This window comes from Bacillus sp. FJAT-29937 (assembly GCF_001509555.1).
GTDB lineage: Bacteria > Bacillota > Bacilli > Bacillales > Cytobacillaceae > Cytobacillus.
In genome coordinates, this window is the sequence record NZ_LMAS01000006.1 from 312,493 (window position 1) to 370,163 (window position 57,671).

A 57,671-nucleotide genomic window follows, 5' to 3' on the forward strand; every position below is an offset into this window, starting at 1 on the left:
AACGTCGATGTCTGGGGAAATGGAAAAAATGCTGAGCCATTCCCAGGCCGTTCGCGATACATCCATGGACGCTGTAAGTATTGTCAACACTGGAAATCAAGCGATTCAACTAACATCTGAACAAATGACCAATATTCATAAAACGATTAGCAGGCTTAGCGGGGTCATTGAGGATTTAAGAAAAAGATCGATTGATATTAATCAAATCATTGATGTGATTTCGGGGATCGCCGGCCAAACAAATCTTCTCGCATTAAATGCGGCCATTGAAGCGGCAAGAGCAGGGGAAAATGGAAAAGGATTTGCTGTGGTCGCAGATGAGGTGCGTAAATTAGCGGAGCAATCGTCTCGATCAACTGAAACCATCCGACAACTCATCTCCTCCATTCAAATCGACACGAACCAAGCAGTCGAATCGATGGAAAAAGGAACAGCCGAAATCGAAAAAGGGATGGATCTTGCCCAAAGTGCAGGAGAGGCCTTCCATGAAATCAAGCAATTTATCGATCACGTAAACACTGAAATTCAAACGATTTCTGTCTCTATCAAAGAAACTTCCGCAGGCACGGAACAGGTAGTTGGCGTTGTCCACGGCATCGAAGAAATTGCTGTCAAAACAACAGCCGACAGCCAAAATGTTTCCGCCGCAACCGAGGAACAATTAGCCTCCATGCAGGAAATCGCAGCGTCCGCCTCTTCGCTATCTTATATGGCGGAAGAACTTCAGGAGTTAATTGGGCAATTTAAAATATAAGTGTTTCAAAACACAAAGAGGCCGGTCTGCATAGAAGCAGAACCGGCCTTATTTATTGGGATAACTAGACTAATTCGTAGGCGGTGACGTTGCGCTCGATGACTCTTGCTTCTTTTGCCGAGGCAAGAGTGCCGTTCATCGTTTGGAACACATCCGCAGCGATGATTTGCTCCATTGCTAGTTTAACAGCGGCTGGATCAATCGGCTCCTTCGGGTTATCGATGGAAAGCCTTGAGAGCTTCCCTGAATTTGTCACAAATGTTAATTCTAATGATTTTGCCATGGGTTTTGTCCTCCTTTCTTTTTATTAAAATGTTGCTTCTAGCCCTTAGCCAAGAATGTCAAAGCTGTCATTTTTGACAATGGTAGATAAGGAATCCTTGCTAAGTGATGCAATTGCCGTTGCTGCCTGAAAAAGCTGGTCAGCTGTCGCCATCTTTTTCACATTTCCAAACGTGCGCGACTTGAAAATCGGTTCGCCCTTCTCATTTAATCCCGTTTCAAAGGTCAGACGAAGCCTTGTCTCGATCATTAATGCCTCTGCCATGTTGATCACCTCCTCTCACTCTTTATATATAGAGGGGAGGGGGGAAAGGACAGGGTTGGGACATTTACTTTGAATATTGGGTATTTTCCTTTAAAAAACATATTCTAAAAAAATATGATAGGATATTCCTGTGTGAAATTTATGTAGTTATATATTGTCGGAGGGGAGTACATGGTGCTTATACTAATCTTAGTCTTAGCTTTTTTAACGTGGTTTCTACCGCTGCCTGGAAAAATAATTTTGCTGGGCATAAATCTTTTTTTACCCGACCCCATGCCTTTCGGAGATGAAATCATTCAAATCATAGGCTTTGCAAAGAATAGTAGAAAAGGGTATAAAATGATTTCAAAACGCTAGTATAGTAAAAGCCTATAAATGGGCTTTTTATTTTTGGGGGTCTGATGTTCTTTCAAAACAAAAAAACGAGCGATCGGAAAAGATCACTCGTTTGGTAATAAGTATTATGCTAATTTAGATCCACCGATGCTGTGTTGTACTGGGTAATCGGCAACTTTAACTCCGCCAATCCCGTGTTGTACCGGGTAATCAGCAACTTTAACTCCGCCAATACTGTGTTGTACCGGATAATCAGCAACTTTAACTCCGCCAATCCCGTGTTGTACTGGGTAATCAGCAACTTTAACTCCGCCAATCCCGTGTTGTACCGGGTAGTCAGCAACTTTAACTCCGCCAATCCCGTGTTGTACTGGGTAATCAGCAACTTTAACTCCGCCAATACTGTGTTGTACCGGGTAATCAGCAACTTTAACTCCGCCAATACTGTGTTGTACCGGGTAGTCAGCAACTTTAACTCCGCCAATACTGTGTTGTACCGGGTAATCAGCAACTTTAACTCCGCCAATACTGTGTTGTACCGGGTAATCAGCTAGTTCAACAGGATCTACACTATGCTGCACAGGATAGTCGGCCAAGTTAGAAATATTAGAACCGAAAGCACCCAATCCTAAAACAGATAATGATAGGGCAGTTACTTTTAATAGTTTTTTCACATTTCCACCAGCTTTCCCATATTTTATAAGATAAGTAGATTGTATCAAGAGTTAAGTAGATTAGCAATCTCGTCTTCCATAATACCTAGTAATTTTGACTTTTTCTCTAATTTTAAAAGGTGAAGGCACTCGTCTAAATAGTGTTTACCTTTTTCGACTTCCCCCATTTGAACATAGTTATGTCCAATTTGGTAATGAAATTCATTTAAGAGATATAGCAATTCTTCATTAATACAGAGATTTAGTCCTTTATAACAATAAGAAAGGGATTCTTCATACATATCTAATTTGGTATACGCTTGGGAAAGGCCAAATAAAATTCTTAAATTCCCTTTCATATTTAAAACGTGTGGTAGATTTTCTATATTATTTAAGGCTTCAAGAAAAATGGTCACGGCACTGCGGTAATTTTTAGTATCGTAAAAAATAAGCCCAATACTTGTTAGGATTTCAATTTCCCTCTCAGTAAGAGAGACTCTTTTTGGATTGGTTAACGCTATTGCCTTACTCAAAGTATCAAATGCTTTATCTGAGTTGCCGTCAAGGTGATGGTCACAAATCCCCTGATGCCACATCAAGTATTGCTTGAGCGATTTCTGATTAAATAAGGGGCTGTCCTCTTCCTGTTGAATGATATTATTGATCGCCGCGTAATTGCGTTCTCTTTTGTATTTTTCAATAAGTTGAATAACAGCATTTGGGTAATGGACAGTTGTCTTAGAAGCGATATCGAAAAAATAGGTTAGTTCCATATCAAGCTTTTTCGCGAATTTATAGAGCACATCTATGGTGGGATAGGATCGTTCTTTTTCGAAAGAAACTAATTCTTCTACCGTGCAGATTCCCTCCGCTAATTCCTCAACCGTTAAGTTCTTGTATTGCCGAAAGGATTGGAGGATTTCTCCAAATAAATATTTCTCTAGCTTCATATAAATCCCTCATTTCAACAATCTCTAATGCAATAGTAACATATTCCTTTTCTTTTAATAAAGGGAAGAGTGACCTATGTTTTGAAAAATCAATAGTAATTGGAAAATTTATTTTTATTGTAGGTAATTTAGAATTGGTAAATTATTATTCAATATAGTTAATTATTATACAATAGAATTATGGATCTGTAAGTATTTTTCAAGGACATATCCTTCATACTGTTCCTAGCCAGCCTGACCACATAAACGAGCGCAATCGACTAGCCCCCGAATCACTGGCAGCTGAAAAGTGATGCAGCTAAACATTACATATGCAAGAATAACGTGCAAAGGCCAATCCGGATTCCGCTTCATACCGATCACCCCTAATAAATTGTATTAATATTATTGATTTTCATGCCTTTTAGGTGCTTGATTAGGAAAATTGGTATAGGGTTTGAGTCGTGGGGGATTTTTTCTGGAACTTTAGTATCGTTTTATCGAGTCGTATTAGGTGCTAAAAATGAATTGGCTGACAACCTGCATAAATTGGCTGACAAACTACTAAATCTGGCTGACAAACCTGCATAATTGGCTGACAAGCTATCAAATCTGGCTGACAAATAATATTAGTCAAAATAATCTCTCTTAAATGAAGGGATTTTCGACCGAATAGAGAATTAATAGCATGAGAATAACGTAGGGGAGTGACAATTTGATTAAGAAAGAGAGAAAAAAGACGATTGCTCTGAGAAAATTGGAGGCTTTGGATAGAAGATTGCATCCTGCTCATCATAAAAAACAATCAATAGCTGATAAGTTGGGAAGTGAGAAAGCTGGGTTTCGAGGTGAAGTGGCGCTTGATTATCATTTAACCTTTTTGCCGAATGAAAACTATTATATTTTTCATAATCTTAGATTACAGGATAATAAAAAACGGTATTTTCAAATTGATACATTGATACTCACCACCAAATTCCACTTAATCCTCGATACAAAAAACTTTTCAGGCACCCTATTTTTCGATCAAGAATTCCAGCAATTAGTGCGCACCAATCAAAACGAAAGCAAAGCCTATTCCGACCCGATCCTACAAATTAAAAGACAGAGACTTCAATTGCAATCGTGGTTAAATGATCATCAATTCCCACTGGCACCGATCTTCCCATTTGTAATCATAAGTTTCCCATCTACCACGATCCAAACGAACCCGCAGTATGCCCATTTGCTTCGAAATGTAATCCATTCAGCAGCACTTCCCTTTAAAGTAGAAGAACTTGAAAAAAATCATCACCCAACCCTCCTAACAAAAAAGGAACTAAATGTCATTTCCCGAAAGCTAATAAAAAAACATGTGCCCAATAATCCCGATATTTTGGCAAAATATCAAATCAGGAAAGAAGATATCATTCCAGGGGTATATTGCAATAATTGTTTGTCATTCTCAATGAAAAGGGAATGGGGAAATTGGAAGTGCAAGCAGTGCAACCACATGGATCCCACTGCCCATCTGTCAGCACTAGAAGATTATTCGTTATTATTTGGACAAAACATTACAAATCCCGAATTAAGAGCATTCTTGGGAATCGAGTCAGAATCCGTTGCTAGAAAAATATTAACTTCCGTTTGCCATGAAACTTTCGGAGAAAAAAAGAATAGGGGATATAAGATTCCGATGTGGCTGGATTGACTTGTGGGTTGTAGCGGGTTTATGATCCTCGACGGAATTGGATGATCATATGAATTGGATATTTTTAACACGAACCAGCTGGCAACTACGAACGATTGGTTGATCCTCCGCATGAATTAGCTGGGAACTACGCAAGATTGGTTGATCCTCCACATGAATTAGCTGGCAATCACGCCCGAATTAGCTGCTCCCCATGAATTGGCTGACAAACTGCATGATTTGGCTGACAAACCACATAAATTGGCTGACAAACTACCAAATCTGGCTGACAAACCACTCAAATTGGCTGACAAATCTACTAACCTACCATTGGAGGTGATTTTTTCGAGGATTTTAATAGGAATTTAGATAATTACAGCTAGATAATCTATGAGAAAATACCGCTGCAATTAAAAATAGCACTCTTTTGGAAAAAACTATGGGAAAACTACCCAAAGTAGAGAGTACTTTGTGTTATTAAATAAAAAAGGAGAGAATTCAATCATGGCATCTACTGTCTACAGCTTTACCATCACTGGCATTCATGGCCATCTTGTCGAGGTGGAAACGGATACGCTGATTGGGCTGCCGTCCGTGTCCATTGTCGGATTGGGGGACAAAGCAGTAAAGGAAGCGAAAGAGCGATTAGAGGCAGCGATCAAAAACGCAGGATACCAATTCCCGCCGCAAAAAATTGTCTTCAATCTCGCGCCCTCAGATATGAAAAAAACAGGCACCCATTTTGACCTCGCAATGGCCATCGGGCTATTAATAAAATCGAACCAAATCATGCCGAATTCCACAACCCAAACGGGACTCATCGGCGAACTTTCCCTTAACTCCTTCATCCGATCGGTTTCCGGCATCCTGCCTATGGTCATTAAAGCAAAAGAAATCGGCATAACTAGACTCATTATTCCAAAAGAAAATGTCCAAGAAGCCAAGCTTGTCAAAGGAGTGGATGTAATAGGGTGTGAAACGTTAAAAGGCGCAATTAATATTATAGAAGGAAAACATCATCACGAAAAAAAATCAATTGAATTTCCCCCTCACCAGGAGAAGCCCGACTACTCCATTGACTTCAAAGACGTAAAAGGCCTTCACTCCTTAGTAGAATATATCAGTATTGCCGCTGCTGGAGGTCATAATTTCCTTATGATTGGCCCACCCGGCTGTGGGAAATCTATGATCGCCAAACGTATTCCGACCATCCTCCCACAGATGACAGAAGAAGAGTCGCTTGAAGTGATGAAAATTTATAGTGTGGCCAATCTGCTAAAAGACAAAGGCAGTTTACTTACCGAGCGCCCCTTTAGATCCCCACATCACAATGCCTCAACGAACTCCCTCATTGGCGGCGGAACATTCGCACTGCCGGGTGAAATTTCCCTTGCTCATCACGGTGTATTATTTTTAGACGAAATGGATGAATTTGGTAAAAAGGCCCTTGACTCAATGAGGCAGCCGCTCGAGGACCATTCAGTTACCATTTCTAGAGTGTGGGGTTCCAACACATACCCTGCTCATTTTATGCTCGTTGGTGCAATGAACCCTTGTCCGTGCGGCTATTACGGACAGCCGAAATGCAGGTGCACCGACTATGAAATTATGAAATATCGGCAAAAGCTCTCCGGGCCCATCATGGATCGAATGGATATTCAAAAATATGTGGGGGTGGTCGATTTTTTTAACAAAGAGGAAGAGGGGATTAGCTCCGCTGCCATTCGCAATCAGGTCGAACAAGCAAGGGCCATTCAGCAAGAGAGATACAAGGATTATCCAGAAATCAACTGCAATGCCCAACTCACCCCATCGTTAATAAAGAAATTCTGTACTCTTGATAAGGAAAGCAATCACTTGCTCGAGCAAGCCTATCATCGTTTTCAATACAGCGGGCGGTCGCTGCACAAATTTATCAAAATTGCTCGGACGATAGCGGACTTAGAGGGAGCGGAACATATTCAAATTCAACATGTAAAGAAAAGTCTCTTGAGCCGGGATATTGAAAAGGATTCGGTATTGTTAAATGGAGGATAATTGGCGTGAGAACAACGTGAATATTAAAGGAATACTTGGTATAATATATTCATCAATTCTGAATTACTGAAAGGATGAATCCCTGAATGATGTATGATGTACAAATCAATGATAGAGGTCAAATTACAATTCCTAAAGAGCTGCGAGAAACGGTCAATTTTAACGCTAATGATAGATTGAAATTAAGCTTGGATACGGATGGGCGGATTGTGCTATTTAAATCTGACTTCTTTGATGATGTGGAGGACTTGATTCGAAGGGATCTTGAAAATAAGGGTCTTACACCTGAACAGATTGAAAAAAAACTACCCGAGCGGAAAAAAAGTCTTGGAAAAGCATTATTGAAAATGGCTAAGGAAGTAGATGAAGAGATTGAACGCGGAGAATATGTAACGCTCGATCAGCTCGATCAGTTAAATGAGGAGCTAGAGAGCGGGGATTGAGAAATGTATGAAATCATCGTGATTGGAGGATACGATTATGAAAATATATTGGATCTGGCTAACCACGCTAAAATATGTCGGGCCAGTTTTACAAAAGCAATTAATCGCTCATTTTCAAACGCCTAAAGCGGTTTATGATGCAGAGGAAGAGGAGCTTTCAAAGGTGCCTAAAATGAATAAGAAAGCCCTGAAATCTATCCTCTCAAATCGCTCTTTAAAAGAAGCGGAAAATATACTGAAGGCTGCAGATCGAAACGGAATTGAAATTCTTCAATTTGAGGACGACCTCTACCCCGATTTCGCAAAGGTGTACAAAGAATCCCCAATAGTCCTCTATTATAAAGGTGACCTCAGACCGGTCCAAACAACGGTGGGAGTTGTCGGTGCAAGAAGATGCACACCATATGGAAAGAAAGTAGCGGAGCGGTTAGGGGAAGAGCTTGCGGCACTAAGTATGCCAGTCATTAGCGGATTTGCAAAGGGGATCGATAGCTACGCCCAGGCAGCATGCGTCCGGAACGGAGGATACACAATGGCGTTCCTTGGATGCGGACCGGACATTTGCTACCCACCTGAACAAAGACCGCTCTACCACCAAATCCTTGAAAAAGGCGGCACCTTTATCTCCCAATATCCTCCTGGAACACCGCCAAACCCCAAATACTTTCTCGCAAGAAACGCCCTCATTAGTGCTTGGTCCACTGAACTTGTAATCGTAGAGGCAGGCGAGCAAAGCGGCGCCCTTTGGACTGCTGACTTTGCTGCGAAAAATAACAAACCTGTATACGCCGTTCCTAATCAAATCCATATTCCCGAGGGAGTGGGAACAAATCTTTTAATATCCCGCGGAGTTCCGCCGTATTTAGGGATTCACAGTTTGCAAGTGACGAAAGCAAGAGTAAACAACAGTCATCAAGTTCCTCCAACTCCCATCAATGAAAACCCTATTTTGAAGCTTCTTGCTCAAAATACATACACCATTCAACAGCTATCCAACCAGCTAAACCTCAACGAAACAGAAATTATGGATCAACTATTTGAATTAGAGCTCGATCAACAAATTATTATTCGGGGGAATGTTGTAAGTAAAATTTGAGGATTTGTGTACTCATCGACAACCATACAAAATTGTATCGATTGTACATTATCGATAAAATAAAGAAAAGAAAGAAAACGTCGATTGCATATAATAATTATGACATCATCTTTCGCAGCATGACTGAGCAATTCAAAGAGAAGGCTTTGGACTTCTTTGGTGTTCAAACTGCACCGATTATACTTGTACAACCAACCGATCTGCCGGCAATAAAAGTAAACGACAGAAGAATGGATTTTATGTTTTTGCTGGCGGATGACACATATTTACATTTAGAATTTCAAACAACATTCAAAGAGGCTGACCTCGATCGATTCCTGCAATATGATGTTAGTGCCTACGAGCTGTTTAAAAAACAAATCCAAACTGTTGTCATTTACGGAGCGGACGTTGAGGAGGCTTTAGAAAATAAGAATTATGGCTCTGTAAAGTATGATACACAAGCAGTCTTTATGAAAGATTATGATGGAGACCAGATTATGCAAGACTTGTGGTCCAAAGTTGAAAGTGGCCAAGAATTAACCGAAATGGATGAGCTGAATCTAATTTTTTCCCCGTTAATGAATAGTTCCGTAAGTCGTTCTGAGAGAGCGATAGAAACAGTAGAATTAGCTAAAAAGATAAAAGATGAAGAAAAGCAAGTCCGATTAATGGCAACTATTATTGCTATATCAGACAAATTTATTGATAAGGAATATGTGGAAAAACTAATGGAGGTGTTAAGTATGGCAAGAGTGCTTCGAGAGTTTGAAAAAAGAGTGAAGTTGGAAAGTGGGATTGCAGGAAGTCAACATACAATCAAGGATTATTTAGATGCACGATTTGGTATAGAAGCTAAACGATTACAAGATCAAGTTGATGAAATAGTGGATTTAGAATTGCTGAATAAATTAATTCACGATTTATTCCGTGCTGAAAATCGCAAGGAAATGGAATGGCTTATTGAAGCAGCAAATGAAAAACAAAAACAAATAAATAAAAAGGTCGAATAACCTATTTTGTTTGGGTAAAGTTTACTAATAACGTGGATGAATCAGGGGAAATTAAGGAGGTGAGATGTAGTGGATTTTAAACAGGAAATTGAATTCTATGGTGATGATCTTAAAAATTTTGAGATTAGTCCATTTGAAATGATTGAGACATTCCATAGAAGGTCGATGTTGCATCAGCATTTTGAAAATCTGACTGCAGATGAAAAGGCGTTAATTAGAGAACATGATCTGTATCTTTTGAAAATAGCCCAACCGGTATATGAGCATTTGAAAAAAGTTTATGACTTCCAAAGTGACAAACCCGTTCAGGAATGGTGGTGGCATATAGACAAGGTCATGAATGCGAAAAATGAATGGAGGCGTTAAGTGTGATGAGAGTGCTTCAGGAGGTTGAAAGAAGGGTAAGGGTGGATGTGAATCGCCGTAGTATTAAGAGTTATTTGGATGCTCGTTTTGGTTTAGAATCAAAGCCATTACAAGATAGAGCAGAAACGATTATGGAATTGGACCTATTAGAAGATCTCCTACGTAATCTTTATAGAACGGATAATCATAAAGTAGCGGAAGAATTAGTTGAAGCAGCTATAGATGAGCAACAACAAATAACGAATATGGAATAACTTCTTACGGATAACCCATCACAAAAATGGGTGTTTTCCTTAGTTGGCTGACAAACTGCATGAATTGGCTGACAAACTACCTAAATTGGCTGATAAACCATCAGATTTGGCTGACAAACACCTAAATTTGGCTGACAAATTACATGAAGGCTGCTAAACTGCGAAAATTGGACCGGAATTAGCGGGCAAACCTTCATAAATTTGCTAACAAACTACATAAAGTCACCATACTACCACCAAAACTCACCCAAACACACTCAAAAAGGGTAATATGAACTAAAATGCCAAGAAAGGAACCCCCTCAAAAGCACCCACACCCGTAAAAGTAAAACTAGATCCCATCCCTATCAATCTACAACACGAAATCTGACGCCAGCATGAACTTTATTGGCAAAAACAAACGAAAACAAGCCCCTGCCTATAGTTCAATGTACATTTTTTAATAAAATGTGTATACTATGTAGAAACAATTGAAGGAGGAATCACAACATGCAAGTTCAAAAATGGGGAAACAGCTTAGCAATTAGATTACCAAAAGCTTTATGTCAAGCTGTTTCAATCGAAGAAGGAAATGAATTAGATTTTAGTATTGAAAAAAATGCAATTGTGATTAGGCCTAAGACGAAATCTTTAGAAGCAATGTTAGAAAATGTTACACCTGACATGTATCATAAAGAAACTTTAAATGATGGTGCGGCAGGGAACGAGGAATGGTAATACCGTATATTCCCAAAAGGGGCGACATTGTGTGGTTGTCGTTTAATCCGCAAGCTGGTCATGAACAAGCGGGTAGACGGCCGGCTCTTGTCATTTCTCCAAAAATATATAATGAAAAAACAGGACTTTCGCTATGTGTTCCGGTTACTTCAAAAGTAAAAGGCCTGCCGTTTGAGGTAGAATTACCTTTAGGGTTACCAATTGGTGGAGTAGCTTTATCAGATCACGTAAAAAACTTAGATTGGAAAGAAAGAAATGCAGAGTTTATCTGTAGTGTAAATGAAGATATAACAGTAAATGTAATTGAGAAATTGAGGAAATTACTATAGAAAAAAGTACCCGTTTCAGTGTATGGCCCTGTAGAGATGTTTCTATAGGGCTTTTATTCACAAAAACCCCAATTTTATTATTAGGAGGTAACAGCTAACAAATAACGACTATGGAATAACTTCTTATGGATGATCCATCTCAAAAAGTTAATGTTTTCCTTAGTTGGCTGACAACCTGCATGAATTGGCTGACAAACTACCTAAATTGGCTGACAAACCATCAGATTTGGCTGACAAACACCTAAATTTGGCTGACAAATTTCACGAAGGCTACTAAACTACTAAAATTGGACCGGAATTAGCGGGCAAACCCTCATAATTTTGCTAACTAACTACAAAAATACACCAAAATTCACCCAACCACACTCCAAAAGAGTAATATGAAGTAAAATGCCAAGAAAGGACCACCCTCATGAACCCAATTATCATTGAAAAGGCACCCGCAACCGTAAAAGTCATACTAGATCCTATCCCTATCAACCTGCCACACGAAATCAAAAAGCAACACGAACTTTACTGGAAACAACAAACAAAAACCAACCCCTCCTTACGCAACGGGGAAGTCTTCACGATAACAAACATCAACCAAACACACGAGGAGCTCATCGTAACGGTTGCTAAAACCGACTACAAACATTATCTCTACACACTTCACCACGAAAACTCCCAAATGCCATGCCAAGTCATTTACACATGCGCCGCGGTCATAACAAGCGACAAGAAAATGGCCATTGGCCGAATGAATCGGACAACCTCTACACCCGGCTGCCTACAATTTACAGGAGGAGGACTGGATGAATCGGACCTGGAACATACTATTTTCAACCTAGAAAAAAACATCAGCAAAGAAATCCAAGAAGAGCTCGGATTAGACATTCACTCCCCAGCCACTCGCTCTTTTATCCCTAAATTCATAAAGCGTAAAGGTACACATAATTTTTGGGCAATTATCTATGAACTATCTGTTGCGCACACAGCCGAAGAGGTTCATGCCCGATTCCTTGCCCATAATCATCATTTAATAGAAAGGGGGCAGCAGCCGGAGTTTGATGATCTTCTATTTGTCTCTATTGAAAAATCAGCTGTAGAAGCTTTTATCCAAAATGAGCCATCCCCGATGGTTGATTACTTGGCTCCGATTCTTGAAAAATATACTGAATAAAGCAAGTATAGACGGGCTTCTGTTAACAAGAATGTTTCACAGTTTGGTTATGAAATAAAAAATGAGTCAATCATTGCGATAATGATCGACTCATTTTTTGTATCTTTATAGAATAAAAAACTATTAATCTATTAAAGGTTTGTTATAAATGATCCCCAATATGTCCAATTAATAACCTTTCTCCATTTTTAACTTGAGGATGCCCCCAGTTAAAGTAGATACGTTCTCCTGAATGCTTACTAAATAGTTTTGTATGGGGAGCACATACGATTTTTATGTTTCCTCCTTGGTCGCTTGGGAATTCAAAACATAGGTTTGCTTTTTCATACGCTGGGTCGCCTTGAGCTGAACAGTTAATATTCCCGACAACGCTTAAATGCTGTAAAACGACTGTTTCATTTTGGGCTTGATATTCTTGAAAAAGACGTAGTCCATGATCATTTAGTGCCGTTAAATGTAAAATCAGTTCATTAAGATAATCCCTAAAAGGTTTAAACCTTTTGATGGTCTGCTGAACACGGTCATTGATAAAAAGCTGCGGAAAGCAATCCTCGCATTTTCTTAAAAACACAGAAATGTTATCAGCAAAGTGCAAATAAAAACGACGTGCATATAAACAATCCCACTTGTTTTGTATGACTAAACAATCCTCCAAATTTGGAGCGGTCCAATGATAAAATGTAATTAAAGCAATGTGGGGTTGATAATTCTGATTTTGCAGTTGACCAATAGAATCTTGAATTGCGGCTTTTTCTACTTCTGCTATTTTTTTAAACTTCATCTGTATGATTCTTTTTTCATCGCGCATATCGCCGCCGCTATATAGCCACTCAGCTAATGATTGACCTTCATAAAAGATCTGATCAAATAGATCAATTGAATAGGAGGTAGATTCATTATCAGTAAGCACCGGAAGTGATGATTGGCAAGGCGTAAGTAATACCGAATCCTGTTGAGGTAGGTGAAATGAATTCTCCTAGATGAGAATTACTATACTTGATTGTAACCATGTCAACATCAGGTTGTGGTTTCACTTGTAGTCGGAAGTCAGGTATCAATAATTGCATCCAAGCTTCAACTTGCGTAGAAAATCTAGGAAGGGCGGATTGCGCTGAAAGAGATGGATGAACGTTTAGTGATAGTTGGTCAGCTCGTTCAATGGCATGATTAACGAACTCTCCTTGAAATCCAGTAGTTATCACACTAGTAGGATTGAAATGCAAACTTTTCCTTGGACCTAACCTTTCTGCATGAAGGTAATGAAGATTAATATCTTGGAAACTAAGGTCTCCAGATGATTCCGAGGGGTTAATTTGCAAACTGTATGGATGCTTTAGTGGGTCAACGTCATACGTGTATTGCAAGTGGTGTGCCTCTAATCCAAGCATAATTCCGATTTGATTATTTTCATGCATAAAAGAAAGGACATGATCTGCTCGTCCTAATGATAAATGGTAATTACCGTTTAATTCAACTTCCCAGCGTTTAAAACGGTGAATATTTTCAAACGTATTTTTTGCTAGCAGAATGGCTTGAATGACACTGGATTTACCTGCTCCATTTGCTCCGGTAAATAAGGTAATTGGAGCCAATTCCAAATGCGAATTTTTCATGCTTTTAAAATGAGTTAATGAAATTTTATCGAATATCAATTCGTAATTCCTCCCAAAATTCCCTTGTAATATGAAAGTTCATTGCTACTCTAGATGTGGCATTTGTTCCAATCGTTAAGGCGTTTGAATAATCTTCATTACTTTCAATTAACTTAGCTAATCGATGAACCGCATGATCTGAGAAGGGCTTGCTGATTCTTAGATCAAGATCAGGTTCGGCCAAAAGTACACTCCATGATGTAAAAAGGGATTTGTTAATAAGCTTTCGGCGTCCAGCCTCCCTTAACTCTGATAATTTATACTTACGGAAGGCGTATTCACCAAAAAGCTCATGAGCATTATTCATCGCTCTAGTAAAAGCTTTTTCTATTTCTACTAGTTTTTGATCATTCATAGCATTCAACTGATCAAATGTAAGATCTAAAAATAGCTCCAAGTCGCTTTTATGGTAATCTAACTCAAAGGTCTTGTAATTGTAGGAAGAATAAAATGCAATAAAGCGCAGTACTAGTTCTTGAGCCGCCATCCGCATATCATTGACGCCTCCATCTGTTGCTGCCTGAAATGATGAAGAATGCGCTAATCTCTTAAGGAAATCACGTATCCGGGCTTTTGCAATCGAATTACGAATTTCTTGTGCATTTAATGAAACACCCCCGGTATTAATTCTCCTAAATAGATCGTACTTAACCTGGGAAGGAGTTCTTGCATCAATAACGTTAACAGCTAATTGTGTCATATAAATTCGACTCACATACTTTGCATCTAAATCTTTAAAGTATTTTCCGTCACAAGAATCTTGTAGGTATTGTAGGCCTTTTAATTTAAACTCTCCATTTAAGAATTCGTTAATTGTTGATAGACGCTGTAACCCATCAATGACATGAAGAACTGAATCTTCATCTTCATAGAAGTAAAAGGCAGGAATGGGTATTCTTAGCATTAAAGATTCAATTAAAAGTGACTTTCTTTTGATCTCTTTCCAAACTTTATTTCTTTGAAAGTCGGGATAAAGGTTCAAAAGATCCAAATCAATTAATTCTTTCATGTATTTCAATGAAAGCATTCGTTGTTCTATACGGATTTTTTCAGCATCAAATGGGAGCTCAGATTGATCTTCTTCATCAGTCAATTGTTCATATTCAATTCCGTACGTCTCTTCTTGTACTAGGTCGGAGTCTACCTCGCTAGTATTACTATTAAATCGGAATGGATTCATTTGTGTCCCTCCATTAAAAGCATTGATAATACTATTATATAGCATAGGAAATGAAATCAGCATAAGAGAATTCTGATTAATTCTATTAGTTTTAGTATGCCCAAGAAATGGATAAATTATATCGACGATATCGTTGTCTAGTATTGTGAAAGATTCAAACAATTAGAAAGAAACTATTTCATTTGTCAATTAAAGTTGACTACCTACCTCCCATTCTAGTGAAATATACCGAACCATAGGAAAAATATAACTACAATTCCATCCATAAATATACTAAAATAGGACTTAATACATAATGTCATAATTTGCCGTGCGAACGGCGTCTTGACACCAGAGGGGGAACACCAATGGGGAATTTGAAAAAGTATATTAGTTTTTTGCTAGTTTTATTGCTGTTGTCGAATGTGACTTCTGTTTCGGCAGCTGAACCAATTCAGGAAATACGAGATTTGATTAAGGAATATTACATAGAGGACGTGCCGGCTTCGGTATTAGCCAAGCCGACTGCGAAGGAAATTACGGAGCATTTGGACCCTTATTCTGTCTACATGACCGCTCAAGAGTTTGACCGATTTACGAATGGCATTGAGCAGCAGTTAGTGGGAGTGGGGATCGTTCTGGATGAGGATCCAAAGGGAGTCAAGATCATATCTGTGATCCAAGGCGGTCCAGCTGATCGTGCTGGGTTGAACGCAGGAGATATTATTATCGCTGCCAATGGGACAAGCTTGGCGGGACAATCTGTGCAACACGCGATTTCGATTATTACGGGCGCAGCGAACACAACCGTCACGCTGCAATATATTTCAGTCGACACAAATGAAAAGGTCACAAAGGCGTTAAAGAGAGAATTAATCAGAATTCCGAATGTCGAGTATCAAATGCTCGGCGGGGATATCGGCTATATTCGCCTTCATAGCTTCTCTCAAGAGGCAACAGAGGACATTACGAATGCGATTGGAAAATTACCGGGTGCACAAGGCTGGATTTTCGATCTCCGAAACAACGGAGGGGGCTATGTTTCCACTGCCCAGGAAGTGGCTGGCCTATTCCCTAACGTAACCAACGCCTTCCAACTGAGATATAAGACAGAACGGCCAGAGGTTTACGCGGCTCTTCCGCAAAAGGTCAAGTTTACAATCCCAACGCATATTCTCATCAATGAATATAGCGCAAGTGCTTCCGAAATGGTCGCCGTCTCTGTCAAAGAACAAAAAGGGGCAACCCTTTACGGACAAACGTCCTTTGGAAAAGGGTCCATGCAGTCGCTATTCACATTAAGTGACAGCAGCACGTTAAAATTAACAACAGCCCGTTTCTTCTCACCGAGAGGGATTCCCGTCCATGAAGTAGGAGTCACTCCAAATATTGAAACGGCCGTGGGAGAGGAATTAATCGTCTCTCATAGAGATCAACTACTTGCGAAACACTCAACCTATCAAAAGCTGCCTGCCCTAAAGGATGTTCCAGTTACAAAAACCTTCACGGTGGCAATGAATATGCAAATGGACTGGTCCAAACTAAACGCTCAGGACGTTCAGCTGATCCAATTAGGCGGCAAAGAAGTACCCGTTGATGTAAAAATAGCGGATGATTATAAAATGACCATCACTCCGAAAGCGAATTTACAATCAAAGGGCAAATATTTGCTCATGATCCACCCAAAATGGACAAGCAAAAGTTCGAAGCAAATGCAGAATGGAATTTATTTAGAGGTATCAGTTAAATAAAATTTGGCCAAATGAACCCGGGAGAAGTCCTGGGTTTTCTACTGTTATTGAGAACAAGGGAGAGGGCCGTTCTCAAACTAATTGTTCTTTATTAAGAAAAACTTGTTCGTTTTCTATTTAAAAATCAGATTCTTTATTGTATAATGGAAAATATAATTCAATGGGCATGTTTCAGGTTGTTTATTTTTTTAACCTGATTGTTCTATATAACGAATATTGAAAAAGGAGGACATCACATTGGTGCCAAGGTCTTCTCGACATAAGAGTCATAAGAGAAAGCAAAGGAAAAAGTTGTTAAAGGCATTTTCGTCTAGTGTAGCTGTTTCATCCCTTATATTAGGAAGCGGGCATTTAGTATCGCCTACATACAGCGAATTTAATTCGGTTAAAGAGAAGGAAGTGGAAGTTTCTGCGTGTTTTATATTTCCAAGCAGGGTTGAGGAATTGCTGAAAGATACAGAAGATCTTCGAAAGGAAGCACAGGCCAGATTAGGCGAAGTCGAGGGGGAAGTAGCGGGACTAGATGTGGACTCGCTTAATAAAAGAATCGCAGAGCTAATGAAAGATGTTGAAACAGCAGAAGGAACCGATGGGGGAGCAGCAGATGACACTTCATCCCAAGAACCTAGTGCGGATACGGCACCAATTGATGGATTTCAGGCAGAGCATGCCGAGTTAAAGGCAGAAAGCGCTGCGCTCGCCGCTCTAGAAAGCACACTCACCACTTTTGAACAAACATTTAACGCAAATCAGAAAGAAATGGACGCACTTGAAGGAATCACTGGAAACATTGACGGCATACTTACTGATTTGCATAGGATCATTTCAGAAGATTTTCCTCAAGCCCTGAAGCGGACAAAGGATATACTGAAGGAGATCAATGATATTATTGACTATATTGAAAGCATAAAGTACGATGCCGTCACCCAATGTGGATTTAAACTTGAGTATTTTGATGACATCATCCTAGTAGAAATGAAATCGAATAGAGATTTAACAGAAAAGGTAGTTGGAAATCTTGAAATTCAGCTAGCAAATCATAAAGAGCAAATGCTTCAGCTAGATAGTGATAATAATAAACTGAAAGCAAACTTCGAGAAACTTCAACAGGAAAATGTGACGTTGTTAGCTAAAATCGAAGGTATAAAAGCACAAATTGCAGCGGCAAAGGATCGAATTGCAGCAATTACCCAGAGAATTGCTGACTTGAAAGCATTACAGGCGGAAAAGGACATCTTACTCGCAGGAATGGATGCACTAAAAGAAAATCTGAAGAAGTCAACTGACTTAACAGAGGAACAAATCGAGCAACTATTAGAAAAGTTAGAAGGACTTTATAAGAATGTAGAAGATATTACACTTGAAAATAAAGACATGTCCGCGATCGAAAAAGCTATTGTTGAATTTGATCAAGAAATTGAACAAGAAGTAGAGAAGACAAAATTAGAAAAAGAAAGGATTGCATTGGAAGAACAGGCAAGGATCGAGCAGGAAGCTAAAGATGCAGCAGAAGCAGCAGCGAAGGCAAAGCTAGAGGGAGAGGGTAAAGAGGGGACAGGGGATACAGATGCAGATACGGATACAGATGTAGATACGGATACAGATGTAGATACGGACACAGATGCAGATACGGATACAGATGTAGATACGGATACAGATGCAGATACGGATACAGATGTAGATACGGACACAGATGTAGATACGGATACAGATGCAGATACAGATACAAATACAGATATAGATAAAGACAAAGACAAAGACAAAGATAAAGACAAAGATAAAGACAACAAAGACAAAGACAAAGATAAAGATAAAGACAAAGACAAGGATAAGGACAAAGACAAACCAATTAACCCAGGACAAGGCAAGGACAATAAAGGAAACCAAAAAGACAATGAGGATCAAGGTCAAAAATCTCAAGAGCCACAGCCTAGTAATAAGAAGGTAGACCAAGTGAAAACAGAGCAGGCAAGAAAAGAAAGTGCAATTCAACGAGAAAATGGGATTAATCTTCTGTTAAATCTGCTGGAGAGTCAAAAGGCGGGAAATGATCAAAGTAAACCACAAATAAAAGAAGAGAACAAGGTAGAAATGAGAAATGAAAAATCGAACCATCCATCAGTAGTGGAAGTAGCCCCAACAGCAACACATAGTCCGGTTTAAGTAAAAAAAAATAAATAGCTCCGGTAGATGACCAAAGCTACCGGGGTTTTTCTAGTTGGAAAGAGCTAAGGTCGGAAGGATATTAAAAATAAAACAAAAAAAGCCAGCACCCCATTGCGGGATACTGACAAAAGGCCGGCAGATCACTCTGCCCAGTTAGGTAAGCACCAGTCATTGGAATATTCCATTACTAGTGTCCATATATTAGACGTTTAGACGATTGAAAAGGTTTCATTCGATCCGAAGAATTTTAAAATTATTTTCGTTCTGCTCGTCTACCTTAGGGAAATCTTCATCTTCTTCATCTATTTCAACGACTTCGCTATCTGAATCGTTTTCTCTCGAGTCAGTGATACTTTCTTGCAGGATCGTATACTTCCCTTTTTCACCAGCAACTTTATTTCCCTCTTTAAACTCATTGAAAAGCATCGGCCAGATTATCAGGTTAATAATAATCAGGGTAAAAATAAACGTATTAATAAGAGCCTTTTTTGCCATTACGGAATCACGATCTCCTTTGTCTCCAGCACCTTATTGGATATGCTATACCCTTTAACAGTCAGCTTTTCGCCTTTCTTCAGGTCTGGTTTATAAAGGACAAACAAGTTACTTCCCTTATATTCAAATTCATTACTGCCTGCCTTCACCTTCGCCACCTGGTCGCTAACTTTAACGGAGATTTCAACAAAATGTGAATGGCGTTTGGCCTGGGTACTCACCAACTTTGTATCTTTCTGCTTTGAATTTGGAGTAGTGCTAGGACTAGCACTAGGGTCACTCTTACTAGTGTTTGTTGAAACTTGTCGATTGTCAGTTTTTGTCGGACTGCTTGTCGCTTTATTGGTGCTCCCCTTAGTAACCAACTTAAAAGGCAAAACCGTATGCTCATTTAAAAACGTACTTTTCCCCGTTTTCACATTACCTTTAACATACAAATAATATTGAACTCCTTCCTTATAAGGAGTTTCAGGTGTAATCGTTACCTTGCTCTCATCATCAGAAAGACGCAGTTTTGTCCGCAGCTTCTTCTGACTCTCATCTATAATATAGAAGTTTTGCTTCTTAACCGTCCCTTTGTTCACCGGTGCAGTAAAAGTAATCGACCAGCTCTTTAATGGCTCTTTAATCGTCCTTTCATCTAATACAACCTTTTCAATCGAAGCTTGTCCTGTCAGAATGCCAGGAAATACGACAATAATTGCAATCATACTAATAAGAAGGAATGCTCTTCTCATTCTACCTGTCCTCAACCTGTACTTTAATATCCTGCATTAAGCTTTCAGATAGAAGGGTGGTGAACAATTTGTCATTGGACAGGAGTTCATAGAAGGTGTAGCCCTTCCCCGCTGTTTGGTACTTAAAGGATTCCTTATAGGAGTTGATTATTTTGCCTTCTTCTGTAGCGAACTTGATGATTTTAGAGTCGATCGTTTTCTGATCTTTATTTTGAACGGTTATACGAACATCAAAGAAGTCAGGAACTTTTGAAAAACCGATATCAAACACCAATGTTCTTTGCGCTGCCCCTTTTGTTTTCGGAGGAACAGGGTCAGCAAATCCCTTCTGTAAAACACTTCCATTCCTCATAATATCAACGTGTACCGTATCGACATCATCACTCTTCGTTGTAATATCAATATTTGTGATACCGCTAAAGGAAGTTTGGTCGTCCTTCATCGCTCCGGGCTTCTTATGCATAATATTTATTTCATTTATATATCTCTCTGGTGCGAAGGCTTTTATTTGCCTAGGCGCATAGTCATCCAGTAAATTCGTCAGCCTTCCTTCGTTCACGACCATGAGTTCATGGAAATCAATGAAGTTCGTATGAAAGGAGTACGAAAGAGATTGATAATAGGTCCCGTTTTGCAGCTCTACCGCCGGGGAATTCAATTGAACATGGTATTCCTTATTGAAATCCATCATATTCTCTGGAACGATAATTAACGTTTGCCCATCTTTCCGCACATTTTTAATGGGAAAATCATAATAAGTGCCATTAATTCTTTCATATAATCTTATATATTGTGAGGACACATTTAAAATGTTGCTATTAAACTCAATTTTAATGTCTGTGTCGATCGGAACATTCTGCTCCCCTGCTGCAGGAAGTCGCTTTATCACATCAGGATAGGTAGTGGCCCTGGCATGGTTGTGAAACGCGGGTCCTATTATAGATAGAAGTAAAATGAACATAACTCCCATCACCTTGGCTGTCTTCATTGTCATTAACCACCTTCATATGTAATGTTTCGTTAGTCTTACTATACAACGAAATTCGACAATTCTCCATCGAAAAAAAGGAAAAAGCCGCCATAATTGGCGGCTTTTCCTGAACGCTGAAGCGAAGGTTAGTACAAGCGTACTATACAAGTTAAAGAAAGCATCCATTTGGGAGAAAACCTTCTTACCCCTAGTGTAACAAATATTACGGAAAAATACATGAAAAATTTTCTAATTGACCCATTTTTTTATTTTATATGCAATTTTTTTTGGTTCTTGCATAGAATTAGAGGGTGTGCATTTAGTAATGTTAATATATTTACATTTTTCAAGTTTGAGAAATGTCTAGCTACAGCGCCTACCCCCGACGTACAGGACGTACTAGTGTCGACAATGCGACAGGACGTCGCGTTTTTGTCGACCTCGAGGTTCATAAGCCAATCCGCCAAGAAGGTTAAACTACAACCTTCTCGGCGGCTAGTCTTATGCTTGTCGGGGGTGGGTGAGGCGCTTCCGCTTTTCTAATAAACAGTAAATATATTACAAAATTAATAAAAATATGATAAAAATTGTAGAAATTTAGCAAGCTTTATATTATCATAAGATATATAAACCAAAGTTGGAAAACCTATCTTCACCTGCCAAAAAAAATATACATTGGTAACTATTGCATAAAAGATAATAGTTTGGTATACTTTTTTACTAGTTAGGTAAGCGGTGGATATAGAGGAAAATACAACCATTGGTTTATTCATTGCTAACAAAAAAAATGCACTACATAGCATGAAGGGAGAATACAAGTTTATGAAAAAGAAAGCTATTAAACTAGCAACATCAACAGCTATCGCAGCTTCAGCATTCGTTGCTGCAGCACCAGCTAACCAAGCTGATGCGGCTGTGAACGTAGATCAATTAGTACAAGACGCACAAAATGCAGGAACAGTCCTTAAATGGGCTATCTCAGTTGAAGGTTCAGCTGATTATGTAACACGTCCTTATGCTGCTTACAACGCTGCTAAGCAAGCGATTGAAGGTGCTCAAAAAGCACTTAAAGGTGCAAGTGCTTCTGATAAACTTAAATACGAAGCTAGATTAACTGATCCACAAATCCAAGTGAAACGTGCAACAGCTTACATTGATGCCATCACTTCAAGCGAAAAAATTAAAGAATTAACTGCTGGCCTAGATGCAGCTGTTAAATCTGGTGATATCGAGAAAGTAGAAGCTGCTTACCACAAAGCTACTGCTGAGTTCCGTAAGCAATCTGCTCTATTAGACCGCGTTTATGGTCAATCAACTCGTGACGGTATCCGTAACGCAGTTAAACCAGCAATTGAAAAATTAGTTGCTGATACTAAAAATGATGTAACTGTTAATATGCTTGCTAAAGCAGCAGCGGCTGATGTTAAAGCTGGCAAATTAGAAGATGCATCTAAAAAATTATCTGAGGCTCAAGCAATTCTTGATGCAAACGTTCTAAAATGGGAAACTTCTTTACAAAAATCAGTTGATGATGTAGCAGAAGCAATGCCATTAAAAGTGTTATCAATTTCTGCTGACGGCAAAAACACAGTAACAGTTAAGTTTTCAAAACAAGTTGCTTCAGTTTTACCAGCGAGCCAGTTTACTTTTGATAATGGCTTATTAGTTCAATCAGCAGTTGTTGGCGCTGATAAAAAGACTGTTACATTAACAACAACTAACCAAAAAGCTAATACAACTTATACATTAGCTTATCAAGGTGAAGCTACTGGGGTATCTTTCAAAACTTCTGCAGCAACAGTAGGTAATATTACAGTTGATGCTTCTGACCGTGCTCGTTTAGGTGTTGGTGAGACTCGCACATATACTGTTACTTTGAAAAATGCTGACGGCCTTCCTTATGTTGGATCAGTTGCAATCGGTTTATATACTACTTCAGATACAGCAACAGCAGCTCTTGTTGGAACTGGTAATGCAAAAATAACTAGTGCAAATGGCGTACTTACGAACTCTGATGCTGTAACAGTAAATAGCGATGTTAATGGAAAAGTAACATTCACTATTGAGGGCGTGAGTGGTGGAGAAGTATATCCATTTGTATCAAAAAATACTGATCCAGCTGCGGGAATTCAGTTTACAACTGAGGACTATTTATTACTAGGTAGAACTTCATATTATGCATTAGCTGGAAATGGAACATATAATGGATCAGTAGACCCGCTACTACAAATTTCTTCTACTGATTATATTGATCTTGAAGGAAATAGACTAGTTACATCTGTTAGTTCTGTAAATACAATGTTCAAGTGGGACGACAATGATAAGTTCTACATTCAAGGTGTTCTTTCTACTCAAGAACAATTTGAAGCAGCATTATCAAATGGTGACACTGTACATGTGAATTACAATGCTACAAAGGCAAACACTTCAGTTTGGAGTATTGTTTCAAACGTAACTTTAGGAAATACTTTAGACGTAGTTACACCATCTCGTGAAGTATCTTATGATGGTACTGGTGGAACTTACAGAATCACAGGTACTGGTCAACCAGGACATAAGGTAAATCTATACAAAGTTAACGGTGCGAATACTGCTGCTACTCAAGCAGACTACTTAACAACTGCAACTGTTGATTCTAATGGTGTATGGACTGTACAGGCGCTTGGGCTTACTGATGGACTAAATGATTACAAAGTTGTTCAGTATGCACCAACATCTGCTCCAGTATTAGCTGATGCCGTTGCAGTGGATACAATCCATTATGGAAACTTTGAAATTGCTACTGCAACTCTTGTTGATACAGTAAATGATGGTCAAATTTCAATTGGTGATACAATTGACTTTACATTTGTTAATGAACATGTCTATGACCATAACATTGCTACTGCTACAAATGCTACTATCACATTAACAAAAGGACTATTAAGTGCTAAGTTTAATGTTAAACGTGTTGACAATGATACATTAGAGATTGTTTCTATTAATGGAACATTACCAAATGGCTTTGATGCAACGTTTGCTACTGGAAAACCTAGTATCACTGCTATTACAAATGTTAAAAACCAAGATAGCCTAGAATTAAAACATAAGAATAACTTACTTCAATAAATAGAAGTAAAATAATTATTAGAAAAGGAAAGCTCTATGGATATTTATCTGTAGAGCTTTCCTTTTTCTTGTTTCCAATACCCGTCTAATATGGGATTTTAATGTACTCTTACAAGATGATGGTGTCTTTTAAAGTATATTCATCGCTTTTCTTTTTGTCATTTGGAAAGGAATCTTTAGAATGTAGGCTTTTACAGTTAATAGGCTAATTTGAAATTTGAGGTTGTTTGACCACTTCATGTGCTACCTGGTAACGTGGTTTTTAAATGAGGTTTTGTTTTTTTAAAAAGGATTATGATTAATTATTGGCGCAAAAACACGCAAACTCCAATTCTGGTATATTGGTACGGCCGAGATATGAGAATTGGAGTTTGCGTGAATATGCATTTTTAATATGAAAATCTGTTTAAAAATAATCTTAATGGAATATGTTAACCATTCACCAAGTAATGTGAAACCTACATGTTTAAATGAGTGTACTCATGGTAAATGTTAAGTATTTTTTAATGCTAATCCAATACAAACTAGTGGGGCCGTCCTTTACAATCAATTATATAGTTAATACAAGATGTGGAAATTGGTATAAACTTTAAATTTCTTTCTCCATCTCTGCCACCCTATTGCCGGACCCATCTGAAATAGCTGAAGAACCAGTGGTTTTAATAAGTATTTTCCCCGTCTCAAACATACCGCTAGTAGTTGGTGTAATAATCAACTCCCGATAATCTGAACTGATCCCAACAGTATATAAATTAGCGGCTACTGGCTCATCATTAATCTTTATTTCAAAGTTTGCTTGTCCACTTAGAACAATATTCTCCGAGAACGTCAATTTAATATTATCATGTTCCCTAACAGCGTTTACTAAAACAGGTTTAGTGTTATCTCTTATTGTAACTGAACCAGTATAATTATCCATCATATTATCTGAAGGATCTTTAACTCCTTGAATCATTACAGTGTAAGGAACTGACGTTGCAATTTTTCCCTCCGGCAAAGTAATAGTAACAATTCTTTTATCACTATTTATCGATAATGCTGAGTTTGATGGTATCGTTACTCCGTTAATCAAATAGTTAGTATAAACCGTGGCAGAAACATCAGTTATTGGTTCACTAAATACTACTTTAAATTGTCCATTTACATCGGACGCAATTAGTTCCTTTACAAAAGGTTTAACACTATCCATCTTTTTAGTGACTGAGGTTGCAAATGGTCGGTTATCATTTTGCGTAATCGTTGAATCCTTTATAGCACCAGCTTGAACATCGATAATGTATATACCATCAGGTAAACTTCTTGCATCAATAATCATTTTATTCCCTGAATTTGATTTGAATGTAGCTCTTACAGGATTATTATTTGTATCATAAATAGTTATTTTACTTGTCACTGGCGAACCTGTTTGCAAAGGCTTATTAAAAGTAACTTGAATTTCATTTGTATACCCATCATAAACCGTATTAACCAAAGTTGGAGGATTTAGATCCTTCGACAGAGAAACCGCTTGTTCATAAGTTTTCCCTTCATTGTTGGCGAGGTCCTTGTATGATTTTACTTGCACATTGAGCCAAACAGTGTTTTCGTTTGTACCAAATACGCTTGCTGGCAGCTCTATTTCGAATGTTGTCCTAGCACCATTTGAGACATCCTTGACAGCTGATGGTCTAATTGTTGTTACTCCTTTTGTGATTGCTAGATTATTAGCGGAAAATGTTGATAATGCTTCACTAAATTCAATGGAAATAATTTTTTCATCTTTTACTTGAAATTGTTTGATTTCTGGTATTCCTGTATCAGCATTAGAGTTATAGAAGAAAGTGCTACTGTATGCATTCATAATATTAGGTGTAGGCACAACTAAATCTCTTGCTCCTGACATAACAATGGAATACCATTTTCCTTTTTGTAAACCAATCCGGTCTAATTCTAACTTTCTTACAACAAGGGTGTCTGTATCTGAGGTTGATGTGTAATTAACTAATTTTCCATCAATGGTAATGGAGAGTGGTGAGTGTCCATCGACAAGTTCTGAAAATTTAATTTCAAGATTTCCGTTTATGTCGGTTGTTACAATTGAAACAGTCGGTTTTGTACTATCAGTGAACGTAAAGGTTGTAGAGTAGTCACTAGTACTTAACGCTTCATAAGTAGCTGTTTGGATATTACTTTTGACTGTAACTGTATAGCTGGTACTTGAATACAGTGGATCGTGCAGCTCGATTAGGGCGGCACTTTTGTCTTCTGAAAGCTTTACACTTTTAATAGATTTACCACTAACTGAATAGTTAGATGTATTTTCTGCTCCGTTAGTTCCACTTCCAGCAAGCATCGCTTTATTAAATTCAACTTTTATCCTTTTTGGCTCTGCAGCTGTAATTTTTTCAACCTTAGGTGTAAGTGTAATCCCTAGTGAATTTAATCGATCTGTCAACGATTTTTTGATGATTGGGTTGTTGACACTATTTATATATTTTTGAGCCTCTGCAATATGCTTATCAGCTTGTACACCATCCTTAGCAGCCAATGCTTTAGCAGCTAAATCAATTTCAATTTTAACGGTAACCGGATATTTTGCCTGATCCCACACCTTTTCAGCCTCCTGCTTATATTGAGAGCGAATAAGGTCACGTGTAGATTGGCCATATACACGATCAAGCAAAATCGCTTGTTTGCGAATTTCTGCTGATAATTCGTGATAAGCGTTTTCAGTTTGATCATTGATTGTATTGATTTCTAATTGATGTGATAATGCCTGTTGTTTTTCTTTAATCTTCTCGCCGGCCGTAATTGCGTCAATATATCTCATGGTACGATCAATATGAACCTTTACATCTTCATCAAGTTCAGCTAAATAATTGTTCTTTTGTGCAGCAGGTAATGTATTAACGGCTTTCACTGCATTATCGTATGCTGTTTTAGCACTGTTATAAGCTGACCATGGGCGTGTTGTTCCATCTGCTGTTCCTTCAATAGAAATAGCCCATTTTAAAATAGTTCCGGCTGACTTAGCTGTCTGTACTAATTTTTCCACTTGGACCACTGTTGCAGCTTCTACCTGCGTCGATATAGTTGAAACAAAGGCGGATGCAGCTAGGGTAGAAGCGCAAATTAATTTTAGTGATTTTTTACTTCTCACAGTTAAACCTCCTGTTATCAAATAATTGGTAAACAATCCAAAATTCCGGATAAACCATATCTCTATTGTAAAAGATTACTTAGTCTAGTTAAATAGACAATTATGTTTTTAAAAAGGTTTCATATAAAAATAGAAAAAATGTGTTCAAAAATAATTCTGAATTAAAATCCATAAGGTAAAACATTCCTTATGAAGTAATATTTGCTATAATGTAAAGGAAGGGGGAAGATTAGATGAGAAGAAAGTTTTTAACGCTCTTAGTGATATTGCCTCTATTCTTGTCATTTGGGCAAACGAAGGGATTTGCTGAGAACCAAGGCGACTACGAGAATGAATTTGAAAGCAAAGATGAAGAAATAATGGAGAAAGAAAAGAGTAAGGCGACTTTACTTGGACCGCAGGTGTTTCAGACTTCTGCTCTAACTTCGGCTGTGGGAACAGATGACCAAGGGAATCCTTATATGTATTTTGTCATGCACGGCACACCCTCTGCTTTAGCAGTCGTGGACTTGAATAGTAATGAATTAGTGAATACATATACTTTGTCTAATTCTACTAGTGCGTGGGGATTAGATGTGGATGAGGATGGAACAGTTTGGATCGGGGGAACGACAGACGGGAACGTATATAGCTACAATCCAAACACATGGGAGTTCCGTGACTACGGGAATAAACTCACATTGCCGAAGGATACAGCTATTCAAGATTTAGATGCTATTGACGGTATCATTTTCGGTTCAACTGCTTACGGCGGTTCTGTATTTAAATATGATTCGCATATGGATGAGCTAGTGAACTTTGGGCAAGCTTTATATAGGAAGGAATTTGCTAAGTCGATTGCTTATGATCAAGAGAACGACACCCTCTATATTGGTGTAGGCTCAAAAGCGGATTTAGTCAAATTTGATTTAACAACAAAGAAGAAAACTGCATTTCTTCCAGAAGAGTACAAGGATGATAAATATGTTCGAGATATTCGTATAATCGGAAACGAATTGTATGCTCGAATGGATCCATCTAATAGATTGGTTGTTTTTGATAAGGGAACTTTGGAGAAGGTTGATGAATTAGAGTTAAATTCAAGAACCATTTCATTATTGGCGCCAAATGAGGATGTCATTTATTACTCAAAGCATAATACTCTATATAAATATGACTTAACTACGAAAGAACATATTGATTTAGGAGTTGCTTTACTAACGGGAACAGAATTGCTTACACTTGATTTTGTTGAATTAAATCATGAGAATTATCCAGGCTATACACTTGTTGGGTTAATTGATAATGACGGAAATGTATTAAAGTATAATTTAGAGACAGGTTTTTACGAGATTACAAAAATCGATTTACCTGCGCAGCCAGTGACACTATACACGATGATCCATGACGAAAAAAGAGAGAATATATTTATAAATGGCTACATGTCCGGTGGATTAGCGATTTTCAACTCAAAGAATAATCAGTCTGTTCTCCATCAAGATATTAGCCAAATTGAATCAATGACGATTATGGGGGATAAGCTTTATATTGGGGCCTATCCAAAATCCCGTGTGCTGGAACTTGATTTAACAAAGCCTTGGGATATTACTAATCCAAGAGAGTTTATGAGGCTTGGTAATTACGGTCAAGAACGTTCCACGGCTATTACAGCCATTCCGAAACTGAACAAGGTGTTTGTGGGAACTTATCCTGAAACAAGTCTTGGCGGAGGGGCTTTAGCTGTTTACGATCTAAAAGAAAATAAACAAGAAGTCTATGAAAACTATATTTACAATCAAAGTCTAGTTTCCTTCCTGCATCATAAAGAATATATTTACGGTGGCACTTCGATTCACGCAAACTACCAGGTGAATCAACGCGGAGCAAGATTTTTCCGATTTAGACCTGACTTTCCTGAAGAAAAGGAATATATTCATTTGCCTCTGCATGCTAGCATGATTACCAGTTTAATAGTAGACAAAGATGGTACAATCTGGGCAATGGCAGATGGAACATTAGTTTCCTACAATCCAGAAACGAAGGAAATTAGAACAAAGCAAATACTAGAGTTAATTTCAGGGCGTTTCCGAAATGCGAAGATAATAGAAGGTATTGATGGGAATATCTATGGAACAGTAGAAGGAAAGCTTTTCAAGGCTGACCGGAAGACAATGGAAGTAGAGACTCTCATGGAAGAAGGAGCTTATGAGCTAGCTCAAGATTCAAAAGGAGATTTATACTTCCGTAATCAAGCAGATCTATGGAAGTATGAAATCAATTAATAATACTATGAATCAACCTATTTTTGGTAGGTTGATTTTTTTATTGCTAGTTTACTAGTAGGAATGGAATATACTTTTCTATTTTTATCCTCTATAACCAAAATCATGACCTGTTGGTATATTTTTTGCATTTAATCAGGTAGAAAATTACTTTAATATATTCCTTGTAGGGGCAATTCACCAGCCTTACATAATGTTGGTATATTACAATAATAATATAAATATCTATCTAGGGGGATTTATCTTGAACAAGAAAAAAGCAATAAAAGTACTTAGTGCAACGGCAATCGCAGCATCTGCATTCGTAGCAACAGCTCCAGCTGGAACTGAAGCGGCAGCTAGCGATGTTCAAACTTTAGTGAAAAAAGCTAAAGATGCTGGTACGGTTTTAAAATGGGCTATCTCTACTGAAGGTTCTGCAGATGGAAAAACTCGTCCATATGCACAATATAATGCAGCTAAAGCAGCTCGTGATGCAGCAGTTGCAGCAATCAACAAATTACCAGCAGCACAAAAAGCTGGATACCTTGCTGATATCGAGCAAAACGTAAACCTTCACATTAATCGCACAATGTCTTACATTGATGCTATTACAGCTGGTGAAAAAATCTCTGCTAAGAAAGCAACTCTTGCATCTCAAATCGAAATGAACTTAATTGATGATGCTACAGAAAAAGCTTACCATGAATTATCAACAGAAATTCGTAAACAAGCGATCCTTTTAGACCGCGTATATGGACAATCTACTCGTGATGAAATCCGTGCACAATATAAGAAATCTGCTGAAACAGTACGTGACAGCGTAAAATTTGAAGTATCAGTGAAAATCGAATTAGACTTAGCTAAAAAATCTCTTGCTGCTAACAACAATGCAGATGTAGAAAAGCACCTTGCAGAAGCAGTTAAGTACATGAAAGAAGTTAAGAACGTAACAATGAAGGCTACTTTAACTAAAACATTAGATGAAGTAGAAGCGCAATTAACTCCAGCTGTAAAAACAGTTAGTGCTTTAAATGCAAAAGAAATTGCTATTACTTTCAATAAAGCTATTAAAGCGGATACAGTATTAAATACTACTAACGATCTTATCAACATTTCAATCGCTGGAACTGGGAACCCTACTTTCAAAGGTGAACTTAGCAAAGATAAAAAGACACTAGTAGTTACTGCTAATACTGGATTAAATGGAGAGTACACTGTAAATATTAATAAAGATTCTGTAAAAGCGGAAACTGGAGAGTATGTTAAATCTTACATTTCAAAAGTAAATGTAAAAGATGAAGTGGCTCCGACTCTTTCTGGTACTGAAAGAGTGAATCCAACGACTACTAAAATCGTTTTCTCTGAGCCAATCTCTAATGAAGGAACTGTATCTTTCAAATATGCTGATGGGTCAGCAGTTAATGGTGCAACATTTACTTTAGATGCATCTGGTAAATTCGGTACAGTTGATTTAGCTGCTTCAACAGTAACAACTAACAAAGAAATCGTTGTTCAATTTATTGGAGCAAAAGATTTTGCTAACAACTTAATAACTCCAAACCCAGCAACTGTAATAGTTCAAAAAGGTGAAAAAGATGGAGTTAAACCTACGGTTACATCTTTAAATGTAATAGCGCCTAACCAATTAGAAATTAAATTCAGTGAAGAAGTAAACGGCTTTACAACAGCTGATATTACAGGTGTAACTGTTTCAAAAGTTGAAAAAAATGAAACTGATCCTACAAAGTATCTATTAACTTTAGCTTCTCCTCAAGAAGGCGTTAAAACAATTGGTTTATCTGCATCTGCAGTAACGGATTTAAGCGGGGAAGAAAACGAAGTTTATTCTAAATTAGTAGAATTCAAAAAGGATACAGTAGCTCCATCTTTAGCAACTTCTGCAGTTACAAAAGATGCTAAAGACGGCAAGGAATATCTTGTGTTAACTTTCGATAAAGCTGTTACACTTAAAGATACTGACGGTGTCACTCTTTCTGGAAGCAAAATTAAAGATTACGTAACTACAAATGGAATTGATGTTGTAATTCCAGTGAACAAATTAGTTGCTGTAGAAGGATCTGCTACTTCTTTCAAAGTTGCTTTAGCTGATTTAAACCTTGAAGAAGGCGCAGCTTACACACTTAGTCTTCCGACAGGTCTTGTTCAAAATGTATCTAATGTTGAAAATGCTACTAAGTCAGGAGCAATTAAATTTACACGCGGCAAAGATACTAATGTTGCACCAGTAGCGAAACAAACTGTTCAATCTGTAGCAAAAGGAACAGGCAATAGCCAAGTAATTGTTACTTTTGGTCAAGATGTTGATGGCGTAACAGCTACTGATGCATCAAACTATTCATTTGATGGTGCAGTTGTTGAAAAGGCAGAGATTCTTAATGTTGATAACAAAAAGGTAGTTACACTTACATTAAAAGCTGATTCTGTAACATTCACAGGATTACGTAACTACTCAGTTTCAAATGTAAAAACTGCACAAGGTGGAACTCTTGATAATACAGTTAAAGGAACAATCAATTTAACTGAAAACGTTGCTCCAACTGTAACTCAAGCTGTTATCACTGGCCCAACAACAATCGAATTAACTTTCAGCGAAAACTTAGATACTACCAAAGCTGGTAATGACTTTGAAGTATTCCAAGGTACATCTACTACTGCTTTAACTGAAAGTGGAGAAGCTATCAGTGGTAATAAAGTGACTATTACACTTTCTGAAGCGTTAAAATCTTTAGATGGTCTTGTAGTAAAAGCATCTTCTGGTATCAATGTTGCTGATTCACAAGGTAATTTAACGACTTTCAAAGAAGTTACAGTAAAATAATAGTTAAAAATAAATGGCTGAAGAGGTTAATTTACTTCTTCAGCCATTTTTATTTTTGGATAAAAAAGGCCAACAGCAGAGCATTATCTTGATACAATCTCTTAATTAATAATCACCCGGACAGCAATTGAGATGTTAAATCATAGTTCCATAAATTTCTTTTGAAGGTTAAACGTGCTATACCTCAAATTATGTTTGTGGTTAATAATTTAAGCTCTACTTATATGAGAGATGTGATAGATTTTTTTGGAAGATAAGGATTTTTCGATTATGGTCATTTCTAAATCAGGTACTACAACTGAGCCAGCCATTGCATTTCGGATTTTCCATAACCTCTTGAAGGTTTAAAAATGGTTTAGAATCGCGTAATCAGGTTTATGCGACAACTGATAAGAACGCGGTATGTTGAAAATACATGCAGATGAACAGGGTTATGTAACTCGGAGTATAGGGAAATGTGTCTGCTCTCTTAGGTAAACAAGGATATGAAGAAAAAAAGCAGAGTTTGAAAAGATGCTAACTAAATGAAAGAAGTGTTCTCTAGAGAAAATAGACGAGTACTTCATTTTTATTATAAAAAATAAAAAACTGACCAAAGCTTATATGGGTAATATTTATTTTATTGGAAAAATATTAAATCACATTAAAATGTTAACTGCTATTGATAATAAAGTAGATTTACCATAAAATTAGTAAGGAACATAATAATGTAGAAATTTGACAAAGGGAGTCTAATATGAAAGAAACTTATCGAAAGCTTATACTATTAGGCTTAGTTTTATTTATTGTAGTTGGGTCCATTTACACATATAAACAAGGAAAGAAACAGGACAAAAAGTACTTAGAAGACCTGCAGGGATATCATATATCTCTTACTGAAATACAGGAAGGGAAGTTTGACTATTCGAAAGAGGAACTAGCGAAGCTTCATAATACATATCCTGATCAAGCCAATATAACATGGAATCTCGGTCTTGTATATGCGATGGATAGGGATTTCAAGAAGGCGGCTTTATACTATCAAAAGGCAGTCGATCAGCGACCTTTTATTGTGCAGGAACCAATGTTCTCTCTTCAATTTGCGGAAATCCTATTTTTTAAGGAAGAGTATACAGTATCAAAACAATATTTAGAACACCTTAAAAAAATAGGAGTTCCAGAAGAATTTAACACACGTGTAGACGAATTACTGGCTTATATAGAAACCATAAAATAAAGGTGAGAAAATGTCGAAAATAGATGAGTTGTTTGGTGAGAGAATTAAGGAAAATGCTCTTGATTCTGACTACATAGACAAAGTAGAAACAGAGAATGAAGTAGAGATTAAGAAAATTGATAAATTTTTAACTGTAGTATTACTCTTACTAATATTAATTATCCCTCTCGTAGTTCGAGTTCATTTTTCAGATTTTGTAAGTCCACAGGTAACGGGGACTGATTTGGACTCAGGCTCTAAATCGGATATATTTACTTTTTATAAATTTGTACTTTTATTAATTGGAACCATGATACTAGGGTTGGTGTTCCTGTATAAAGTAATATTTGTTGGATATGTAATTCCAAAATCAAAGATTAATATTCTTACAGGGATTCTTGCTGTTACAATACTTCTTTCTGCTATTTTTGCACCCAATAAAACATTAGCACTTATTGGGATGTATAATCGGCATGAAGGAACATTAACATACCTGTGTTATATTGCCCTTTTTTTTATTGCTTCGAATATTAAATATACTGCAAAACAGTTAAGCTTGTTTATTTATATTCTATATCCATTTGTAATAATTAATACTACTTTAGGGCTGTTGAACTTCTTTGGAATTGACATTCTAAAGTATGAGTTTGGAAGAGCAATTCTATTTTCTGGGCTTCCAGAAGGTTCAAATTTACAAGAAGGATCTAAGTTTCTTGCGACTATTAACCATGGAAACTATGTGAGTGGATTTGCTGCAGTATTGATTGGGTTATTCCTTACTATGTCGTTACTAGACAATAATAAAGTCCGAAGCCTTATTAATCTCTTTTTTGCACTAGCATCTTTTGCAATGCTATTAGGATCCTTATCAAGTAGCGGATTTGTCACACTGTTAGTTATCCTACCAATTATGGCACTACTAGTAATTAAAGCTAAAGGAAAAAGATACTTTGCAACAATTTTTGTTTTATTCTTTATTGTAGGTAGTGGAATTTTTACGATAATGGCAAAGTATAATCCTCAAGTTTGGAATGAAAGTATTGGGGTCATCTTAAAAAATAACCCTTTTGAAAATGTTCAATCAGCGATTGGGAAAGTGCTAGAGTCAGATAAAGTCTATGCTAATGAAAAAGTAGATTATAACTTTCCTAATCTTCCTGAATCGGGAGTAGGTCCTGGGTCAGGTCGTCTGTATATTTGGGGAAAAACATGGGAGTTAATAAAGGAGCGACCTTTGTTTGGATACGGACTTGATACAATGCCGTTTCATTTTCCGCAAAATGATACAGGGAAACATGAGAATATTGAAACCTATAGGGTTATTGTGGATAAGCCGCATAATATATATGTGGGAGTTGCTTATGGGTCTGGCTTATTGGCTTTTGTATTTTTGCTTTCCTTTATTACAATGCAGCTGATTGCTGTAGCAAAAAAACTTGTTTTAAAAGCAAGTTTAGTTGGATACTCGTTATTTATTGGAATAATTGCATTTTTAGTGCAATTCTTATTCAATGATTCTCTTTTAGGAACAACTTTTATCTTTTGGGTATTATTCGGTTTATTTAATGATATTTCCAAACTAAATCAAACTTAGGGTAAGTTAAAATAAAATATTATTAGTCTCTATGATTTGGGCTTCGTATTATCTTATTTAAACAAAGAACTATTTTAAGAAAGTGCAAAATTAAGATTATTATTAGGGTCCTTTTTAAATATATTCCAATGATAGGCTTCATAAATATATTGAACCTACCTCTAAGAGGAAGCTAATGTTTTTATTAAATGAATTTGTTGATTCTGTTTAAGAGGAGAAATAATGGATAATTTTAGACTGATTTTTGAAATGACTAAAAAGGATTTTCAAAAAAAATATTTGGGTTCTTATTTAGGGATTTTGTGGGCATTCGTAAATCCTATTGTTACAATAACAGTATTTTGGTTTGTGTTCCAAGTTGGTTTTAAAGCAACACCAGTAGATAATTTTCCTTTTATATTATGGCTAGTATGTGGAATGGTGCCATGGTTCTTCATCTCAGAAACAATATCTACTGGTACAAACTCTATTATTGAAAATGATTATTTAGTAAAAAAAGTAGTATTTAAAGTTTATTTACTACCTATAATAAAAATTTTATCAGGTTGGGTTATTCATTTATTCTTTATATTTTTTACTTTTGCTATATTTATTTATTACAATATTTCTCTAGATATTTATTCCTTTCAATTAACGTACTATGGATTCTCACTAATCGTTTTGCTGATTGGAATAACCTTATTATCTTCATCACTAATAATTTATTTAAAAGACATAGGACAATTAATTAATCTGCTATTACAGTTTGGATTCTGGTTAACACCAATTTTCTGGTCATTAAAACAAATTCCAGATAAATATCACCTATATCTAAAATTGAATCCCTTCTATTACGTTATTAATGGATATAGAGATTCTTTAATATATAAAAAATGGTTTTGGGAGTACCCTAATCTTACTATTTATTACTGGATTGTAACACTAGCTATATTGTTAATAGGTATATTTTTGTTTAAACGCCTACGACCTCATTTTGCTGATTCTTTGTAAGGAGAAAAAATAATGAAGAAAGATACTGTAATATCTATTGATAATATATCAAAGGAATACAAACTTTATGATAATAAGATTGACCGTTTAAAAGAAGCAATTAGTATTTCAAAAAAAAGTTACTATAAAAAATTTCTTGCACTAAAAGATGTATCATTTGATATTAAAAAGGGTGAAACAATTGGATTAATCGGGAAGAACGGATCTGGAAAATCTACTTTACTTAAGATATTGTCGGGCATAATAAAGCCAACAACGGGGTCTATAAAAATTGATGGTAAGGTTTCGGCTTTATTAGAGTTAGGTGCAGGCTTTAATCCTGAATACACAGGTTTGGAAAATATTTATCTAAGCGGAACAATTTTAGGCTTCAGTAAAAAAGAAATTGATGCAAAATTAGACGAGATCATTAATTTTGCAGATATAGGAGAGTTCATTCATCATCCTGTAAAACTTTATTCAAGTGGTATGTTTGTAAGATTGGCATATGCAGTTCAGGCATGTATTGATCCAGAGATACTTATTGTAGATGAGGCACTTGCTGTTGGTGATGCTGCATTTGCATTAAAATGCATGAATCATATGAGGAAGCTTGTTAATAAAGGAGTCACAGTGATTTTAGTAACTCATGATGTACAGGCAATACGAAGCTTCTGTAGCCGTGTCATTTGGCTCCATGAAGGTAAGATAAGGAAAATTGGAAATGCTAATGAGGTTACATCAGAATATGTTAAAGAATTGTTTTTAATGGATGATGAAAATGGTGCAAAGACAAAGAAAGAAGAAAATTTAATAAGATGGGGAAATGGACGTATCCAAGTTGTAGACTCAAGAATTTATGATGAAAAAGGTGAAGAATCAGAAGTTATTGAATGGGGCGAGGATATTACAATCTGTTTAAAAGCAAGAGTAAATGTAGACTATGTAGCGTCTGACCAAATTGGTTTCGGTTTTAGTTTTAGAAATAAACATGGTTTAGATATTATTGTATCTACAACCTATGAGGAAGGTGAAAGACTTGGTCCCCTATATAGAGACCAAGAAATAACTGTTAACTTTAAACTTAAAAATATATTAACATCAGGGGAATACGCACTACTTTTATCAATTGAGGACCGAAGTGGAACGAAACCAGAATATTACGATTTCATTGAAAATATAAGGATATTAAAAGTGATTAGCGGTAAAAGGTTTTTCTCCTTAGTACAGCCTAAAATTGAACAAAACATTATTGTGAATAATTAAAATAAGAATTGGGGTACGGAGAAATGGATAATTACACACCAAGTTCTAAGCCAACTAAAGAAATCTGGGATAGTGTGGCTGATGAATATAGTTTAGATATTTCCAATTCTGATATCAGTTTATCCAGAGAAATTATTGAGATTTTTAACTCTGTTGGTATAACAAATGAAAACGAACTTCTGGAAGCAGGAAGTGGAAGTGGGCATTTGTCTGGTTTATTATCTAAAAATGGTTTTGATGTATCGTTACTGGATTTTAGCCCAAATGCGCTAAAAAAGTCAGAAGTCTTTTTTAATAGGTATGGTTTTAAAGGCAAATTTATTTTAGATGATTTATTAGAACTAAAAAAAGTTAATGAGAAGAAAAGTGTAGTATGGAATAGTGGAGTATTGGAACACTTTGATGATATTGAGTTAGTAAATTGTTTATTATCAATAAGAAATATTGCTAAGGATTATTTTATTTTTTTAGTACCTAACGCAAATTCATTACCGTATTTATTATATAGACATAAGTTAATGTCACAGGACGAATGGAAATTCGGTACTGAATATTTAAGGGAAGATTATGACTATTTTTTATATGGAACCGGATTTGAAGTGGTAGAAAAATTTTATGTTGGATGGGAAATAACAAACTATATGCTAGAAAAAGTTTTGGGTTTTCAAGACAATATGAATTTGATCCACTACTTCAAGAGTTTAGGTTTATTAACAAGTGAAAATTCATACCTAGTTGGGTATGTAACTAAACCCAAAAAAGGGTTTCATTATAGCGATGATTTTTTTAAGGGTTATCAGGGAGTTACAAAACAACGAACTTACGACTTCGATACTTTTTCTTATAATTCAGATGGTGTTGATAGTATTCTAGCAGTTGATAGATTTAATGAGTTAGAACGCAAAATAAATGAAAAAGATCAACTCTTATTAAAAATGCAACAAGTAATTGATGAAGCATCAAATTGGATTAAAAAATCAGAGAATGAAATTAAGCTTAGAGATAAGTATATCCTTGAAAAGAATAAAGAAATTAAGGATATATCTAAATGGGCTCTATCTCTTGAGGAGACAATAAAAAAAAGAGATAGTCAAATATTACATTATAATACAGAATTAGAAGAAAAAACTTTACTCCTCAATGATTCTATTAAAGAACTTGAAGAGATTAAAGGTTCAAAATTTTGGCCAATGATTAGGAGAATATTACCAGAAAAAAAGTAAAGTGAGATGTGATAATTGGGCGGGAAAAGTGAGCAAATTAAAGGTGAAAACAAGGAAAAAAATAATGTTGTAAATTATATTAATCAAATAAAAAAATTCAATCAATTGTACTATCAGGTATTATTGGAACAGAATAACCAATTTGATAGGGCTAAAAATACAAAAGCTTGGAAAATAATGTGCTTGTTAAGGAGGGTTAATGAACAGCTTATAAAAGGGAATTATGTGGAAAAGAAAAAATTTGGTCAATGGGTTATTAATAAAACACTTAAAAGAACAGTAGCTAAAAAGGATGAACTTAATAACTATAGTCCAATTCAAATTCCACCTATAACTGAGTATCAATTGCCAAATATTGAAATAACTGAAAGTGTTAAAATATCTAGCTTGTCAGAGTTGGATTTAAACAACTTTTCGAAAATTCCGCATAAAATTGATATATTTAGATTTCCGGTTATTGAATGGGATTTTAGATGGCAAAGACCTCAACAAATATCAGTACAATTCGAGAAAAATGGACACAGGGTTTTTTATTTTTCTATAGAGACACATGGTGTGTGTAACCCAAATGCTACCTATGATGATATTTCAAATCTGACTGTTGTTAAGGAATTACAAGAAAATATATACTGGGTAAAATTATGTACAAATCAACCTTTAAATGCATATAGGGATAAAATATCTGGGCAAGATTTAACCTTTATGAAATGGTCAATTAAAAGCATTAAGGGGAAATTTAACGTTGGAGCAACATACTCAATAGTAGACTTACCATTTTGGTCAAATTTGGTCATTACTTTGACTAACAATAAGGTGATTTATGATTGTATGGATGATCATGAGGGATTTTCTACAAACTCTACTGAGATGTTACTCCAGGAGGAATCATTAATTAAATCATCTGATATTATATTTGCATCTTCACAAAAATTATATGAAAAACTACTACCTAAAAATCCTAATACTCTACTAGTTAGAAATGCTGGGGAGTTTGAGCATTTCTCTAAAATTTCAGCTGAGGTTCCTTTAGAAATTAAAGACATTACAGGACCGATAATTGGCTATTATGGTGCGATATCCGAATGGTTTGATATTAAGTTAATAGAACAGTTAGCTAAAAGGAATAAAAATTGGACATTTGTATTAGTAGGTAACACATTTGGCTGTGATGTTACCGATGCTGAAAAGTTAGATAACATTATTTTTACTGGAGAGGTTCCATATAAAAGTCTCCCAAGTTACTTACAAAGATTTGATGTTTGTTTAATTCCTTTTTTAGTTAATAACTTAACACTTGCTACAAACCCTGTTAAAGTTTATGAATATCTTGCTGCTGGAAAACCTGTTGTCTCTACTCGTTTACCAGAATTAGAGTATATCAGTGAAATGGTCTATTTAGCAGATGATGTGACAGGATTTGAAAGATCTATTTATGCTGCTCTGAAGGAAGAAAAAGAAACAAGTGTATTATACAGAAAAGAATTTGCTGCAAGTAATACATGGTCTACGCGGTATAAAGAAATTGAAGAGTATATTATGGAAAGTTATCCTAAAATAAGTATAATAATCGTGACTTATAATAATTGGAGTTTTACAAAACAATGTTTAGAGAGTTTATTCAAAAATAATGGGTATCCTAATTTTGAAATTATTGTTATTGATAACAATTCTACAGATGAAACTAGAGTACAGTTAGCGAAGATAAATCATCCAAATATAAAAATTGTTTTATCAGCAAAGAACCTTGGGTTCGCTGGAGGAAATAAAGTCGGATGCAATCTTGCAACTGGTGAATATATTATTTTATTAAACAACGATACTATAGTGACTCAAAATTGGATAGAGACATTAATTAAACCTCTAATGGAAAATAAGGAACTTGGAATGGTTGGACCCGTATCAAACTCAGTTGGTAATGATCAAATGCTAGACTTTTTTATAGGTGATCCAATAAATGGTCCATCAAAAGAATGGCTTAAGGATTTCAAATTATTCTATGAAGGAAACTATCGATACACAAATCTTCTTGGTTTTTACTGCGTTGCTATTAAAAGAGAAGTATATGAAAAAGCAGGGGATTTAGATACAAATTACGGTATTGGTATGTTTGAGGATGATGATTATTGTGAGCAAGTGAAAAGTCTAGGTTATAAGTTAGCGATTGTCGAAGATACTTTTGTCTTCCATCATGGTAGTGCTAGTTTTAAAAAGATCAAATCTGACCATTACCAGAAATTATGGGAGAAGAATAAAGCATATTTTGAAACCAAATGGAATACACAATGGTCTATGCCAAAACCACCTTTAAATATTTTTTCTGGAATACAAGACCCTAATGAGATAGCTAAAGTGATAAAAGGTGAAAAAAGATTATCTCCAATTTTAATTGTGGGAGATTGGAATTCTAAAAATAATAATTTTAAAGAATTTGTCATAAGAGTGGCCCGTAAGAAGGAAAACTTAATAATTGTTTACACAGACAGTTATAATGGCGAAACCTACCAAGGATTACGTAAGGTAGGCGAAAATGTGTATTTTACTAATAATTTAGAAATTATTTCTAAAGTAGAGTTTAAAAAGATTGTATCCTTTAAGTACGATTTAAATCTTGAAAAGATTAAATCAGAAGTCAAGCTTATAGATATGATGGTTAATGAATCAGAGGAAATGTAAATTAAAAAGGGTTTTCCAAAGGATGATTTAAATAATGCTCATTCTAACTCTTGCTATCATTAAAACTCCGATATATCGAGGTTAATTATTGTGAAAAAACTAATTAAAAAGGTCAATAGACTTATAAAAAAGGATCCTAACATAGTAGTTAGAAAGTTTATAAGTAAATTGCCACGTAGAATTAAAGACTGGATATTGAAATTTCCAGATGAAAAAACATTAATACATCAGGTAAATGAAGTGAGGGAAAGTCATAAAGGAAAAACATTTTATGTTTTTCCTTTACCTTCATGCCCGTGGGGTTATATGTTTCAAAGGCCTCAACAATTAGCTAGAGCTTTGGCTAATCAAGGTAAGGTAGTTTTCTATATGATTGATTCCTCTTTTCCTTATGAACCAGACTGGTTTGTAAGAGGGATTTCTGAAGTAGAACAAAATATTTATTTAGTAAATGATAATTTTAATGGTAACCTTTTTATCAAAGCCTTTTCCGATGAAGAAATCTATATTTGGCAATATTGGCCTCATCAATTTGGGAATATAAAAAAGTGGGACTCTGAACTTAAAAATAGTAAAGTAATCTATGATTGTATAGATCATTTAGAAACTTTTTTAAGCTATCCAGATATTAAAAGTGATTTCCTAGCTTCTTTGCGTAAAGCAAAAATAGTTTTAGCAACTGCCAAGAATATACAAAGATCTGTATATAAATACCGAAGTGATTGTTTGTACATTCCCAATGGAGTTAAAATAGAAGACTTTACTAATTATAAAATATATCCGTGGCCAAAAATTGAAGAAATACGGTCCAATAGTGATGTAGTTATTGGTTATTATGGTGCAATTGCTGAATGGTTTGACTTTACTACCATTGAATACATGGCTAAAAATAATCCGAAATGGACAATTGTGTTAGTTGGAGAGATTTACCATAGTGTAGAAGAAAAGGTTTCAAATTTAATGTTATATCAAAATATTCAAGTCTTAGATAGAGTAGAATATAAACTTATTCCACAATTATTATCAAATTTTGATGTAGCCATATTACCTTTTATTCTTAATAATATAACATTGAATACTTCGCCTGTAAAAATATTTGAGTATTTAGCAGGTGGTAAACCAGTTGTAAGTTCTGCACTGCCGGAGGTAATGGATATTGATTGTATCTATATAGGTAAGGATTCTATTTCATTTAATAATATGGTTTCTTTGGCTTTACAGAATAAAAGTAATAGGAAATTTATTAATGCTATGGAACAAGTAGCACGACAAAACACTTGGGGAACAAGGATTAAGTCTGTAAATGAGTATCAAAGAAGGGTTTTAGAAGATTATGACAAAAAAAATCTTAATATTTGACCGTATAGATTCTTCAAAATTTCCTGGAGGAGATACAATTCAGATTAATGCTATTTATAACTTTTTACTTAAGCATGGATTTACTGTAGATATTTCCGAAAATCCTCTAACAAATTTAAATAAATATGATTTTATTTTTATATTTAATCTTACAAATCCACTTGAAGCCTATTTATTTGCTGAATCAGCAACAAAATATAATAAGCCTTATATTTTATTCCCTGTATATTGGAATTTAGACACATTAAGGTATTCGAATAATATAAATTTAAGGCTTATTCTAAAGCGTTTTATGCCTAATTGGTCTAAATGGGTCTACCGAGTTACTAAATTTACTATAAATAATTTTACAATAATTAAGAAGCTAAGGATTAATCCATTTTTCTTGTTTAGAGAACAGACAATCTATGACCTAATTCTAAGAAGGGCAAAAATTATTTGCCCAAATTCATATGCTGAATTGGAACACTTAGAATTTAACTTTCCTTTCGCCAAAATGAAGCCTATTTTTAAAGTTATATATAACGGGATTGATTTAAAAGCACTAAATTCTTTTAAATCAAAAAATATAGGTAATTCAGTTACAAAAAAATACAAACTTCCATCAAATTATGTTTGTTGTGTCGGTGGTATAGGACCTAGAAAAAATCAATTAAATCTAGTTAAAGCTGCGAATAGAACGGGCATACCTTTGGTGATAGTAGGTAAAGCGGCAAAGGGTTATGAAGGATACTTCGAAAAGTTAAAGAAATTTGCTAAAGATAATATCTTTTTTTTGGGTCAGTTACCTCATGAAGAAGTTTTTGATGTATTAATTAATAGTGCAGGGCATATTCAACCTAGCTATATAGAAACACCCGGTCTAGCTTCTTTAGAAGCCTTGGCTATTGGGCGTCCAATTTGTGTTTCTAATACTCCCCCAGTAGTGGAGTACTTTAAAGAACATGCAGTCTACTGCAATCCAAATGATATAGAATCAATTTCTGAAGGTTTGGAATCCTTGTTTAAAAATGAAGTAAATATTTACTCTGCTAATTACATTAAGGAAAATTTTGATTGGAATAAAACTTTGAAAAAAATATTAACTATATTCAACGAATAGTAAACAGGTTTTACAACTAGAAAATGGAGTCACTAATGAAAAAAATACTTAAATCCTTGACTTTATATCGTTCTCAAATTCTAATTTTAATTCCATTAATATTGCTTTTCTTTATGGAGTATTTAAGTAGACAAAATTTCAATTTTACAATTTCTTGGTTTTTAGAAAATCAAAGAGAAGTTTTATTAAACTACTTGTTAATACTTCAATTATTGGTGATTGTAGTGTTGGTAACAAATATGTTTTATGGGATATTTATAATAACTGTCTCTTTAACAGTTTTCTCTTTTATTAATGGATTTAAACTAAAAATTCTGGGTCAACCAATTCTTCCAAGAGATATTTTAAGAATAAAAGAGATGGTCGATATATTACCATTGTTAATTGATTATTTATTTGTAATTCCGATTTTAGTTATCCCATTAATTATAGTGTTTTTTTTAATGAGAAAATTCATAAAGGTAAAACCATTAAATTTAGTACCAAGATTATTAATATCTGCTGTATTGGTTGTAACTTTCATAACCTTTTTTGTTTTTAAGCCTTCATTTATCGAAAAAGTTTATCAAAAATATGTTAGTTTTATTATCTGGGATCAAAAAGAAAACTATTTAACTAATGGCTTCCTTTTATCTTTTACTTCGAATATAGAAAAATCGATTATATATACTCCGAAAGGATATTCGAAAGAAACAGTGAAATTAAACTATGAAGATAGCTTAATTATGAAACCGTCTTTTGAGGAAAAGCCAAATTTAATAATAGTGATGAATGAATCTTTTTGGGATCCCACAGTATTGGAAAATATAGAATTCAGCAGCGATCCGATTCCGTTTTTTAGAAGTCTAAAAAAAGAAAGTACTTCTGGTTGGTTATTATCACCTCAATTTGGTGGAGGAACAGTAAATGTTGAATTTGAAATATTAACAGGTCATTCGATTAGTTTCTTACCTTTTGGCTCAATAGCTTTTCAACAATATATCAATAAACCCACTATGACGCTTGCTAGTATTCTTAAAAGTGAAGGTTATAGTACAGTGGGAATACATTCATATAAAGGTTGGTTTTATAATAGAGAAAATATATATAAACTTTTAGGCTTTGACTCGTTTATAAGTAGTGAATATTTTGTAGATCCAGTATATAAAGGCCCTTTTATCTCAGATATGGAAGTGTCAAAAAAAATTATTAATGAAATTGAAAGAAGAGCAGAACCATCGTTTGTATATGCTATTACAATGCAGAACCATGGTCCATATGGAAGTGCTAGGTATAAAGAAAATAATATATTAGTTAAAGCGGATATTTCGAATAGCTCAAAAGCAATGTTGGAAACTTATGCACAGGGACTGTATGATGCTGATAGAAGTTTAGAGTTACTAATAAATTATTTTGAAAATTCTAAAGAGCCTACAGTAGTAATGTTTTTTGGTGATCATTTACCTTTATTAGGTGATGAATATATGGTGTATAAAGAATCTCAATTTATAAGAGATGAAAATATACTAAGTCTAAATGATACAAAAAAGTTACATAGTGTTCCCTTTGTAATATGGTCTAACTATAATAATGAATCAAAATATATAGAAAATTATAGTACGTCATTTATTGGCCCTTATCTTTTAAATGAAATGAGTATAGACCTTCCGCCATATTTTAAATATATTAAGACGGTTTCTGAAAAAATGCCCGGTTTATCAAAAAGTATTAATATTGATAATAAAGGAAAAATTTATAAGTCAATCCCGAACAACTATAAGAAAATGATTGATAAATATTGGTATCTACAATATGATCAATTATTTGGGAAAAGATATACTTCTGCAACTACATTTATAAATAATAATTATAACCAAGATATTATTCCCAAAGTTGAAATAACAAAGGCGAGTATAGAGGAAGTTAGAGCAAATCAATTATTTAACCCTTGGGAGGGTGAATCAGCAATAGCAATTATGGGAGAAAACTTTATTGAAGGGTGTTCAATTTATATTAACGATAAAGAAATAAAAACTACTTTTGGTAGTAGTAATTTATTAACTGGGATTGTTCCATTGGATTTTTATAAAAAACCCGGTGAACTAATAATAGATGTTAAATTAAAGGGAAGTAGTAGTAAGATTATTGCTGAGTCAAATAAAATCACTATTCCTGTTATAGAGTAATTAAGTCTAATCAGCAATGATTCAAAATATAAATTATCTCTTAAAAGAGATGTATTGGAAATATAAAAATCATTAGATGAGTGTTTGCTATTTTATTTGTTAAGACAAAAAGGAGGAATTTAATTGAAAGGAATTATTCTTGCAGGCGGTAGCGGAACACGTCTTTATCCTTCAACTAAAGTTATTTCCAAACAACTTCTACCTATTTACGATAAACCAATGATATATTATGCCCTATCGGTACTCATGTTATCTGGAATACGTGAAATTCTTATTATATCTACTCCAGAAGATACACCTCGATTTGAGCAATTGCTTGGAAGTGGGAGTGATTTAGGTATTTCATTATCTTATGCAGTACAACCTTCTCCAAATGGAATTGCCCAAGCCTTTATAATAGGGGAAGAGTTTATTGGGGATGATTCAGTAGCACTAATACTGGGGGATAATATATTTTATGGTCATGGTTTTACTTCTATTCTAAATAAAATAGCAAGTCGGCCAATTGGAGCTACAGTATTTGGATATAATGTAAAAGATCCTGAGCGATTTGGTGTTGTTGAATTTGATTCAAGTGGAAAAGTGCTTTCCATAGAAGAAAAACCAGTTAGACCTAAATCAAACTATGCTGTAACGGGTCTTTATTTCTATGATAACCGAGTAATAGAGATCGCGAAGTCTATTTCTCCTTCAGCACGGGGTGAACTTGAAATCACAGATATCAATAAAGCATATTTAGATATGGGTGAACTACAGGTTGAACTATTAGGACGCGGCTTTGCTTGGTTAGATACTGGTACACATGAATCGTTATTAGAGGCATCAACATTTATTGAAACTATTGAAAAACGTCAAAGTCTAAAAGTTGCTTGTCTAGAGGAAATTGCATTTAGAAAAGGATATATTTCTGGAAAACAACTTCTAGATTTAGCTGAGCCTTTAAAAAAGAATGCTTATGGACAGTATTTAATTGATTTATACGAACGTAACGTACAAAAGGAGTTGCTATTAGTTGGAGCGCATTAATACTATTTTTAATGATGCCTTTTTATTAGAGCCTAAAGTTTTCGATGACCATCGTGGTTTCTTTTTAGAGAGCTATAATGAACGAGTTTTCGAAAATCTCGGCATCACTTATTCTTTCATTCAGGATAACCATTCTTTATCAGTTGAAGCAGGAACTTTAAGGGGATTGCATTACCAACTTGAGCCTTATGCTCAAACGAAGCTTGTCCGTGCTGTTAGAGGAGCAATTTATGATGTAATCGTTGATATTCGCAAAGAATCTCCTACTTATGGTCAATGGCAGGGTTTTATTTTAACGGAAGAAAATAAACGTCAGCTTCTTGTACCTAAGGGTTTTGCCCACGGATTCTGTACGTTAGTAAAAAATACAGAAGTAATATATAAAGTAGATAATTATTATTCAGCGGAACATGACAGAGGTATTCAATGGAACGATCCTTATTTAAATATTGATTGGCCAGTAAGAGAACCTATATTATCAGATAAGGACTCTAGGCATCCAATTTTATTAAAGGCTGGAGATACACCATTTGCATTCTCGCGGTAAAGGAGCTTAATAATGAAAGTATTAATCACCGGAGGAGCTGGCTTTATTGGCAGCAACTTTGTTCACTATATGGTAAAGAAATATCCTGAGTACACTGTCATAAACTTGGATTCATTAACATATGCAGGGAACCTTGAGACATTAAAAAAGGTTGAAGAAGAACCAAATTATCATTTTATACATGGAGATATCACAAACCATGAATTGATTGATTCTATTTTTCATAACGGAATTGATACTGTTATTAATTTTGCTGCAGAATCTCATGTGGATCGCAGTATTACTGATCCCGGAATCTTTGTTAAAACAAATATACTAGGTACACAAGTACTGTTAGATGCAGCAAAAAAATATGGCGTAAAAAAATATGTACAGATTTCTACGGATGAGGTCTACGGTACTTTGGGAGAATCAGGTTACTTTACGGAAGAAACACCATTAGCACCTAATAGTCCATATAGTGCTAGTAAAGCTGGGGCAGATTTGCTTGTACGCGCATATCATGAAACTTTTGGGTTGCCAGTCAATATTACACGATGTTCTAATAATTATGGACCGTATCATTTTCCAGAGAAGTTAATACCATTAATGATTTTAAATGCACTAAAAGATAAGCCCCTTCCTGTATATGGGGATGGATTAAACATTCGAGATTGGCTACATGTAGAAGATCACTGTAGCGCGATTGATTTAGTTCTTCGTAAAGGCGTTGATGGGGAGGTTTATAATGTTGGTGGTCATAATGAACGGACAAACATTGACGTTGTAAAATCAATTCTCCTGCATTTAGATAAACCAGATTCACTCATAAGATTTGTTGAAGATCGACTCGGGCATGATCGACGGTACGCAATTGATGCGACCAAACTTAGAACACAGCTTGGCTGGGAGCCAAAATATACATTTGAAACAGGTTTAAGACAAACGATTGATTGGTATTTGGAAAATCGCTCTTGGTGGGAAAATATCCTTTCAGGTAATTATCAAAATTATTATAAAAAGCAGTATGAAGAAAAGTTAGGGAATAGCTGATGAAAATTGTCATCACCGGAGCAAATGGTCAACTAGGTCAAGAGTTGGTTCAGCAGCTACAGCAAACTTCATTTACTATTTATGCTTTTACAAAAAATGATTTGGATATTACGGACACAGAAAATGTACAAAAGGTGATTGGAGAAATTCAACCTCATGTTATTATCAATGCAGCAGCTTATACGAAGGTAGACTTAGCAGAGACAGAGGAAGAACTAGCGTTCATTGTTAATGGATTTGCACAGCGTAATTTAGCAGTAGCTGCTGAAAAGGTAGGAGCTAAAATTTGTTATGTAAGCACGGATTATGTATTTGATGGAGAATCGTCCACACCATATGGAGAATATGAAACATGTAAGCCTTTAGGGGTTTACGGAAAATCTAAATATGTTGGGGAGCAGCTTACACAATCTTTAAGTTCCAAATATTTTATTGTCAGAACAGCTTGGGTATATGGGGAGTATGGTCCAAACTTTGTGAAGACAATGATAAAACTTGCCGAAGACCGAAATGAAATTGGTGTTGTACATGATCAAGTGGGATCACCAACATATACTGTTGATTTGGCTGAATTCATTATTAAATTAATTCAAACTGATAAATTTGGCATTTATCATGCTACAAATAGTGGCACATGTTCATGGTATGAGTTTGCAAAGGCCATATTTGAGGGATTAGGTTTGGATACAAAAGTAAATCCATTAACTTCTGATCGATTTTCTCGTCCAGCGGCGAGACCGAGTTATTCTGTCCTTGATAATATGGCTTTAAGAGTCAACGGGTTTCCTCAATTACGTCATTGGAAAGAAGGATTATCCACCTTTTTAAATAATCTCAAAAAATAACAATCTTTTACAGATTGTTATTTTTTTTATATAAAGGTATGATAATTTAGGTGAAATGAATTATTAGATAGGAGTTTCATAATGCCTACTGTAAGTGTGCAGATCGTTACTTTTAATAGTGAAGAAGTTATAAAGAATTGTCTGGATTCAGTGTTCAACCAAAGTTTCCCTCTTAAAGAGGTGATTATTGTTGATAATCAATCAAGTGATCAAACTCTTAATGTGGTTAGTGCCTTTGATAATGTCACTCTAATTAAGAATAATATTAATAGGGGATTTGCTGGGGGCCATAATCTAGGGATAAATCAAACTAATTCAGACTATATATTAGTTCTAAATCCAGATGTTATCTTAAACAAAGATTATATCAAAAGTATTATTGAAGAGATGGAGTATAATAAGAAAATTGGGTTAGCGACTGGGAAACTTTATAGAAATTTCAATGGTCAAATTTTAGACAGCACTGGGATAATAATAAAGAAAAACCGACGTGCTTTTGATAGAGGTTCGGGGGAATTTGATCAAGGCCAATATGACCAATTAAAAGATATTTTTGGAGTATCGGGAGCGGCAGCAATGTACCGTCGAAAAATGATAGAAGATGTTTCAATAGACGGTCAATTTTTTGATGAAACTTTTTTTGCTTATAAAGAAGATGTCGATGTTAGTTGGCGGGCACAATTATTAGGTTGGAAAAGTTTATTTGTTCCGGGGGCTATCGCAGTACACAGTAGGGGTTGGCAAGAAGAAAAGAAGAGATCGCATGTACCTTTATTTATTAGACAGAAATCTTATATAAATAGATATTTCTGCATATTAAAAAATGACGTAATTTCTCGTTTTGTTTGTCACTTCCCGATTATTATCGTATATGAAATCCTTAGTTTTGCTTATGCAGTTTTAAAGGAAAGAGAGATATTCTCTGCTTGGAGAAGCTTTATAACGGAATATAAGGCAATGAAACAAAAAAGGAAGTTTGTCATGAATAAAAGAAAATCATCAAACAAACATATATATTCATACTTTAAAGGTATTTGGTGAAATGAGGATTTCTTTAAATGGATGTTAGTATTATAATTGTCAATTACAATACAAAAAAGTTAACTACTGAATGTATTCAGTCAATCTATCATTCTAATACGTCTTGTCAATTTGAAATTATTTTGATTGATAATAACTCTACAGATGGAACAGTAGAGGCCATTAGAGGTACATTTCCTAATATAGAGGTAGTTGCAAATAAAGATAATGTAGGATTCTCTAAAGCGAACAATCAAGCGATAAATTTGTCGAAAGGTCGCTATATTTTACTGTTAAATTCTGATACAATAGTAAAAAATGGGACAATAGACACAATGGTTCAATTTATGGATAAGCATGAGGATATAGGTGCTAGTGGCTGTAAAGTAGTCCTACCTGATGGTTCGTTAGATAAAGCTTGCCATCGCGGATTTCCAACGCCTGCTGCATCATTTTATTATATGAGTGGATTGGCTAGAAGATATCCTACAATTCCACGATTTAATGGATACCATTTAGGGCATTTAAATATGAACAAGACTCATGAGATTGATTGTTTAGTAGGTGCCTTTATGCTCGTAAGAAGAGAGGCCATAGTGCAGGTTGGATTATTGGATGAAAATTTCTTTATGTATGGGGAAGATATAGATTGGTGTTATCGAATAAAAGAAGTAGGCTGGAAAATATTTTATTATCCACATGTGGAAATTATTCATTATAAAGGTGCCAGCAGCCGCAAAAAGCCTTTTAAAATTGTTTATGAGTTTCATAGAGCCATGTATTTATTTCATAGAAAACATTATTCAAAAAAGTACTCTTTTCTTGTCAACACAGCAGTATATGCTGGTATTGGCTTAAAGTTAAGTGTAGCTTGTTTGAGGAATATAACAAAAAAATAAAAGCTTAATGGTGATTATTATGATTCGGGGAAAAGAAAAATTTATTACAAAAATTTATGCAGGAATTGATTTTATCTTTATTCAGTTTGCTTTTATTCTTGCATGGATTTTGCGGTTTAATGAGGGGAAGTCGTCTACTCATTTACCACTCTCAGATTATTGGTTTTGGGGAATCATCTACGGTTTTTCATTTATTCTAATTGCTACTATAAGTACATTATACATGCCTAAAAGAAAAGCGAAATTTGCTACTGAATTGGCTAAGCTTTTTCAGGCACATCTTTTCAGCATATTTATTTTGCTAAGTGTACTTTATACTGTTAAATCCGTGGATATATCACGGTTATTCCTGTTTGTGTTTTTTATGTTAGCTGTTTTTTGTACTGCTTTTTATCGTTATTTTGTAAAACAATCTTTACGATATTTTCGAATAAAAGGGTTTAATAAGCAGTTCATTTTAATTGCAGGAGCTGGTAAAGTAGGGAAGAATTATTACCAAATCATCCAGAGACATCCTGAATTTGGACTTGAAGTGGTCGGATTCTTAGATGATTATTGTACACAACTTGAAGACGACTATGAACCTATTCTTGGGAAGTTAAATGAACTCAATAAGGTCTTATCTAGTAAACTAATTGATGAAGTTATCATAGCCTTACCGTTAATTGTTTATCCGAAATATAAAGAGATTATTGCTGTTTGTGAAAAGGCGGGAGTTCGTGTTTCCATTATCCCAGACTTCTATGATATTTTACCAGCTACTCCCTACTTCCAAAGATTTGGTGACCTGCCTATAATTGGAATTAGAGATGTACCTCTTGATGATGCTTATAATCAAATATTTAAGAGAGTTTTTGATGTCGTGTTTGCTTTAGTAGCAATCATTCTGTCCTCTCCGGTTATGTTTATCACGGCAATCGTTATCAAATTGACTTCACAAGGTCCGATACTTTTTAAACAAGAACGAGTCGGTTTAAATAGACGAACATTTTATATGTATAAATTCCGTTCTATGAAGCATATGCCTAAATCACAGTCAGACACTCAATGGACAACCGAAAATGATCCAAGGAGAACAAAATTTGGCAGCTTTTTAAGGAAGACTAGCTTAGATGAATTGCCTCAGTTCTTTAATGTGTTAAAGGGTGAGATGAGTGTCGTAGGACCAAGACCTGAACGACCATACTTCGTGGATCAATTTAAAGAGGAGGTTCCGAAATATATGATTAAACATCATGTCCGACCGGGGATCACAGGTTGGGCACAAGTATCCGGGCTAAGAGGGGATACCTCTATTGCAGATCGTATTGAGCATGATTTGTTTTATATTGAGCATTGGACGATCCTATTTGATTTAAAGATTATTTATAAAACAGTTTTAAATGGTTTTGTTAATCGGAACGCATATTAAAGGGCCGCCACAACCTTATGGTGGCCTTTAATTTATGTGATAAAATATTTAAGTAATATTTTTGTTTGGTGGAGTAGTTATGTAAACAATATTATAGCAATGCAATATATTAACTATAAAGGTTTAGAAGATAAATAATTACGAGAAGATGCCTCCTTTTTGGTTCTTTGAAATAATATTATTTGTATCTCTGCCTATACTAATTAATTTTTGAAAGATAAATAGATACAGAATAAAGGAAGGGATAATGGGGGTGTTATTCCCACCCCTAAATAATAAGAATAATAGGATCTAATATTAATTTCTGGAGGGATTTATGTCCAAATTGAAAATTACTTTCATAAGTTGAATTTATTATAATTTAGTAAATTTATTTTCTTAATTTTGATAGGACTTTTTTAATAATTGATACTGATTGAAAAGGAGATTCTAAAATTGAACAATAAGGTAAAGGTTTTAACAATATTCGGAACAAGGCCAGAAGCAATAAAGATGGCACCATTAGTTTTAGAATTAAATAAATATCCCCAATTCATAGAATCATATGTTGCTGTAACTGCACAACATAGAGAAATGTTGGACCAGGTTCTAGATGTTTTTAGTATTAAACCAGATTTTGATCTCGATATTATGAAGAATCGCCAAACATTAATAGATGTAACAACGCGTTCTTTAGAGGGACTGGATAGAGTATTGAAAGAATTAATGCCAGACTTAGTGCTAGTTCATGGCGATACATCAACAACTTTTGTAGCTAGTCTAGCGGCGTATTATAATCAAATTTCAGTAGGTCATGTTGAGGCTGGGCTTCGGACATGGAATAAATACTCCCCTTTTCCTGAAGAAATGAACAGACAATTAACCGGTGTTATAGCTGATCTCCACTTTGCTCCAACTATCAAGTCAAAGGAAAACTTAGTTAATGAAAATAAAAATCCAAATTCAATTTATATTACGGGAAACACAGCGATTGATGCCTTAAAGACAACCATTAATAATAATTATAAACATGAAGTGCTCGAAAAAGTAGGCAATGATAGATTGCTCCTTTTAACTGCACATCGACGAGAAAACATAGGTACTCCTATGAGAAATATGTTTAGGGCAATTAAAAGGCTCTTGGCAGAACATAATGATTTGCAAGTGGTTTATCCAGTTCATTTAAATCCCGCTGTAAGAGAAGTTGCTATTGAGGAATTAGGGGATGATGGTAGAATACACTTAATAGAACCTTTAGGTGTTATTGACTTTCATAACATTGCATCAAAGTCATATCTGATTTTAACTGATTCTGGTGGAGTTCAAGAAGAGGCTCCATCTTTAGGGGTCCCAGTTCTTGTGTTAAGGGACACTACGGAAAGACCAGAAGGGATAGAGGCTGGTACCTTAAAATTAGCCGGGACTGAGGAAGAAAATATCTTCAATTACACAAATGAGTTGCTAAGAGATAATCGAAAATACGAATTAATGGCTAAAGCAGCTAATCCATATGGAGATGGGAAGGCTTCTTATCGTATTGTACAAGCTATCCTTCATTATTTTGGGAAAATTGATAATGCTCCTACTCCATTTCAATAGGATATTACAGAAGGGTTGTGACATATAGAAATATTCAAAAATATATTAAGGAAATAGTGTAAATGATGTTTATATGTTAAAAATGTAATAGTACGGTTTAATAATAAAAATATAAACTGGGGCTGCCGCTTTTATGGCAGCCTTATTTATTGAGGTGAAATTAGGATGATTCTTGTAATTGGTGGAGCAGGTTATATAGGCAGTCACCTAGTTAGAGAGCTAGTGGAAACAGAGCAAGTTGTTATTCTCGATAATCTTTCCACGGGACATGAAAAGCTACTTATTAAAGATGCTATTTTCGTAAAAGGAGATTTAGGTGATTCAAAGGTGCTTGGTGATATTTTTAATACATATCCAATCAAGGCTGTTATGCATTTTGCAGCTAATAGCCTTGTTGGGGAGTCTATTAAAGATCCATACAAATATTATCAGAATAATGTTGCTAGCGCCCTTACATTTCTACACACAATGCTAAAACATGATGTTAAGAATGTTATTTTCTCATCCACTGCAGCAACATATGGAATCCCAAATGTAGATATTATCGATGAAGCTTGCTCAAACCAGCCAATTAATCCATATGGTCGATCAAAGCTTATGATTGAGCAAATTTTGGAGGACTTTTCAATTGCCTACGGGCTGAATTATATCGTACTTCGATATTTTAATGCTGCGGGGGCACATATTTCAGGAGAAATTGGTGAGGATCATATTCCGGAAACACATCTTATCCCGCTAATTTTAGAACATTTGCTTGGGTTAAGAGATAGCATATCTATTTTTGGGTCTGATTATGATAGCAAAGACGGGACGTGTATTCGGGATTATGTGCATGTGACTGATCTTGCTAGAGCACATATTCTAGCCTTAAATGCTTTAATGCGTGGAAAGAAAAAAAATACTGTATATAATCTTGGATCCGGTAAGGGCTACTCTGTTAATGAAATTATTGATTTGTGTGAATCTGTATCCGGTTTAAAGGCAACTAGAATCTATGCTGACAGAAGACCTGGTGATCCCGCTAAGTTAGTAGCATCATACAAAAAAGTGAAAAGTGAGTTGGGATGGGATCCCAAATTTACTCTGGAGGAGATTATTCGGAGTGCTTGGAAATGGCATAGAAAGAATGGGGGCAATAAATAATACCACTAAAAAAATTTTCTCAAAGTTTTATATAACGCCAAATCTAATGTTTAGCTTAGAGTCTCAAATTTATTTTCTGTGATTACAATGGTAAGTTACCTAATTGATATTGAGAATTGGAAACTTTATCCCTATAATAAAAGTAGTTTTTATGATTAATATAAAATATGAAGGAGAAACCATATGAAAAAATTATTTTTTTATTTATTAGTAAGTATTCCATTGATCTTACTGGTATCAATAAATGATGCGTATGCATCAACCAAGATTATGTGGGGAAAGACAGAATTGAAAATTGGCCAAATTGGAAAGGTTACAATTTTAGAGAATACTTCGTTTTATAAAATTAATAGCATTGGAGAATTAGAGAGTGTAAATAGAATAGCGAAGAAAGGCAACGAATTTAGGGTTTATAATTATAAGAGTACAAGTGGTGGTATTTACGGACTTGGTGCAGAGCTATACGTAAAAAAAACAAATCAAATTAAGTATGAGACACCATCAAAGGCAAAGCTCGCTCTATTAAAAGGTTTAGATGAAAAGAAATCAGATGATGATAACGAATTAATTAATAAAAATCAAAATGTTTGGATAAATAATAAATTAATAGCACATGCTATGGGCGGAATAAATGGTAAGACTTATTCAAATAGTTTAGAAGCATTTGAGCATAATTATAACCTTGGTTATAGGATCTTTGAAGTGGACTTCTCATTAACGTCAGATGATATTCTTGTTGCTAGACATGATTGGAGGGTTTCGCTTTCTGAGATGTACCAACAAGATTCCCCTACGACTATTGATGAGCCATGGACATATGATTATTTCATTAACCAGAAAATCTACAAAAAATATACACCATTAGATGTAGATAAAGTTATTGAATTGATGCAAACTCATAAGGACATGTATATTGTTACTGATACAAAGGAAACCCAAAGTGATATTGTAAAACACCAATTTCAATTAATTGTTGACGCTGCAAAGAACGAGCCTGAAATATTAAATCGAGTGATTCCGCAAATTTATAATCAAAATATGCTATCAGTTGTAAAAAGTACATATAATTTCCCTAATTTAATTTATACTTTATACATGTCAAAAGATACTGACCAACAAGTTATTGATTTTGCTTTAAAAAATGGTATTAAAGCTATTACGATGTCAACCTATAGATTTAATGAAAAGTTTGTTAATAATTTAAATAACGTTGGAATTGTTTCTTATGTTCACACTATTAATGATAAGGAAACCATCAATAAATTCCTGATGTACGGTATTCATGGTTTTTATTCTGACTTTGCATTACCAAGTGAAAATATCTAAGGGCTTTTTTATATTTTACTTAATTTGTTTAAGTAAATTATCTATATCTTTAGGTAAACCTCCTAATGATAATTTGTTATTTTAGATAGCACCTTTCTATGGTAGTTAAAAAACATGTTCGATTTCACTAATTTACATGGATAAGTATGGTCAGGTGTTTAATTTTTGATAGCAACAGGGTCAAGATAACTTTTTGAAAAAGTCCTGCGACATTTCATTGCCACAGGACTTTGGATTTTATTATTATCTCTTGATGAATGGTTATAAATAGAAACCTCAATCCAGTTACGGAACCGACATACTATTCACTGTAGTTGCATTTCCAGCATGATCACTAATCGTTGAATTTGAATCAATTTAAATATAATGATTACGGCCACTAGATTTTACCACCCTCGCCATGTTTTTTACCACCGTTTGCCAAGGAACTTACCAGGCTACGCCAATGAATAAAATAGCTTCCGCAATGGTTTCATTACCTAACTTTATATGCCACCCGCTAAGATCAATCTGTGAACAAAAAATAGTCGAACCAACTTTATGACGAGCTTCAGTAATTTCTAGAAGAATTGCTCCTTCATCAGTTGATAAATCTGTTAATAGCCATTCATCAAGTATGAGTAAATCCACTTTTGTATACTTTTTGATGCCCTTCCGATAGCTTCCGTCTGCTGCAAGTTTTGCGAGTGTTAGTTCATCCAGTAATTCCGGCAAACGAATGTATTTGACATTATAAATTTGCCTACAAGCAGATA

The 57,671-nt window shown here is 35.3% G+C and carries 48 protein-coding genes and 2 pseudogenes (2 of these 50 only partly in view); 37 read left to right on the forward strand and 13 right to left on the reverse strand.

Annotated features, from left to right (window positions below; translation table 11 throughout):
* Nucleotides 1-754, forward strand: the end of a protein-coding gene (locus AR328_RS15120; RefSeq protein WP_066296957.1) for a methyl-accepting chemotaxis protein. Its footprint begins 1,232 nt before the window's first position; the window shows 754 of its 1,986 coding nt (coding positions 1,233-1,986); its start codon lies beyond the left edge, outside the window; the stop codon is at nucleotides 752-754.
* A 64-nt stretch (nucleotides 755-818) separates the two neighbouring features.
* On the opposite strand, the gene AR328_RS15125 is transcribed toward AR328_RS15120, so the two are convergent.
* Together AR328_RS15125 and AR328_RS15130 are read right to left on the reverse strand one after the other, a co-directional pair.
* Nucleotides 819-1,037 (reverse strand): DUF2922 domain-containing protein, encoded by a 219-nt coding sequence (locus tag AR328_RS15125; RefSeq protein WP_066296960.1) that lies wholly within the window; start codon nucleotides 1,035-1,037, stop codon nucleotides 819-821.
* 45 nt (nucleotides 1,038-1,082) lie between these two features.
* Entirely contained in the window at nucleotides 1,083-1,301 is a 219-nt protein-coding gene (locus AR328_RS15130) for a DUF1659 domain-containing protein (protein WP_066296963.1), read from the reverse strand.
* 171 nt (nucleotides 1,302-1,472) lie between these two features.
* Between AR328_RS15130 and AR328_RS23100 the strand changes: the two genes are divergently transcribed.
* Entirely contained in the window at nucleotides 1,473-1,658 is a 186-nt protein-coding gene (locus AR328_RS23100) for a hypothetical protein (RefSeq protein WP_066296968.1), read from the forward strand.
* 104 nt (nucleotides 1,659-1,762) lie between these two features.
* Here the strand turns inward: AR328_RS23100 and AR328_RS15140 are convergent, their stop codons facing one another.
* From AR328_RS15140 to AR328_RS23325, 3 genes are all read right to left on the reverse strand, one after another.
* Entirely contained in the window at nucleotides 1,763-2,311 is a 549-nt protein-coding gene (locus tag AR328_RS15140; protein ID WP_156422698.1) for a hypothetical protein, read from the reverse strand.
* A gap of 44 nt (nucleotides 2,312-2,355) precedes the next feature.
* Nucleotides 2,356-3,240, reverse strand: coding sequence for a helix-turn-helix domain-containing protein (locus tag AR328_RS15145; RefSeq protein WP_066296983.1), 885 nt, complete (start codon nucleotides 3,238-3,240; stop codon nucleotides 2,356-2,358).
* A 225-nt stretch (nucleotides 3,241-3,465) separates the two neighbouring features.
* The gene (locus tag AR328_RS23325) at nucleotides 3,466-3,594 is read right to left on the reverse strand and encodes a hypothetical protein (protein WP_269433525.1); all 129 of its coding nucleotides are present in this window, start codon (nucleotides 3,592-3,594) and stop codon (nucleotides 3,466-3,468) included.
* A 340-nt stretch (nucleotides 3,595-3,934) separates the two neighbouring features.
* Here AR328_RS23325 and AR328_RS15150 point away from each other — a divergent pair, with 340 nt between their 5' ends.
* From AR328_RS15150 to AR328_RS15195, 10 genes are all read left to right on the forward strand, one after another.
* Entirely contained in the window at nucleotides 3,935-4,909 is a 975-nt protein-coding gene (locus AR328_RS15150) for a nuclease-related domain-containing protein (protein ID WP_066296986.1), read from the forward strand.
* A 483-nt stretch (nucleotides 4,910-5,392) separates the two neighbouring features.
* Nucleotides 5,393-6,925 (forward strand): YifB family Mg chelatase-like AAA ATPase, encoded by a 1,533-nt coding sequence (locus tag AR328_RS15155; protein ID WP_066296988.1) that lies wholly within the window; start codon nucleotides 5,393-5,395, stop codon nucleotides 6,923-6,925.
* An 86-nt stretch (nucleotides 6,926-7,011) separates the two neighbouring features.
* Nucleotides 7,012-7,368 (forward strand): AbrB/MazE/SpoVT family DNA-binding domain-containing protein, encoded by a 357-nt coding sequence (locus AR328_RS15160; protein ID WP_066296994.1) that lies wholly within the window; start codon nucleotides 7,012-7,014, stop codon nucleotides 7,366-7,368.
* A 37-nt stretch (nucleotides 7,369-7,405) separates the two neighbouring features.
* The gene (gene dprA, locus AR328_RS15165) at nucleotides 7,406-8,464 is read left to right on the forward strand and encodes a DNA-processing protein DprA (protein WP_066296997.1); all 1,059 of its coding nucleotides are present in this window, start codon (nucleotides 7,406-7,408) and stop codon (nucleotides 8,462-8,464) included.
* Nucleotides 8,465-8,505: 41 nt separating this feature from the next.
* Entirely contained in the window at nucleotides 8,506-9,456 is a 951-nt protein-coding gene (locus AR328_RS15170; protein ID WP_231734872.1) for a hypothetical protein, read from the forward strand.
* Between the two features lie 69 nt (nucleotides 9,457-9,525).
* Nucleotides 9,526-9,822, forward strand: a complete 297-nt coding sequence (locus AR328_RS15175; RefSeq protein ID WP_066297001.1) for a hypothetical protein — start codon at nucleotides 9,526-9,528, stop codon at nucleotides 9,820-9,822.
* 5 nt (nucleotides 9,823-9,827) lie between these two features.
* On the forward strand, nucleotides 9,828-10,076 hold the full coding sequence (locus AR328_RS15180) for a hypothetical protein (protein WP_156422699.1): 249 nt from the start codon (nucleotides 9,828-9,830) through the stop codon (nucleotides 10,074-10,076).
* Nucleotides 10,077-10,565: 489 nt separating this feature from the next.
* Nucleotides 10,566-10,793, forward strand: coding sequence for an AbrB/MazE/SpoVT family DNA-binding domain-containing protein (locus tag AR328_RS15185; RefSeq protein WP_066297011.1), 228 nt, complete (start codon nucleotides 10,566-10,568; stop codon nucleotides 10,791-10,793).
* Nucleotides 10,794-10,822: 29 nt separating this feature from the next.
* A complete protein-coding gene (locus AR328_RS15190) occupies nucleotides 10,823-11,122 on the forward strand; it encodes a type II toxin-antitoxin system PemK/MazF family toxin (RefSeq protein WP_231734875.1) in 300 nt (99 codons plus the stop codon).
* A gap of 412 nt (nucleotides 11,123-11,534) precedes the next feature.
* Nucleotides 11,535-12,284, forward strand: coding sequence for an NUDIX hydrolase (locus AR328_RS15195; protein ID WP_066297015.1), 750 nt, complete (start codon nucleotides 11,535-11,537; stop codon nucleotides 12,282-12,284).
* A gap of 142 nt (nucleotides 12,285-12,426) precedes the next feature.
* Here AR328_RS15195 and AR328_RS15200 read toward each other — a convergent pair whose 3' ends face one another.
* The 3 genes from AR328_RS15200 to AR328_RS15210 form a co-directional block, all read right to left on the reverse strand.
* Complete coding sequence (locus AR328_RS15200; RefSeq protein WP_156422700.1) at nucleotides 12,427-13,092, reverse strand: hypothetical protein; 666 nt, start codon at nucleotides 13,090-13,092, stop codon at nucleotides 12,427-12,429.
* 91 nt (nucleotides 13,093-13,183) lie between these two features.
* Nucleotides 13,184-13,936 carry an AAA family ATPase gene (locus tag AR328_RS15205; protein ID WP_066297017.1) on the reverse strand — a complete coding sequence of 251 codons (753 nt, stop codon included), beginning with the start codon at nucleotides 13,934-13,936 and terminating at the stop codon, nucleotides 13,184-13,186.
* A complete protein-coding gene (locus AR328_RS15210; RefSeq protein WP_066297025.1) occupies nucleotides 13,923-15,116 on the reverse strand; it encodes a DUF262 domain-containing protein in 1,194 nt (397 codons plus the stop codon). Before AR328_RS15210 ends, AR328_RS15205 begins: the two co-directional genes overlap by 14 nt.
* A gap of 347 nt (nucleotides 15,117-15,463) precedes the next feature.
* Here AR328_RS15210 and AR328_RS15215 point away from each other — a divergent pair, with 347 nt between their 5' ends.
* Nucleotides 15,464-16,846 (forward strand): S41 family peptidase, encoded by a 1,383-nt coding sequence (locus tag AR328_RS15215; protein WP_066297034.1) that lies wholly within the window; start codon nucleotides 15,464-15,466, stop codon nucleotides 16,844-16,846.
* 237 nt (nucleotides 16,847-17,083) lie between these two features.
* A complete protein-coding gene (locus tag AR328_RS22850) occupies nucleotides 17,084-19,009 on the forward strand; it encodes a hypothetical protein (RefSeq protein WP_066297041.1) in 1,926 nt (641 codons plus the stop codon).
* A 231-nt stretch (nucleotides 19,010-19,240) separates the two neighbouring features.
* On the opposite strand, the gene AR328_RS15225 is transcribed toward AR328_RS22850, so the two are convergent.
* The 3 genes from AR328_RS15225 to AR328_RS15235 are packed head-to-tail and all read right to left on the reverse strand — an operon-like array spanning nucleotide 19,241 to nucleotide 21,232.
* Nucleotides 19,241-19,507: a hypothetical protein gene (locus tag AR328_RS15225; RefSeq protein WP_066297042.1), complete on the reverse strand. Its 267-nt coding sequence runs from the start codon at nucleotides 19,505-19,507 to the stop codon at nucleotides 19,241-19,243.
* Nucleotides 19,507-20,244, reverse strand: coding sequence for an Ig-like domain-containing protein (locus tag AR328_RS15230; protein ID WP_066297043.1), 738 nt, complete (start codon nucleotides 20,242-20,244; stop codon nucleotides 19,507-19,509). Before AR328_RS15230 ends, AR328_RS15225 begins: the two co-directional genes overlap by 1 nt.
* A 1-nt stretch (nucleotide 20,245) precedes the next feature.
* Nucleotides 20,246-21,232, reverse strand: coding sequence for an Ig-like domain-containing protein (locus tag AR328_RS15235; protein WP_066297051.1), 987 nt, complete (start codon nucleotides 21,230-21,232; stop codon nucleotides 20,246-20,248).
* An 804-nt stretch (nucleotides 21,233-22,036) separates the two neighbouring features.
* Between AR328_RS15235 and AR328_RS15240 the strand changes: the two genes are divergently transcribed.
* A complete protein-coding gene (locus AR328_RS15240; RefSeq protein WP_066297054.1) occupies nucleotides 22,037-24,322 on the forward strand; it encodes a hypothetical protein in 2,286 nt (761 codons plus the stop codon).
* A gap of 589 nt (nucleotides 24,323-24,911) precedes the next feature.
* Here the strand turns inward: AR328_RS15240 and AR328_RS15245 are convergent.
* Nucleotides 24,912-27,356: an Ig-like domain-containing protein gene (locus AR328_RS15245; RefSeq protein WP_156422701.1), complete on the reverse strand. Its 2,445-nt coding sequence runs from the start codon at nucleotides 27,354-27,356 to the stop codon at nucleotides 24,912-24,914.
* A gap of 338 nt (nucleotides 27,357-27,694) precedes the next feature.
* Here AR328_RS15245 and AR328_RS15250 point away from each other — a divergent pair, with 338 nt between their 5' ends.
* The 22 genes and pseudogenes from AR328_RS15250 (at nucleotide 27,695) to AR328_RS15350 (ending at nucleotide 56,916) form a co-directional block, all read left to right on the forward strand.
* Nucleotides 27,695-29,722: a WD40 repeat domain-containing protein gene (locus AR328_RS15250; RefSeq protein WP_066297065.1), complete on the forward strand. Its 2,028-nt coding sequence runs from the start codon at nucleotides 27,695-27,697 to the stop codon at nucleotides 29,720-29,722.
* A 244-nt stretch (nucleotides 29,723-29,966) separates the two neighbouring features.
* Entirely contained in the window at nucleotides 29,967-32,543 is a 2,577-nt protein-coding gene (locus AR328_RS15255; protein ID WP_066297068.1) for a hypothetical protein, read from the forward strand.
* Nucleotides 32,544-32,660: 117 nt separating this feature from the next.
* A pseudogene (locus AR328_RS23105) lies at nucleotides 32,661-32,978 on the forward strand (glucose-6-phosphate isomerase); the annotation flags it as partial.
* Between the two features lie 301 nt (nucleotides 32,979-33,279).
* Nucleotides 33,280-33,759, forward strand: a complete 480-nt coding sequence (locus AR328_RS15260) for a tetratricopeptide repeat protein (RefSeq protein WP_066297074.1) — start codon at nucleotides 33,280-33,282, stop codon at nucleotides 33,757-33,759.
* A 10-nt stretch (nucleotides 33,760-33,769) separates the two neighbouring features.
* Nucleotides 33,770-35,332, forward strand: coding sequence for an O-antigen ligase family protein (locus tag AR328_RS15265; protein WP_082677251.1), 1,563 nt, complete (start codon nucleotides 33,770-33,772; stop codon nucleotides 35,330-35,332).
* A gap of 222 nt (nucleotides 35,333-35,554) precedes the next feature.
* A complete protein-coding gene (locus AR328_RS15270; RefSeq protein WP_066297076.1) occupies nucleotides 35,555-36,322 on the forward strand; it encodes an ABC transporter permease in 768 nt (255 codons plus the stop codon).
* A 12-nt stretch (nucleotides 36,323-36,334) separates the two neighbouring features.
* Nucleotides 36,335-37,567, forward strand: coding sequence for an ABC transporter ATP-binding protein (locus tag AR328_RS15275; protein WP_066297078.1), 1,233 nt, complete (start codon nucleotides 36,335-36,337; stop codon nucleotides 37,565-37,567).
* A gap of 23 nt (nucleotides 37,568-37,590) precedes the next feature.
* On the forward strand, nucleotides 37,591-38,790 hold the full coding sequence (locus tag AR328_RS15280; RefSeq protein ID WP_066297082.1) for a class I SAM-dependent methyltransferase: 1,200 nt from the start codon (nucleotides 37,591-37,593) through the stop codon (nucleotides 38,788-38,790).
* A 15-nt stretch (nucleotides 38,791-38,805) separates the two neighbouring features.
* Nucleotides 38,806-41,463, forward strand: a complete 2,658-nt coding sequence (locus AR328_RS15285) for a glycosyltransferase (RefSeq protein WP_066297085.1) — start codon at nucleotides 38,806-38,808, stop codon at nucleotides 41,461-41,463.
* A 90-nt stretch (nucleotides 41,464-41,553) separates the two neighbouring features.
* Nucleotides 41,554-42,822: a glycosyltransferase gene (locus tag AR328_RS15290; RefSeq protein ID WP_066297091.1), complete on the forward strand. Its 1,269-nt coding sequence runs from the start codon at nucleotides 41,554-41,556 to the stop codon at nucleotides 42,820-42,822.
* Nucleotides 42,797-43,924, forward strand: coding sequence for a glycosyltransferase (locus AR328_RS15295; RefSeq protein WP_066297094.1), 1,128 nt, complete (start codon nucleotides 42,797-42,799; stop codon nucleotides 43,922-43,924). The genes AR328_RS15290 and AR328_RS15295 overlap by 26 nt, the downstream gene beginning before the upstream one ends.
* A gap of 35 nt (nucleotides 43,925-43,959) precedes the next feature.
* Nucleotides 43,960-46,089 (forward strand): LTA synthase family protein, encoded by a 2,130-nt coding sequence (locus AR328_RS15300; protein ID WP_066297102.1) that lies wholly within the window; start codon nucleotides 43,960-43,962, stop codon nucleotides 46,087-46,089.
* Between the two features lie 123 nt (nucleotides 46,090-46,212).
* Nucleotides 46,213-47,115: a glucose-1-phosphate thymidylyltransferase RfbA gene (gene rfbA / locus AR328_RS15305; RefSeq protein ID WP_066297104.1), complete on the forward strand. Its 903-nt coding sequence runs from the start codon at nucleotides 46,213-46,215 to the stop codon at nucleotides 47,113-47,115.
* A complete protein-coding gene (gene rfbC / locus AR328_RS15310) occupies nucleotides 47,102-47,662 on the forward strand; it encodes a dTDP-4-dehydrorhamnose 3,5-epimerase (RefSeq protein WP_066297114.1) in 561 nt (186 codons plus the stop codon). Before rfbA ends, rfbC begins: the two co-directional genes overlap by 14 nt.
* A 12-nt stretch (nucleotides 47,663-47,674) precedes the next feature.
* Nucleotides 47,675-48,694, forward strand: coding sequence for a dTDP-glucose 4,6-dehydratase (gene rfbB / locus AR328_RS15315; RefSeq protein ID WP_066297121.1), 1,020 nt, complete (start codon nucleotides 47,675-47,677; stop codon nucleotides 48,692-48,694).
* A complete protein-coding gene (rfbD, locus tag AR328_RS15320) occupies nucleotides 48,694-49,539 on the forward strand; it encodes a dTDP-4-dehydrorhamnose reductase (protein WP_066297124.1) in 846 nt (281 codons plus the stop codon). Before rfbB ends, rfbD begins: the two co-directional genes overlap by 1 nt.
* Before the next feature lie 81 nt (nucleotides 49,540-49,620).
* Complete coding sequence (locus AR328_RS15325) at nucleotides 49,621-50,580, forward strand: glycosyltransferase family 2 protein (RefSeq protein WP_066297127.1); 960 nt, start codon at nucleotides 49,621-49,623, stop codon at nucleotides 50,578-50,580.
* A gap of 17 nt (nucleotides 50,581-50,597) precedes the next feature.
* Nucleotides 50,598-51,458: a glycosyltransferase family 2 protein gene (locus AR328_RS15330; RefSeq protein WP_066297130.1), complete on the forward strand. Its 861-nt coding sequence runs from the start codon at nucleotides 50,598-50,600 to the stop codon at nucleotides 51,456-51,458.
* A 19-nt stretch (nucleotides 51,459-51,477) separates the two neighbouring features.
* Nucleotides 51,478-52,869, forward strand: coding sequence for an undecaprenyl-phosphate glucose phosphotransferase (locus AR328_RS15335; RefSeq protein WP_066297133.1), 1,392 nt, complete (start codon nucleotides 51,478-51,480; stop codon nucleotides 52,867-52,869).
* A 435-nt stretch (nucleotides 52,870-53,304) separates the two neighbouring features.
* A complete protein-coding gene (gene wecB, locus AR328_RS15340) occupies nucleotides 53,305-54,447 on the forward strand; it encodes a non-hydrolyzing UDP-N-acetylglucosamine 2-epimerase (RefSeq protein WP_066297136.1) in 1,143 nt (380 codons plus the stop codon).
* A 165-nt stretch (nucleotides 54,448-54,612) separates the two neighbouring features.
* Nucleotides 54,613-55,590 carry a UDP-glucose 4-epimerase GalE gene (gene galE / locus AR328_RS15345; RefSeq protein ID WP_066297138.1) on the forward strand — a complete coding sequence of 326 codons (978 nt, stop codon included), beginning with the start codon at nucleotides 54,613-54,615 and terminating at the stop codon, nucleotides 55,588-55,590.
* 183 nt (nucleotides 55,591-55,773) lie between these two features.
* Nucleotides 55,774-56,916, forward strand: coding sequence for a phosphatidylinositol-specific phospholipase C/glycerophosphodiester phosphodiesterase family protein (locus AR328_RS15350; protein WP_066297150.1), 1,143 nt, complete (start codon nucleotides 55,774-55,776; stop codon nucleotides 56,914-56,916).
* A gap of 450 nt (nucleotides 56,917-57,366) precedes the next feature.
* Here the strand turns inward: AR328_RS15350 and AR328_RS15355 are convergent.
* Nucleotides 57,367-57,671, reverse strand: a pseudogene (locus AR328_RS15355) (ATP-binding protein); its annotated part runs 364 nt beyond the window's last position; the annotation flags it as partial.

Coding starts and splice junctions, on each gene's coding strand:
- AR328_RS15160 (WP_066296994.1), top strand. CDS start 7,012: ATGATGTATGATGTACAAATCAATGATAGAGGTCAAATTACAATTCCT.
- galE (WP_066297138.1), top strand. CDS start 54,613: ATGATTCTTGTAATTGGTGGAGCAGGTTATATAGGCAGTCACCTAGTT.
- AR328_RS15325 (WP_066297127.1), top strand. CDS start 49,621: ATGCCTACTGTAAGTGTGCAGATCGTTACTTTTAATAGTGAAGAAGTT.
- AR328_RS15250 (WP_066297065.1), top strand. CDS start 27,695: ATGAGAAGAAAGTTTTTAACGCTCTTAGTGATATTGCCTCTATTCTTG.
- AR328_RS15265 (WP_082677251.1), top strand. CDS start 33,770: ATGTCGAAAATAGATGAGTTGTTTGGTGAGAGAATTAAGGAAAATGCT.
- AR328_RS23325 (WP_269433525.1), bottom strand. CDS start 3,594: ATGAAGCGGAATCCGGATTGGCCTTTGCACGTTATTCTTGCATATGTA.
- AR328_RS15335 (WP_066297133.1), top strand. CDS start 51,478: ATGATTCGGGGAAAAGAAAAATTTATTACAAAAATTTATGCAGGAATT.
- AR328_RS15330 (WP_066297130.1), top strand. CDS start 50,598: ATGGATGTTAGTATTATAATTGTCAATTACAATACAAAAAAGTTAACT.
- AR328_RS15225 (WP_066297042.1), bottom strand. CDS start 19,507: ATGGCAAAAAAGGCTCTTATTAATACGTTTATTTTTACCCTGATTATT.
- AR328_RS15295 (WP_066297094.1), top strand. CDS start 42,797: ATGACAAAAAAAATCTTAATATTTGACCGTATAGATTCTTCAAAATTT.
- AR328_RS15300 (WP_066297102.1), top strand. CDS start 43,960: ATGAAAAAAATACTTAAATCCTTGACTTTATATCGTTCTCAAATTCTA.
- AR328_RS23100 (WP_066296968.1), top strand. CDS start 1,473: ATGGTGCTTATACTAATCTTAGTCTTAGCTTTTTTAACGTGGTTTCTA.
- rfbD (WP_066297124.1), top strand. CDS start 48,694: ATGAAAATTGTCATCACCGGAGCAAATGGTCAACTAGGTCAAGAGTTG.
- AR328_RS15230 (WP_066297043.1), bottom strand. CDS start 20,244: ATGAGAAGAGCATTCCTTCTTATTAGTATGATTGCAATTATTGTCGTA.
- AR328_RS15185 (WP_066297011.1), top strand. CDS start 10,566: ATGCAAGTTCAAAAATGGGGAAACAGCTTAGCAATTAGATTACCAAAA.
- AR328_RS15155 (WP_066296988.1), top strand. CDS start 5,393: ATGGCATCTACTGTCTACAGCTTTACCATCACTGGCATTCATGGCCAT.
- AR328_RS15195 (WP_066297015.1), top strand. CDS start 11,535: ATGAACCCAATTATCATTGAAAAGGCACCCGCAACCGTAAAAGTCATA.
- AR328_RS15145 (WP_066296983.1), bottom strand. CDS start 3,240: ATGAAGCTAGAGAAATATTTATTTGGAGAAATCCTCCAATCCTTTCGG.
- AR328_RS15125 (WP_066296960.1), bottom strand. CDS start 1,037: ATGGCAAAATCATTAGAATTAACATTTGTGACAAATTCAGGGAAGCTC.
- AR328_RS15235 (WP_066297051.1), bottom strand. CDS start 21,232: ATGAAGACAGCCAAGGTGATGGGAGTTATGTTCATTTTACTTCTATCT.
- AR328_RS15280 (WP_066297082.1), top strand. CDS start 37,591: ATGGATAATTACACACCAAGTTCTAAGCCAACTAAAGAAATCTGGGAT.
- AR328_RS15215 (WP_066297034.1), top strand. CDS start 15,464: ATGGGGAATTTGAAAAAGTATATTAGTTTTTTGCTAGTTTTATTGCTG.
- AR328_RS15240 (WP_066297054.1), top strand. CDS start 22,037: ATGAAAAAGAAAGCTATTAAACTAGCAACATCAACAGCTATCGCAGCT.
- AR328_RS15200 (WP_156422700.1), bottom strand. CDS start 13,092: ATGCGCGATGAAAAAAGAATCATACAGATGAAGTTTAAAAAAATAGCA.
- AR328_RS15275 (WP_066297078.1), top strand. CDS start 36,335: ATGAAGAAAGATACTGTAATATCTATTGATAATATATCAAAGGAATAC.
- AR328_RS15260 (WP_066297074.1), top strand. CDS start 33,280: ATGAAAGAAACTTATCGAAAGCTTATACTATTAGGCTTAGTTTTATTT.
- AR328_RS15270 (WP_066297076.1), top strand. CDS start 35,555: ATGGATAATTTTAGACTGATTTTTGAAATGACTAAAAAGGATTTTCAA.
- AR328_RS15180 (WP_156422699.1), top strand. CDS start 9,828: ATGAGAGTGCTTCAGGAGGTTGAAAGAAGGGTAAGGGTGGATGTGAAT.
- AR328_RS15210 (WP_066297025.1), bottom strand. CDS start 15,116: ATGAATCCATTCCGATTTAATAGTAATACTAGCGAGGTAGACTCCGAC.
- dprA (WP_066296997.1), top strand. CDS start 7,406: ATGAAAATATATTGGATCTGGCTAACCACGCTAAAATATGTCGGGCCA.
- AR328_RS15350 (WP_066297150.1), top strand. CDS start 55,774: ATGAAAAAATTATTTTTTTATTTATTAGTAAGTATTCCATTGATCTTA.
- rfbB (WP_066297121.1), top strand. CDS start 47,675: ATGAAAGTATTAATCACCGGAGGAGCTGGCTTTATTGGCAGCAACTTT.
- AR328_RS15130 (WP_066296963.1), bottom strand. CDS start 1,301: ATGGCAGAGGCATTAATGATCGAGACAAGGCTTCGTCTGACCTTTGAA.